Origin of the sequence: Microcoleus asticus IPMA8, assembly GCF_013179805.1 — a bacterium.
In the GTDB taxonomy this organism is placed as follows: Bacteria; Cyanobacteriota; Cyanobacteriia; order Cyanobacteriales; family Microcoleaceae; genus Microcoleus; species Microcoleus asticus.
In genome coordinates this window covers 1-57,671 of record NZ_SRRZ01000014.1, presented here as the reverse complement: position 1 = coordinate 57,671, position 57,671 = coordinate 1, and the positions used below count along the sequence as shown (strand labels likewise).

The 57,671-nt window shown below is 46.2% G+C and carries 53 protein-coding genes, 1 pseudogene and 3 riboswitches (1 of these 57 running past the window's edge); of the genes and pseudogenes, 29 read left to right on the top strand and 25 right to left on the bottom strand.

Going from position 1 to position 57,671, the window contains the following annotated elements; genetic code table 11:
• Nucleotides 1-583 carry the 3' portion of a photosystem II q(b) protein gene (psbA, locus tag E5S67_RS05685; protein ID WP_172186093.1) on the top strand. It extends 500 nt beyond the left edge of the window, so only the last 583 of its 1,083 coding nucleotides appear in the window; its start codon lies beyond the left edge, outside the window; it ends in the stop codon at nucleotides 581-583.
• A 236-nt stretch (nucleotides 584-819) separates the two neighbouring features.
• Here psbA and uca read toward each other — a convergent pair whose 3' ends face one another.
• The 7 genes from uca to E5S67_RS05650 all read right to left on the bottom strand — a co-directional run bounded on the left by uca (nucleotide 820) and on the right by E5S67_RS05650 (nucleotide 10,057).
• Complete coding sequence (gene uca / locus E5S67_RS05680; protein ID WP_172186092.1) at nucleotides 820-4,437, bottom strand: urea carboxylase; 3,618 nt, start codon at nucleotides 4,435-4,437, stop codon at nucleotides 820-822.
• Nucleotides 4,438-4,573: 136 nt separating this feature from the next.
• Nucleotides 4,574-5,215 carry an urea amidolyase associated protein UAAP2 gene (locus E5S67_RS05675; RefSeq protein ID WP_172186091.1) on the bottom strand — a complete coding sequence of 214 codons (642 nt, stop codon included), beginning with the start codon at nucleotides 5,213-5,215 and terminating at the stop codon, nucleotides 4,574-4,576.
• Between the two features lie 77 nt (nucleotides 5,216-5,292).
• Nucleotides 5,293-6,024, bottom strand: coding sequence for an urea amidolyase associated protein UAAP1 (locus E5S67_RS05670; protein WP_172186090.1), 732 nt, complete (start codon nucleotides 6,022-6,024; stop codon nucleotides 5,293-5,295).
• A 293-nt stretch (nucleotides 6,025-6,317) separates the two neighbouring features.
• Nucleotides 6,318-7,094 carry an ABC transporter ATP-binding protein gene (locus tag E5S67_RS05665; RefSeq protein ID WP_172186089.1) on the bottom strand — a complete coding sequence of 259 codons (777 nt, stop codon included), beginning with the start codon at nucleotides 7,092-7,094 and terminating at the stop codon, nucleotides 6,318-6,320.
• A 156-nt stretch (nucleotides 7,095-7,250) separates the two neighbouring features.
• Nucleotides 7,251-8,102, bottom strand: a complete 852-nt coding sequence (locus E5S67_RS05660; RefSeq protein ID WP_172186088.1) for an ABC transporter permease — start codon at nucleotides 8,100-8,102, stop codon at nucleotides 7,251-7,253.
• Between the two features lie 107 nt (nucleotides 8,103-8,209).
• Nucleotides 8,210-9,277, bottom strand: coding sequence for an ABC transporter substrate-binding protein (locus tag E5S67_RS05655; protein WP_172186087.1), 1,068 nt, complete (start codon nucleotides 9,275-9,277; stop codon nucleotides 8,210-8,212).
• Nucleotides 9,278-9,421: 144 nt separating this feature from the next.
• Nucleotides 9,422-9,576: riboswitch (guanidine-I (ykkC/yxkD leader) on the bottom strand.
• 328 nt (nucleotides 9,577-9,904) lie between these two features.
• Nucleotides 9,905-10,057, bottom strand: coding sequence for a hypothetical protein (locus E5S67_RS05650; RefSeq protein ID WP_172186086.1), 153 nt, complete (start codon nucleotides 10,055-10,057; stop codon nucleotides 9,905-9,907).
• A gap of 45 nt (nucleotides 10,058-10,102) precedes the next feature.
• On the opposite strand from E5S67_RS05650, the gene atzF reads away from it, so the two are divergent.
• Together atzF and E5S67_RS05640 are read left to right on the top strand one after the other, a co-directional pair.
• Entirely contained in the window at nucleotides 10,103-11,917 is a 1,815-nt protein-coding gene (atzF, locus tag E5S67_RS05645) for an allophanate hydrolase (RefSeq protein WP_172186085.1), read from the top strand.
• 40 nt (nucleotides 11,918-11,957) lie between these two features.
• Nucleotides 11,958-12,704 carry a calcium-binding protein gene (locus tag E5S67_RS05640; RefSeq protein WP_172186084.1) on the top strand — a complete coding sequence of 249 codons (747 nt, stop codon included), beginning with the start codon at nucleotides 11,958-11,960 and terminating at the stop codon, nucleotides 12,702-12,704.
• Between the two features lie 166 nt (nucleotides 12,705-12,870).
• On the opposite strand, the gene E5S67_RS05635 is transcribed toward E5S67_RS05640, so the two are convergent.
• Complete coding sequence (locus E5S67_RS05635) at nucleotides 12,871-13,089, bottom strand: hypothetical protein (protein WP_216670216.1); 219 nt, start codon at nucleotides 13,087-13,089, stop codon at nucleotides 12,871-12,873.
• Here E5S67_RS05635 and folK point away from each other — a divergent pair.
• From folK to E5S67_RS05610, 5 genes and pseudogenes are all read left to right on the top strand, one after another.
• Nucleotides 13,052-13,540: a 2-amino-4-hydroxy-6-hydroxymethyldihydropteridine diphosphokinase gene (gene folK, locus E5S67_RS05630; protein ID WP_172186083.1), complete on the top strand. Its 489-nt coding sequence runs from the start codon at nucleotides 13,052-13,054 to the stop codon at nucleotides 13,538-13,540. The two genes, E5S67_RS05635 and folK, sit on opposite strands and share 38 nt — an antisense overlap.
• Before the next feature lie 181 nt (nucleotides 13,541-13,721).
• On the top strand, nucleotides 13,722-14,270 hold the full coding sequence (locus E5S67_RS05625; protein ID WP_172186119.1) for an NUDIX hydrolase: 549 nt from the start codon (nucleotides 13,722-13,724) through the stop codon (nucleotides 14,268-14,270).
• A gap of 141 nt (nucleotides 14,271-14,411) precedes the next feature.
• Complete coding sequence (locus E5S67_RS05620) at nucleotides 14,412-15,857, top strand: FAD-binding domain-containing protein (protein ID WP_172186082.1); 1,446 nt, start codon at nucleotides 14,412-14,414, stop codon at nucleotides 15,855-15,857.
• 207 nt (nucleotides 15,858-16,064) lie between these two features.
• A pseudogene (locus tag E5S67_RS05615) lies at nucleotides 16,065-16,676 on the top strand (Uma2 family endonuclease).
• 17 nt (nucleotides 16,677-16,693) lie between these two features.
• Entirely contained in the window at nucleotides 16,694-17,341 is a 648-nt protein-coding gene (locus E5S67_RS05610; RefSeq protein ID WP_172186081.1) for a Uma2 family endonuclease, read from the top strand.
• Between the two features lie 102 nt (nucleotides 17,342-17,443).
• Here E5S67_RS05610 and E5S67_RS05605 read toward each other — a convergent pair whose 3' ends face one another.
• Nucleotides 17,444-17,893: a hypothetical protein gene (locus E5S67_RS05605; RefSeq protein WP_172186080.1), complete on the bottom strand. Its 450-nt coding sequence runs from the start codon at nucleotides 17,891-17,893 to the stop codon at nucleotides 17,444-17,446.
• Between the two features lie 96 nt (nucleotides 17,894-17,989).
• Between E5S67_RS05605 and E5S67_RS05600 the strand changes: the two genes are divergently transcribed.
• Genes E5S67_RS05600 through E5S67_RS05590 form a run of 3 tightly spaced genes read left to right on the top strand, consistent with a single transcriptional unit; the run spans nucleotide 17,990 to nucleotide 20,854 of the window.
• Nucleotides 17,990-18,316, top strand: coding sequence for a hypothetical protein (locus E5S67_RS05600; RefSeq protein ID WP_172186079.1), 327 nt, complete (start codon nucleotides 17,990-17,992; stop codon nucleotides 18,314-18,316).
• 15 nt (nucleotides 18,317-18,331) lie between these two features.
• A complete protein-coding gene (locus E5S67_RS05595; protein WP_172186078.1) occupies nucleotides 18,332-20,464 on the top strand; it encodes a pentapeptide repeat-containing protein in 2,133 nt (710 codons plus the stop codon).
• Between the two features lie 57 nt (nucleotides 20,465-20,521).
• Nucleotides 20,522-20,854, top strand: a complete 333-nt coding sequence (locus E5S67_RS05590) for a DUF2834 domain-containing protein (RefSeq protein WP_172186077.1) — start codon at nucleotides 20,522-20,524, stop codon at nucleotides 20,852-20,854.
• Nucleotides 20,855-21,136: 282 nt separating this feature from the next.
• Here the strand turns inward: E5S67_RS05590 and E5S67_RS05585 are convergent, their stop codons facing one another.
• Together E5S67_RS05585 and E5S67_RS05580 are read right to left on the bottom strand one after the other, a co-directional pair.
• Entirely contained in the window at nucleotides 21,137-22,717 is a 1,581-nt protein-coding gene (locus tag E5S67_RS05585; RefSeq protein WP_172186076.1) for an FAD-dependent oxidoreductase, read from the bottom strand.
• 242 nt (nucleotides 22,718-22,959) lie between these two features.
• A complete protein-coding gene (locus E5S67_RS05580) occupies nucleotides 22,960-23,658 on the bottom strand; it encodes a Uma2 family endonuclease (protein ID WP_172186075.1) in 699 nt (232 codons plus the stop codon).
• A gap of 174 nt (nucleotides 23,659-23,832) precedes the next feature.
• A riboswitch (cobalamin riboswitch) is annotated at nucleotides 23,833-23,979 on the top strand.
• Nucleotides 23,980-24,040: 61 nt separating this feature from the next.
• Between E5S67_RS05580 and E5S67_RS05575 the strand changes: the two genes are divergently transcribed.
• From E5S67_RS05575 to E5S67_RS05540, 8 genes are all read left to right on the top strand, one after another.
• Nucleotides 24,041-24,763, top strand: a complete 723-nt coding sequence (locus E5S67_RS05575; RefSeq protein ID WP_172186118.1) for an energy-coupling factor ABC transporter permease — start codon at nucleotides 24,041-24,043, stop codon at nucleotides 24,761-24,763.
• 3 nt (nucleotides 24,764-24,766) lie between these two features.
• Nucleotides 24,767-25,087: an energy-coupling factor ABC transporter substrate-binding protein gene (locus tag E5S67_RS05570; protein WP_172186074.1), complete on the top strand. Its 321-nt coding sequence runs from the start codon at nucleotides 24,767-24,769 to the stop codon at nucleotides 25,085-25,087.
• A gap of 8 nt (nucleotides 25,088-25,095) precedes the next feature.
• A complete protein-coding gene (gene cbiQ, locus E5S67_RS05565) occupies nucleotides 25,096-25,896 on the top strand; it encodes a cobalt ECF transporter T component CbiQ (protein ID WP_172186073.1) in 801 nt (266 codons plus the stop codon).
• Between the two features lie 298 nt (nucleotides 25,897-26,194).
• Nucleotides 26,195-27,607 carry an ABC transporter substrate-binding protein gene (locus E5S67_RS05560; protein ID WP_172186072.1) on the top strand — a complete coding sequence of 471 codons (1,413 nt, stop codon included), beginning with the start codon at nucleotides 26,195-26,197 and terminating at the stop codon, nucleotides 27,605-27,607.
• A 204-nt stretch (nucleotides 27,608-27,811) separates the two neighbouring features.
• Entirely contained in the window at nucleotides 27,812-28,390 is a 579-nt protein-coding gene (locus E5S67_RS05555; protein WP_172186071.1) for a Uma2 family endonuclease, read from the top strand.
• A 38-nt stretch (nucleotides 28,391-28,428) separates the two neighbouring features.
• Nucleotides 28,429-28,573: riboswitch (cobalamin riboswitch) on the top strand.
• A 121-nt stretch (nucleotides 28,574-28,694) separates the two neighbouring features.
• Nucleotides 28,695-29,135 (top strand): hypothetical protein, encoded by a 441-nt coding sequence (locus E5S67_RS05550; RefSeq protein WP_172186070.1) that lies wholly within the window; start codon nucleotides 28,695-28,697, stop codon nucleotides 29,133-29,135.
• A gap of 19 nt (nucleotides 29,136-29,154) precedes the next feature.
• Nucleotides 29,155-30,021, top strand: coding sequence for an SAM-dependent methyltransferase (locus tag E5S67_RS05545; protein ID WP_172186069.1), 867 nt, complete (start codon nucleotides 29,155-29,157; stop codon nucleotides 30,019-30,021).
• A gap of 115 nt (nucleotides 30,022-30,136) precedes the next feature.
• Nucleotides 30,137-30,985 carry an energy-coupling factor ABC transporter ATP-binding protein gene (locus E5S67_RS05540; RefSeq protein WP_172186068.1) on the top strand — a complete coding sequence of 283 codons (849 nt, stop codon included), beginning with the start codon at nucleotides 30,137-30,139 and terminating at the stop codon, nucleotides 30,983-30,985.
• Between the two features lie 481 nt (nucleotides 30,986-31,466).
• Here E5S67_RS05540 and E5S67_RS05535 read toward each other — a convergent pair whose 3' ends face one another.
• The 4 genes from E5S67_RS05535 to E5S67_RS05515 form a co-directional block, all read right to left on the bottom strand.
• Nucleotides 31,467-31,796, bottom strand: a complete 330-nt coding sequence (locus E5S67_RS05535; protein WP_172186067.1) for a hypothetical protein — start codon at nucleotides 31,794-31,796, stop codon at nucleotides 31,467-31,469.
• Nucleotides 31,797-32,311: 515 nt separating this feature from the next.
• A complete protein-coding gene (locus E5S67_RS05525) occupies nucleotides 32,312-33,226 on the bottom strand; it encodes a cyanobactin maturation protease PatG family protein (RefSeq protein WP_172186065.1) in 915 nt (304 codons plus the stop codon).
• A 14-nt stretch (nucleotides 33,227-33,240) separates the two neighbouring features.
• Complete coding sequence (locus E5S67_RS05520; RefSeq protein WP_216670214.1) at nucleotides 33,241-34,113, bottom strand: S8 family serine peptidase; 873 nt, start codon at nucleotides 34,111-34,113, stop codon at nucleotides 33,241-33,243.
• A gap of 357 nt (nucleotides 34,114-34,470) precedes the next feature.
• Complete coding sequence (locus E5S67_RS05515) at nucleotides 34,471-34,890, bottom strand: hypothetical protein (RefSeq protein WP_172186064.1); 420 nt, start codon at nucleotides 34,888-34,890, stop codon at nucleotides 34,471-34,473.
• 556 nt (nucleotides 34,891-35,446) lie between these two features.
• On the opposite strand from E5S67_RS05515, the gene E5S67_RS05510 reads away from it, so the two are divergent.
• A complete protein-coding gene (locus E5S67_RS05510; RefSeq protein ID WP_172186063.1) occupies nucleotides 35,447-36,763 on the top strand; it encodes a helix-turn-helix domain-containing protein in 1,317 nt (438 codons plus the stop codon).
• A gap of 96 nt (nucleotides 36,764-36,859) precedes the next feature.
• Nucleotides 36,860-37,045, top strand: a complete 186-nt coding sequence (locus E5S67_RS05505) for a hypothetical protein (RefSeq protein ID WP_172186062.1) — start codon at nucleotides 36,860-36,862, stop codon at nucleotides 37,043-37,045.
• Nucleotides 37,046-37,153: 108 nt separating this feature from the next.
• Here the strand turns inward: E5S67_RS05505 and larC are convergent, their stop codons facing one another.
• Nucleotides 37,154-38,533 carry a nickel pincer cofactor biosynthesis protein LarC gene (gene larC, locus E5S67_RS05500; protein WP_172186061.1) on the bottom strand — a complete coding sequence of 460 codons (1,380 nt, stop codon included), beginning with the start codon at nucleotides 38,531-38,533 and terminating at the stop codon, nucleotides 37,154-37,156.
• A 75-nt stretch (nucleotides 38,534-38,608) separates the two neighbouring features.
• Here larC and E5S67_RS05495 point away from each other — a divergent pair, with 75 nt between their 5' ends.
• Nucleotides 38,609-39,274 carry an L-threonylcarbamoyladenylate synthase gene (locus E5S67_RS05495; protein ID WP_172186060.1) on the top strand — a complete coding sequence of 222 codons (666 nt, stop codon included), beginning with the start codon at nucleotides 38,609-38,611 and terminating at the stop codon, nucleotides 39,272-39,274.
• 69 nt (nucleotides 39,275-39,343) lie between these two features.
• Here the strand turns inward: E5S67_RS05495 and E5S67_RS05490 are convergent, their stop codons facing one another.
• Nucleotides 39,344-39,628, bottom strand: coding sequence for a DUF427 domain-containing protein (locus E5S67_RS05490; protein WP_172186059.1), 285 nt, complete (start codon nucleotides 39,626-39,628; stop codon nucleotides 39,344-39,346).
• A 97-nt stretch (nucleotides 39,629-39,725) separates the two neighbouring features.
• Between E5S67_RS05490 and recQ the strand changes: the two genes are divergently transcribed.
• A complete protein-coding gene (gene recQ / locus E5S67_RS05485; RefSeq protein WP_172186058.1) occupies nucleotides 39,726-41,921 on the top strand; it encodes a DNA helicase RecQ in 2,196 nt (731 codons plus the stop codon).
• 537 nt (nucleotides 41,922-42,458) lie between these two features.
• Here the strand turns inward: recQ and E5S67_RS05480 are convergent.
• Nucleotides 42,459-43,199 carry a peptidylprolyl isomerase gene (locus E5S67_RS05480; protein WP_172186057.1) on the bottom strand — a complete coding sequence of 247 codons (741 nt, stop codon included), beginning with the start codon at nucleotides 43,197-43,199 and terminating at the stop codon, nucleotides 42,459-42,461.
• Between the two features lie 85 nt (nucleotides 43,200-43,284).
• The gene (locus E5S67_RS05475; RefSeq protein ID WP_172186056.1) at nucleotides 43,285-44,430 is read right to left on the bottom strand and encodes a calcium-binding protein; all 1,146 of its coding nucleotides are present in this window, start codon (nucleotides 44,428-44,430) and stop codon (nucleotides 43,285-43,287) included.
• Between the two features lie 135 nt (nucleotides 44,431-44,565).
• On the opposite strand from E5S67_RS05475, the gene E5S67_RS05470 reads away from it, so the two are divergent.
• Complete coding sequence (locus E5S67_RS05470; protein WP_172186055.1) at nucleotides 44,566-44,712, top strand: hypothetical protein; 147 nt, start codon at nucleotides 44,566-44,568, stop codon at nucleotides 44,710-44,712.
• A 161-nt stretch (nucleotides 44,713-44,873) separates the two neighbouring features.
• On the opposite strand, the gene E5S67_RS05465 is transcribed toward E5S67_RS05470, so the two are convergent.
• From E5S67_RS05465 to E5S67_RS05440, 6 genes are all read right to left on the bottom strand, one after another.
• Complete coding sequence (locus E5S67_RS05465; RefSeq protein WP_172186054.1) at nucleotides 44,874-45,194, bottom strand: hypothetical protein; 321 nt, start codon at nucleotides 45,192-45,194, stop codon at nucleotides 44,874-44,876.
• A gap of 144 nt (nucleotides 45,195-45,338) precedes the next feature.
• Nucleotides 45,339-45,584, bottom strand: a complete 246-nt coding sequence (locus tag E5S67_RS05460; protein WP_172186053.1) for a hypothetical protein — start codon at nucleotides 45,582-45,584, stop codon at nucleotides 45,339-45,341.
• Nucleotides 45,585-45,902: 318 nt separating this feature from the next.
• Nucleotides 45,903-46,178 carry a hypothetical protein gene (locus E5S67_RS05455; protein ID WP_172186052.1) on the bottom strand — a complete coding sequence of 92 codons (276 nt, stop codon included), beginning with the start codon at nucleotides 46,176-46,178 and terminating at the stop codon, nucleotides 45,903-45,905.
• A 403-nt stretch (nucleotides 46,179-46,581) separates the two neighbouring features.
• A complete protein-coding gene (locus E5S67_RS05450) occupies nucleotides 46,582-47,037 on the bottom strand; it encodes a HetP family heterocyst commitment protein (protein ID WP_172186051.1) in 456 nt (151 codons plus the stop codon).
• A gap of 168 nt (nucleotides 47,038-47,205) precedes the next feature.
• Complete coding sequence (locus E5S67_RS05445) at nucleotides 47,206-49,008, bottom strand: beta-barrel domain-containing protein (RefSeq protein WP_172186050.1); 1,803 nt, start codon at nucleotides 49,006-49,008, stop codon at nucleotides 47,206-47,208.
• Nucleotides 49,009-49,181: 173 nt separating this feature from the next.
• Nucleotides 49,182-52,328 carry a peptidase domain-containing ABC transporter gene (locus E5S67_RS05440; RefSeq protein WP_172186049.1) on the bottom strand — a complete coding sequence of 1,049 codons (3,147 nt, stop codon included), beginning with the start codon at nucleotides 52,326-52,328 and terminating at the stop codon, nucleotides 49,182-49,184.
• 525 nt (nucleotides 52,329-52,853) lie between these two features.
• Between E5S67_RS05440 and E5S67_RS32255 the strand changes: the two genes are divergently transcribed.
• From E5S67_RS32255 to E5S67_RS05420, 5 genes are all read left to right on the top strand, one after another.
• On the top strand, nucleotides 52,854-53,057 hold the full coding sequence (locus tag E5S67_RS32255; RefSeq protein ID WP_216670213.1) for a hypothetical protein: 204 nt from the start codon (nucleotides 52,854-52,856) through the stop codon (nucleotides 53,055-53,057).
• Nucleotides 53,058-53,060: 3 nt separating this feature from the next.
• Nucleotides 53,061-53,222: a hypothetical protein gene (locus E5S67_RS05435; protein ID WP_172186048.1), complete on the top strand. Its 162-nt coding sequence runs from the start codon at nucleotides 53,061-53,063 to the stop codon at nucleotides 53,220-53,222.
• A 2-nt stretch (nucleotides 53,223-53,224) separates the two neighbouring features.
• Entirely contained in the window at nucleotides 53,225-55,174 is a 1,950-nt protein-coding gene (locus E5S67_RS05430; RefSeq protein WP_172186047.1) for a long-chain fatty acid--CoA ligase, read from the top strand.
• A gap of 165 nt (nucleotides 55,175-55,339) precedes the next feature.
• Complete coding sequence (locus tag E5S67_RS05425; RefSeq protein ID WP_172186046.1) at nucleotides 55,340-55,780, top strand: YlqD family protein; 441 nt, start codon at nucleotides 55,340-55,342, stop codon at nucleotides 55,778-55,780.
• Between the two features lie 173 nt (nucleotides 55,781-55,953).
• Nucleotides 55,954-57,264, top strand: a complete 1,311-nt coding sequence (locus tag E5S67_RS05420) for a dihydrolipoamide acetyltransferase family protein (protein WP_172186116.1) — start codon at nucleotides 55,954-55,956, stop codon at nucleotides 57,262-57,264.
• Nucleotides 57,265-57,671 lie beyond the last annotated feature (407 nt).

Below are 57,671 nucleotides of genomic sequence, written 5' to 3'. Positions count from 1 at the left end.
CTTCTCTGACGGTATGCCCTTGGGTATCTCCGGCACATTCAACTTCATGATCGTGTTCCAAGCCGAGCACAACATCCTGATGCACCCCTTCCACATGTTGGGAGTAGCCGGTGTCTTCGGTGGTAGCTTGTTCTCCGCCATGCACGGTTCCTTGGTAACATCTTCCTTGGTTCGGGAAACAACCGAAACCGAATCCTTGAACTACGGTTACAAATTCGGTCAAGAAGAAGAAACCTACAACATCGTCGCAGCCCACGGCTACTTCGGTCGTTTGATTTTCCAATACGCTTCCTTCAACAACAGCCGTTCCTTGCACTTCTTGTTAGGTGCATGGCCAGTAGTCGGCATCTGGTTTACCGCTTTGGGTATCTCCACGATGGCGTTCAACTTGAACGGTTTCAACTTCAACCAATCGATTATCGACTCGCAAGGTCGTGTCATCAATACTTGGGCTGATGTGATCAACCGCGCTAACTTGGGTATGGAAGTCATGCACGAGCGCAACGCTCACAACTTCCCGCTCGACTTGGCTGCTGGTGAGACAACTCCCGTAGCAATGGTTGCTCCTTCTATCAACGGCTAAGTTTTAGTCCTAGATAAACGAAAAGCGCTCCTAGAAATAGGGGCGCTTTTTGTTTGGGAAAAAATAATTTTACGGCGGGGATTTAATATCGTTTCCGGTTGCATCACAATAATAAAATCGAGTCAACAGTTAACAGTCAACCATTGAGTTTTTCCACCCCTCCTTCTACAGTCAACAGTCAACAGTCAACAGTCAACAATCACGGACGGTGCAACCGGAATTGATATGAAGTATCTTTAATGGGGTTGAACCGCCACGAGAATTTGTCCGGCTGTCACCGTTTGCCCCTTTTGACAAAACAACTCGGCCACAGTGCCGGCAACATCAGCAGTAATAGCAATTTCCATTTTCATCGCTTCCAAAATTAACAGGCGATCGCCCTCAGCAACCGCATCTCCAACATTAACCAGCACCTGCCAAACATTGGCCGAAACGTGAGCGACAACTGCCTCACAACCGATCGGCAAAGTAACCTCCGCCGCTGTTTCAGAAGCCACATCCGCCGAGGCTTCTGCTGCAGATTCAGCTTCAAATTCCCCGGATGCGGCCCAGCGATCGCGCTCTGCATTAAATGCGGCCTGCTGCTGCGCTTTAAATTCAGCCGCACTGTTAGCAATAGAATGCAAAAACTCATTGTATTCTCTCAAATTAAAAGTGATTTCCTCAACCTTTAATTTAAACTTCCCTTCGATAAATGCTTCCCGACAGCGGTGCAATTCCTCATGAGAAACCGGATAAAATCGGATTTGGTCAAAAAAGCGCAAAAGCCAAGGTTTACCAGACTGGAAATCCGCCGTTTGTTTGAACCGATTCCACATTTGCACCGTGCGGCCGACAAATTGATAACCTCCGGGCCCTTCCATCCCGTAAACGCACAAATACGCGCCGCCAATGCCAACTGCATTTTCAGGAGTCCAAGTGCGGGCGGGATTGTATTTAGTAGTAACCAAACGGTGGCGCGGATCGAGGGGAGTTGCGACGGGCGCGCCTAAATAAACGTCTCCCAAACCCATCACTAAATAGCTAGCATTAAATACAATTTCTCTGACTTGTTCGATGCTGTCAAGCCCGTTTATGCGGCGAATAAACTCAATATTGCTGGGACACCAAGGTGCATCCGATCGCACAGACTGCATATATTTTTCAATGGCCAACAGCGTCGATTCATCTTCCCAAGATAAAGGCAAGTGCACAATTCGCGCCGGCACTTCCAAATCCTCGATCGCCGGAAGTTCCGCCTCCGCCGCAATCAGCGCCTGCATTAGCTGCTGTTGCGAAATCTGGCGGCTCTCAAAGTGAATTTGGAGCGATCGCATTCCCGGCACTAATTCGATAACACCCGGTAACGGATTTGCTTTCAACTGTTCCATCAATGCGTGCGCCCGAAAACGCAAATTTAAATCCAGCACCAACGGGCCGTATTCCACTAGAATATATTTATCCCCAGCTTGACGGTAAGTAACAGCAACCTGTCCCGGAGATTCGGGAATTTCGTGCAAAATTGGAGAGGTGGGAACTGCGGGCAATTCCTCCGCATTTTGCCCAAAAACAGACAAACAAAAAATAGTAAGTTGCCTATTTTGTGCTATTTCCCGCTGCAAAGCTTCAGCAAAACTCAAACAGTGAAAGCGAATGCTGTCCCCCGGTTTCAGTTGCCCGATTTTCCACAATTCCGACTGCACAATAGTAGCAGGACACACAAAACCTCCCAAACTCGGGCCGTCAAGACCGAGAATTACAGGCATATCGCCCGTAAAATCGATCGTGCCGATCGCGTAAGCATTATCGTGAATGTTAGACGGGTGCAAACCCGCTTCCCCGCCGTCTTGACGCGCCCAGGTGGGCTTCGGGCCGATCAGCCGAATGCCCGTCCGCGTCGAGTTGTAATGCACCTGCCATTCTGTGGAGAAAAACATTTCGATGTCTGACTCAGTAAAGAAATCCGGCGCGCCGTGAGGCCCGTACAAAACGCCGATTTCCCAATTATTGCTGTAGGTGGGAATTAGTTCCGGAGGCAAAGATAATTCCGCTTCCAGAGTTGCAGTTTGGTTGAGTTTTAACACATCTCCCGGACGCAGCGTGCGGCCCGCGTGTCCGCCAAATTTGCCCAGTACAAAAGTTGATTTGCTTCCCAAATAATCGGGGACATTAAAGCCGTGTTTGACTGCTAAATAAGTGCGGTAGCCGCCGCCTTGAATGGCTTTTAACTTGAGAATGCTGCCAGCTTTTACGGGAATTGCCGTCCAAAACGGCACCGATTCGCCGTTTAGCGTTCCCTTCATAATTGCACCGGTTAAACTAATAACTGTATCGGCATTAAAGAGCAGAGTTGGGCCTGTCGCTGTGAATTCCAATCCGGCTGTCGATTCGGGATTTCCTACTAAACGATTTGCAGATCGAAATGCCAGATGATCCATCGGCCCAGAAGGCGGCACGCCAACATCCCAATAGCCAATCCGCCCCGGATAATCTTGAATGCTGCTGTAGGTTCCCCCATCCAATACATCGATCGTTAAAGGTGCGTATTCAAAAGAGTTTAAAAAGCGCGTGCTCAGTTCGCCCCGGCTGAATCGGGAATCGTCCAAAATCTGGCGGAGGTAATCTAAATTAGTTTCAATTCCCGCTATTTCACTGGCATCTAAAGCAGCTTTTAGTTTTACGATCGCCTGGGTTCGATTATCCCCGCAAACGATTACTTTGGCTAGCAGCGGATCGTAAAAAGGAGTTACCTCTGTGCCGGTTTCTATCCAACTGTCGCAGCGGACGTTTTCGGGAAATGCAACTTGATTCAGCAACCCAGAACTCGGCTGAAAATTCTTGCCGGCATCTTCGGCATAAATTCGCACCTCAATTGAGTGTCCCTGGGGCCGATAGCGGTACTCTTGCAGGGGGAACAAATCTCCCGAAGCCTGTTTTACCATCCACTCAACGAGGTCGATGTTGTTTACAGCTTCAGTTACGCCGTGTTCGACTTGCAAGCGCGTGTTGACTTCCAAAAAATAAAACTGTTTCGCATCGACATCAAATACAAATTCAACAGTACCCGCTGACTGGTAATTTACCGCTTTTCCCAACTGCACTGCTGCACCGTACAACTGATTTCGCTGTTCGTCGCTAATAGCAGGGGCGGGGGTTTCTTCAATTACTTTTTGATTGCGCCGCTGCACCGAACAATCTCGCTCGCCCAAGGCTATGACATTTCCTTTGCCATCTCCAAAGATTTGGACTTCAATGTGTCTGGCTGTTTGAATATATTTCTCTAAAAAAACGCCGCTTTGTTTAAAATTGCTTTGACTCAAACGCTGTACTTTTTCAAATGCTTCTGCCAAATCTCGATCGCCAAAACAAGCCTGCAAGCCAATGCCGCCGCCGCCTGCGGTACTTTTGAGCATCACCGGATAGCCGATCGCCCCAGCCGCTTTTTCCGCATCCTCTAAACTTGCTAAAAGTTCGCTTCCAGGAGTTAGCGGCACTTGATTTGCAGCGGCTATTTCCCGCGCGGTGTGCTTCAATCCAAAGCAGCGCAACTGACTCGGAGTCGGGCCGATAAATGCAATATTTTCGCTGGCACAAGCTTCGGCAAATTCAGCATTTTCGCTCAAAAAGCCGTAACCCGGATGGATAGCTTGAGCTTTTGTTTGGCGCGCAACTTCGAGAATGCGATCGAACCGCAAATAACTCTCGGCTGCGGCGGCTGCACCGATACAAACGGCTTCGCTGGCGGCGAAAACGTGCTTGGCGCGGGCGTCGGCTTCAGAATATACTGCTACCGAAGCAATTCCGAGGCGATCGAGCGTGCGGATAATTCGGCAGGCAATTTCACCGCGATTTGCAATTAGAACTTTGTTAAACATTTAGGTAATTGGTAATTGCTAATTGTAATTGATAATTGCTAATGGGCAATCGATTATTCAGTCCTCTTTAGAGGACTTTAGCTATTAGCCAGGGGTTTAAACCCCTGGCGATCTCTGGCGAACCCGCGGCTACAATCTATACTGCATCCCAAACAATCAACTGAATCGGCGTAGGATTGTAAGCATTGCAAGGATTGTTCATTTGCGGGCAATTAGAAATAGCAACCAGCGCGTTCATTTCGGCTCGCAAATCAACTGTACTTCCCGGATCGGAGATGCCGTCAACAATTTCAAGCGTGCCATCTTCGCTAACGGGAACATTCATAAAGAAGTTGATATTGCTGACTAAATCTCGCTTGCCCAAACCGTAGGGAAGAATTGCTGCGAGGAAATTTTCAACACAGGCGTGCTGGTATTTTTTATCTAGTCCAAACCGCACCGAATTGCTCTCGCAGCTACAGGCGCCCCCGGAGGTATCGTGCCGCCCGCAGGAGTCAGCAATTATGGTCATAATGGCTCGCCCTTCGTTGGAAATGAGTTGGCTGTTTGTAGTGACAAAGATGTTGCCTTGATTGACGATCGTATCGGGGGCGCTGTAGCGTTCGGAAGGGTCATCGGCATTGTAAACTAAAAAATCTACTGCTTGATTGCCGCCTAAATCTACAATACGAAGAATCTGTCCTTTTTTGATGACGCGAGACCAGGGATGTCTGGCGGGTAAGACTTCGTTATAAATTGCAGTTTTTGGATCGAGGATTTGTTGGGTAGTTGCAGTCATGGTTCACTTTTTGTGATGGAAGTGCAGAATTTTTCACCGCAGATTGATGCGGATAAGATTGAGTTGTGGAATTGGGTCTATTGCACGAACAAAGTATCGGTATTGATGAAGCCGCGCACGGCTTCCGGGTTGGCGGTGCGGCACAAGTCGTCTGGTGCGGGTGCGGGGGTTTTCACAATCTGAATTTGGATGGGTTTTGGCTCGTAAATTGAACCCGGATGCAGGATGTGGGGGGTGTTAGAAATAATTGTTAGTACGTTCATTTCGGCTCGCAAATCTATAAAACTACCCGGTTTTTCGCAGCCTTCGCGAAACTCCATCGTGCCGTCTGGTTTGACGGCAATGCGAGTAAATAAGTTGAGGTTGGGCATGATATCTTTTTTGCCCAATCCCCACCGACTTAGGGCTTTGAGGAAGTTGTCGCGGGAGTTTTTCCAGTCTCCTTCGCCGTATTTTTTGGCATTGCTAATGGCGTTGCTGCATCCTCCTAGCAAATCGTGACAGCCGGAGGTGTCTTGGGTGATGGAAAATAGGATGCGCCCCATGTCTGTATAGATCACCATGCCTTGTTTGAGAAAGGCGTTGAATTGAATTTTGGCGGTGTCTGCTGCGTTGAAACGTTCGATCGCATTGTCGGCGTTGTAGCACAGCATGGAAACGCCGCGAGAGCCTTCTAAATCGGTGATTCGCAGGGTGTTTCCCCGCTTGATGACCCCCGACCAGTACGCGCCGCCCGGTACGGTTTCTTCGATTAATACGAGGCTTGAATCGATTTGTGAGTTTGTGTCGATCGATGATAGTTGCACCATAAGTTCCTCTTGATGTATTTGGGTAGGTCAGCGAAATAAAACAATAGTATTTTGTAACGGCACAACCCGCCCTCTCCCAAAGTAATATTTATTTCCACTGATATTTTGCACCATTCTCAAGAACGGGCAAGATGCTCGTTCCACAAAACTAAATTTTATTGTGGAACGGGCATCTTGCCCGTTCCTAAATAGGTAATTGACAATGGTGCAAGATGTTAAGTTTCCACTTACTTAGGTTTGCCGTTGTACTGTTGGCGCGGGTGCAAAAAGTGCAATTACAAACCTATTTCTATTTAAGCAGCCATTGCAACTGCTTCCTGTCCGTGTTTCCGCATCAAATCCATGAGTTCGTCGCGGTAATCGTGGAATTTGGCGTGGCGTTTAACGCTGGGAGTGCGATCGGGCAAATTAATCGACATTTCCTTTCTCACTGTACCGGGACGAGCGCCCAAAGCATAAATCCGATTGGAAAGAAACACCGCTTCTTCGACATCGTGGGTAATCATAAAGATTGTAATCTGAGTGCGGCGCCACAAATCCAGCATGAATTCGTGCATCGATTCTTTAGTGTGGATATCCAAGGCGCCGAAAGGTTCATCCATTAATAACACTTTAGGTTCAGAAGCGAGGGCGCGGGCGATCGCCACCCGCTGTTTCATCCCGCCCGACAATTCTTTCGGTAGCGACGAAGCAAACTGCGTCAATCCTACCACACTCAAATAATAGCTGGCTTGTTCGCGCCGCTTTTTCTTGGACAGGCCTTGAAGTTTGAGGCCAAACTCGGCATTTTCCTGCACGTTCATCCAAGGATAAAGAGTGTAATGCTGAAATACCATACCTCGATCCGGCCCAGGCGAAACAACTTCCTTGCCGTCAATTTTTACTTCCCCTGTTGTCGGCTTGTCCAATCCCGCAATCTGCCTCAACAGAGTAGATTTGCCCGAACCGGATGCGCCTACCGCGCAGATAAATTCGCCTTGCTTGATGCTCATATTGATGTCCTTGAGGACAACTAATTTACCCTTTTTCGTTTCAAAGTTTTTGTGCAGATTGTTGATTTGCAGAAACATGAGTTTATCCTCTGTGATTTAAGTAAAAAATTGATTTTTTCATTCCCAAAATCTGTAAATTTTAGGACTAATAACGATATCTAGCATGGGTTTCAATTTTATTTGACACCACTGCCTTCTTCCTTCTTCCTTCTTCCTTCTTCCTTCAACATCTGCTTACTGTTTCTGACTTGACCATTTACAAGAAACCCGCAGCAGATATTGAAAAAGCAAGTCAAAAGTCAGTCCGATCGCCCCAATGACAATCAGCCCCACAAAAATTTCATCGGTTCTGAGAAATCGACCTGCGACGCTGATCCGGCGGCCTAAGCCTTCGGTGGCCGCAATCAATTCGGAGACGATTACCAATTGCCAAGCCGCAGCTAGGTTGATGCGGCTAGCATCAAGAATCCCCGGCAAAACGTGGGGAAAAATAACTTGAGTGAGGATTTCCCAGCGATTCCCGCCCAACATATAAGTAGATTCGATCAAGTCTTTTGGAACAAACTTGACTGTATCCATTACCATCAGCGAATTGAAGAAAAAGACGCCGATAAATATCAGCATTATTTTGGGTTCTTCGCCGATTCCCAAGTAGAGAATTAATAGGGGAATGAACGCTGGTGCGGGCATATATCGCATCAAGCCGAACATGGGTTCCAGCAAGGCGCGAATACTGGGAAAACTGCCCATCAGCACGCCAATTGGTATGGAAAAAACCAAGGCGAACAGAAAGCCCACTCCCACCCGCCACAAACTCGCTACTGTGTCTTTCAAAAGTTCGCGAGTGTTCCACAGCCGACCAAATGCCTCTAAAACTTTGCCGGGGGAAGGCAAAAATTTGGGGTCTACGTTGGCGAAGGTTGTTACTAGCCACCACAGCAGCAGCGGCAGTGCGATCGATGTTACCGTTAACCCAATATTGAGGGGTTGTGGTATCTCTTCCGCAATCCGCCAGAAAACGGTGGGATTTAGGCTTTTTTGCTTGAGGTGGGATTGGATCGATCGGGGTTCGGGATTTGGTGGCATGATTTAATTGCAGAACGGTTTAGCGAGTAATTGAAGTAGACTTTGAAGATTATAAAAAGTATTTTTTTTTAGGTTTTTTGTGTCGGCACAATCCTAAATTATGCCTTTTAGCTTTTACCTTCGGCATAAGCTTTTATAAAACGATCGTCAAATAATGTGCGGATATCTGGTTGGGTTTTTGCTAAATTTACATCGACGAGAAATTTAGTCATTTCGGTCGCCGCAAACTGCAATGATGTCATGTCATTTCCAGGTTGAAAGGCTTTCAAGTTTTCCTCGATCGTAAATATCTTAGTGCCATTTTCATATTCTTTGTATTCCTCGACGCTAACTCCGGCGCGGTTGGCTAGAATCTCGTAAGATTTCTCTTTATTTGCTTTCATGTATTCCAATGTTGCAAACCAGGAATTGACCAAGGCTTGCACTCTATCGGGGTGTTCGCCGATAAACTTTCGGGTGAATACCAAATGGTCGGAAATCGCCCCCGGAAAATCTTTTGAACTAAAAAGTTCCTTGCTGTTCGATCGTTTTAATGCCTGCGTGGTAAACGGCGCAAATACTGCCACCGCATCGACTTGTCCTCCGACGAAAGCCGCCGCAGCTTTGCCGGTTTCCAGCGGTACAAATTGAATATCTTGCACTGATAAACCTGCTTTTCTCAGCCCTAACAGCAATAAAAAGTGATCGACTGTACCTTCCTCTGCTGCAACTTTTTTACCTTTTAAATCTGCAACCGAATTGATGCCTTCGGCGACAATAACTTTGTCATTTCCCGTAGAGTTGTCGTTAACTAAAACAATTACTTGGTCGGCGCCGCCTGATATGGAGTTTACTGTATCGCCGAGGGTTTGGCTGTTAGCATTTATCTGTCCTGCTGTGAGGGTACTGATCGATTCTAAGTAGCCGTCAAACCATTTTAAGTCTACAGGAACATTATTGGCTTCAAATATCTTTTGTTCTTTGGCAATTTGCCAAGGAAACCAGCCGGGCCACGCGCTGAATCCGAGGCTAACTGCATCAGCACTTACTGAAGAAGCTGCTTCGCTTTCAGTCGTTGTTTTGATATAAATTGCCGGGTTGACGCAGCCGACAGCGAAAAACAAGGTGATGAAAAATATGGCGCAGTAGCACAAGGGCGATCGCATTATTTTTGGGGAGCAATATCGGATATTCATAGCATATTCTGGTTGCTGGTTAAAAGTGAATATGTCGATCGAGCTTTTGCACCTTGGTTGGCTTCCTTAGCTTCCGCAAACCCCCTTGATATACAAGGATAAAGCCCGAGAGCTAACGAACCGAGTCTTGCTGACCGATCGCGTTTCTCCCGGGCTTTTATCCCGCCGTGTAACTGGCTAGTGTTCCCCTCAAATTAATAAAATATTGGGATGACCAGTCTGCTTCTCTCGGACCAGCACTTGAAATGTCTAAGCTGACTTAGAAACTGATTCAAATCGGAACCCTAGAAGCTGTTAAATTTTTTCGGTTTTTGTCTGTATAAGTCCTGTTTGCAACCCAAGGAGTTATTCGAGACTGTCAGTAACAGCAATGCACTTAGCTTTTTGAAAGGTAAGCATACTGTAGGGTGCAATCCTACTAGATTGGTACGTTTCAAACGGTAACAGCAAACTTGATAATAAAATGTGTAAAATGTTACAAAAAATGGTTTTTCTCAGATTTGTCAAATTAAGGTTTTTAGCAGATTAAACCGGGCGGTTGGAAATCGCGAAGTTTACGGGCATACAGACTTGCACCCGCAAGGCAAGGGTTGAATATTTTTTGAGAAATATTTCGATCGCCCTAGACTAGATGCGGAGGCGATCGACAATGCGGTAAACTAACATTCTATTTGTAATAAAAATCGCCAAACACAGCCTGTGAAGTAATTTCTTCAATCGAAAATCGAAAATCGAAAATCGATCGATCGCCCAGCAAAGCCTGTAAACCCAATTGTTCAATCTAAAATCTAAAATCTAAAATCTAAAATCGACTGACGGTGCATTATGGAAAAAGTTAACTACAGTCACAGTCTCGACATTCATTCGCTGCTCGATCGCTACCGCACCGGCTCGCTCGCGCCTGCAGATGCGATCGCGAGCGTCTACGATCGGATCGAACGCTATGCAGACCCGGCAGTATGGATTTATTTAGCACCGCTGGCGGAAGCCCTCGAACGCGCCAAAGCTTTGGAAAACCTAGACCCGCAAAAATTGCCGCTTTACGGGATACCTTTTGCGATCAAAGATAATCTCGATTGGGCGGGCGTTCCGACTACGGCGGGATGTCCGCAGTTTGCTCGCACTCCAGCGCGATCGTCCGCAGTCGTAGAGCGCCTGTGCGCCGCAGGTGCGATCGCGATCGGCAAAACAAACATGGATCAGTTTGCCACAGGATTAGTGGGAACCCGCACGCCTTATGGAGTTTGCCGCAATCCGTTCGACCGGCGCTACATCCCGGGCGGATCGAGTTCCGGTTCCGCCGCCGCAGTCTCGGCCGGATTGGTGAGTTTTGCTCTGGGTACCGATACCGCAGGCTCGGGGCGGGTTCCCGCTGCTTTTACCAACATTGTCGGGCTGAAGCCAAGTTGCGGCTCGATCGGCACTCGCGGCCTGCTGCCGGCGGTGCGATCGCTCGATTGCGTTTCAGTGTTCGCTCTCACCTGTGCGGATGCGGCCTCCGTGCTGCAAGTAGCCAGCGGTTTTGACGCTGAGGATGCGTTTTCTCGTCGCCCTGAAACGAAAGTTTTGCCGGATTTATCCAGCTTGCGGGTGGGAGTTCCCGGAGACGGCGAACTCGAATTTTTCGGGAATGCAGAAGCCGAACAGCGCTACCGGGAGGCGATCGCGCGCTTGCAATCATTGGGCTGCACGATTGCACCTATTGACTTCAAACCCTTTGCTGAGGCTGCCGAACTGCTCTACGGCGGGCCTTGGGTAGCAGAAAGGTTGGCCGCGATCGGCGATTTCCTCGACGCGCACCCAGAGGATATCGATCCGATCGTCTACGAGATTATCAGCGGCGGCAAACGCTACGATGCCGTCTCTGCCTACCGCGCGTCGTACCGGTTGGCCGAACTCCGCCAGCAAGCAGAAATTCAGTGGGAGTCAATGGATGTTTTGGCTGTTCCCACGACAGGCACGATTTATACTGTCGCAGAAGTTGCAGCCGAGCCGATCGCGCTCAACACCAATCTCGGGCGCTACACGAACTTTGCGAATTTGCTCGATTTGTGCGCGATCGCAGTTCCCAGCGGGTTTCAAAGCAGCGGATTGCCCGCAGGATTGACACTGATGGCTCCTGCGTGGCACGATTTATCGCTCTGCAGCCTGGGATCTGCTTTCCACGCCAGCTTGGGGGGAACTTTGGGCGCAACTGACCTACCCCTGCCAAACGTCCCGGAACCCGCCATCGCAGCCGAATCTTCCTCAGAAGAACAAGTCAAAATAGCCGTGGTTGGCGCTCATTTGATGGGTGAGCCGCTGAATTATCAACTAATCGAGGGGGGAGGCATTTTGCTTCGCGCCTGCCGTACCAGCCCGATTTACAGGCTGTACGCTTTGACGGGTACTGCGATTCCCAAGCCGGGATTGGTGCGCCAGAACGAGGGCGGTAGTGCGATCGAGGTGGAAGTTTGGGAGTTGTCGATCGCGGCTTTCGGCCGATTTGTCACTAAAATTCCCCCGCCCCTGGGAATTGGTACGCTGGTGTTGGAGGACGGCTCTATGGTGCAGGGCTTTTTGTGCGAATCTTATGCTGTGACGGATGCGATCGATATTTCCGATCTGGGGGGTTGGCGAGCTTATAACTTCCGCTTTTAAGCTAAGTTAGAATGGCAAATTTCTACCCATCTTCAGAATCATGCCATCAGCAGGACTATCTCAACCAATTCCCAGAGTCACAACCCCAACCCCCACCACCGGTACGAGTCCCGGAGGGGCAGCTAGCGGCAGGAGTGGCACCAGCGGCCCCGACTCCCTCAGCGGTACTGGGGGCGCTGACTTGATATTTGGTTTGGGTGGCCCTGACACCATTTTCGGCTTAGGGGGAAACGATTCCCTCTACGGCGGCGACGGCGATGACTCAATTCTGGGCGACGTTGGCAATGACATACTGTTCGGCGGTGCCGGCCGCGACAGCGTTTTGGGCGGCGTGGGCGACGAGACTTTCTACGGTGGCAAAGGTTCTGACTCGGTAAGTGGCGAGGACGGCAATGATTTGCTGTTTGGCAATCAAGACAACGATATTTTGTTGGGCGGCGCGGGTAATGACACGTTTTTTGGGGGTGCCGGCGATGACTCGCTGGTTGGTGGCATCGGCGATGACTGTTTATCGGGTGATCGCGGCAATGATACATTAACTGGCGGCGCCGGAAACGATACTTTTGCGATCGGGCGTTTGACAGAGGGGGATGTGATTACAGATTTTACTAATGGTACCGATCAAATTCGCTTGACTGCCGGCCTCACCTTTAGCCAACTCACCATTTCCGCTGGGGCCGGAACTTCGCCGAGTACAATTATTCAGCTTACAAGCACCAAGCAAACTCTGGCTACTTTATTCGGAGTTGCCCGCGCTTCTATCAGTCAGGCCGACTTTATTCTTTAATTGGGAAGAGGTAATTGGGAATTGGGAATTGATAATTGGGCTGGCGGGGACTTTTTAGTTTTAAGTTTTTAATGTTGAACTTTTTAACTAAAAACCGCTTTACCCTTGTTAGTAACGTTAGCTTTAGCGAGCAAAAAGACAGCAATTTTTAAAATTTTCATTTTTTTTATTGCTTGTTTCTATCAGTTAAATGCCATAGATTGCCCGTTGCATTCTTCCCTGTTCCTTCTTTCTTCTTCCTTCTTCCTTCTTCCTTCTTACTTCTTCCTTCTTCCTTCTTCCTTCTTCCTTCTTCCTTCTTCCTTCTTCCTTCTTCCTTCTTCCTTCTTCCTTCTTCCTTCTTCTTTATGAAATTAACAAAATGCGCGATCGCCCTTGGTAGCAACTTAGGCGACTCTCTCGCCACACTCAAAAGCGCGATCTTAACCCTCAACAACACCCCAGAAATAGCAGTAAAATCCCATTCAAGCTGGTATCAAACCGCCCCCGTCGGGCCGCCTCAACCCGATTACATCAACGCCTGTGCCATCCTAGAAGTTGCACTAGAACCCGAACAATTGCTAGCAAATTTATTAGAAATTGAGAGAAAATTTAATCGAATTCGCCGAGAAAAATGGGGGCCGAGAACCCTCGACCTAGATTTGCTGTTGTACGACAATTTAATCCTAGAAACTCCGACACTGACTCTACCTCATCCCCGGATGACCGAAAGAGCTTTTGTATTAGTACCTTTAGCAGAAATTGCCCCGGATTGGGTGCATCCGGTGACAAAAAGTGCGATCGTCCAACTCCTGCAAACCGCAGACTGTTCCGGAGTGCAAAAATTACCACTGTAAAAATTTAGCACAGTTCAGGGATCGTACCAGTTTTCCAAAAAATGCAACCGTAGGTAAGCTCGAAACAGTGATAGTTATCAGTCATTCCCAATCTAAAATCTAAAATCTAAAATCTAAAATCCTATGAGATCGCCTATGATGTCTTAAATCAGTGCTCTCTAACATTATTCGCTTCTTGCTTATGTCGATCGGTCAAGAACTACCCCAACTCCTCAAACAGCGCCTATTTTACCAAGGGCGGAAATTTAACTTTGACGTAGCCACCCTCCGCCTTCCCAACGGTTCCGAAGGCGAGTGGGAATGTATTCGCCACCCGGGCGGAGCACTTGCAGTTCCCGTCACACCCGAAGGTAAACTCGTCTTGGTGCGACAATACCGCTTTGCCACAAAAGGGCGAATTTTAGAATTTCCCGCTGGTACGGTAGAAATAAATGAAAATCCCGCCGAAACTATTAAACGCGAAATCGAAGAAGAAACCGGATATCGCGCGGGAAAATGGCAGAACTTAGGGCAATTTTTTCTCGCCCCCGGTTATTCCGACGAAATCATTTATGCTTTTTTAGCCCAAGATTTGGAAAAATTGGAAAAGCCACCAGCACATGACGATGATGAAGACATGGAGACAGTTTTATTCACCCCGGAAGAATTAGAAAAAGCTATCTTAGCTGGCGAACCAATTGACGCGAAATCAATTTCTAGCTTTTTCTTGGCGCGTCCATTTTTGACTTAAATAGGACTGACTAAAAAAACCCGGTTTCTTATAATAATCGTGCATCAAACCGATAAATCTTAACTTAGAAACCGGGTTTTTGACCCCGCGTGTGTCCAGGACTGTAAAATCTAAAATCTAAAATCTAAAATCTAAAATCGAATGTCCGATCTAATTTTATTTTGGCACCGCCGCGACTTGCGTATTTCTGACAACATCGGACTAGCAGCAGCGCGCCAGCAAAGCCCTAAAGTAGTCGGGATTTTTTGTCTCGATCGCAATATCCTAAATCGCGATGACGTAGCGCCAGCCAGAGTCACCTACATGATCGGCTGCTTGCAAAAACTTCAGCAGCGTTACAGCGAAGCAGGCAGCCAATTGCTGATAATTCAAGATGACCCGAGTCTAGGGATACCGAAATTAGCAACAGCGATAAATGCCAAAGCAGTATTTTGGAACTGGGATGTCGAACCCTACGCAAAACAGCGCGATCGTTCCGTATCAAGCGCCCTCGAACAAGCAGGAATTCAAGTTCAAAATTTCTGGGATCAAGTCCTGCACGCCCCAGATGAAATTCGCAGCGGTACAGGGACTCCCTACACAGTTTATACACCATTTTGGAAAAAATGGAACAGTAAACCCAAAGCCCAACCAGTAGAGACACTGCCGATAACTTATCTGGAATTAATGACCGGATTAACCGCAGAAGAACAAGAAATCGCTCACCAAGCAGGTGCAATTGAAACACTGCCAACTGCCTCTAGTTTAGGATTTATTTGGGAAAACCCATTAGTAATAGAACCCGGAGAAGATGCAGCGAAAAAAAAATTAGAAGAATTTTGCGAGATCGCAATTTACGAATATCAAGAACAGCGCAATTTCCCCGCAACTAACGGCACATCCCAACTCAGCGCCGCCCTCAAATTTGGTGCAATTGGCATCCGCACGGTTTGGCAAGCTACCCAGATAGTAATGGAAACTTGCCGCAACGAAGAAGCGTGCACAAGCATCGGGACTTGGCAACAGGAAATAGCGTGGCGGGAATTTTACCAACACGCCATGTATAACTTCCCAGAACTAGCAGACGGCCCCTACCGTCCAGCATTCAAAGACTTTCCGTGGGAGAACGATGAAAAGCTTTTTCAAGCTTGGTGTCGGGGCAAAACTGGCTATCCTATTATTGACGCAGCAATGCGGCAGTTAAATCAGACAGGTTGGATGCACAATCGCTGCCGCATGATAGTCGCTAGCTTCCTCACCAAAGATTTAATTATTAACTGGCAGTGGGGTGAAAAATACTTCATGCAAAAATTGATAGACGGCGATCTTTCTGCTAATAACGGCGGCTGGCAGTGGAGCGCATCCAGCGGTATGGACTCGAAACCTTTGCGAATATTCAATCCCGCCAGTCAAGCTCAAAAATTTGACCCGGAAGGGGAATATATTCGGCACTGGGTTCCAGAATTGCGCCGAGTTGATACTAAACTTTTGCTAACAGGAAATCTTTCGTCTTTAGAACGCCGACTTCTTCCTTATCCCTCTCCAATCGTAGACCACAATGAGCAGCAGCGCAAGTTTAAAGAACTTTACAAGCAGCAAAAAATTTAAATATCACACCCAGAACCCCGACTTGTTCAACAAGTCGGGGTTCTAGCTGACATTATTACACCTACCTCATTAATATGTGATATCATGTTCTGTTAATTACCCTTAAAGAATTTGTTTGTAGTAAGTAATTGAGTCCTTATTGACTCTCTTCTAGGACTAAACTGCTCACTACGAACTATTGATGGTTATATGAACGTAGAAATTTTTATGATTCAAACCATAATCAAATCGATAACATTTGAAGAGTTTTTAGAATGGTATCCAGATGGAAAAGGACGTTTCGATCTACGCAATGGAGTAATAGTTGAGATGAACCCAAATGGCTGCCATGAGGAAGTTACAGGTTTTATTATCAGAAAAATTAACCTAGAAATTGACCGTTTAAATCTTCCTTATGTAACACCGTAAACTTATTTTCTCAGACCTCCCGAAACGACCACGGGCTACCAGCCCGATCTCATAGTCTTAGACAAAACAGCCTTAATTTCAGAGCAACTCTGGAAAAAATCATCAGTTATTTCTCAAGGTAGCTCTGTCAAGCTTGTGGTCGAAGTAGTTAGCACTAACTGGCAAGATGATTACCTGGTAAAAGTGGCTGAGTATGAAAGATTGGGTATCTCGGAATACTGGGTTGTTGACTGTGCTGCCTTGGGCGGTCGGCGGTTCATCGGCAATCCCAAACAACCTACTGTATCGATTTACCAGTTGGTTGAGGGAGAGTACCAGGTTAGCCAGTTCCGAGAGTCCGATACTATTATTTCGTCTGCCTTCCCGAAACTTAATCTGACTGTTGAGCAGGTTTTTATCTCTATAACTTAAATAAATCGGAGGTTGAAATGGTAACGCTGCAATTAAAGCAAATCAGTTTACCCCCAGGGCAGAGAGTGCTGTTCCATGATGTTAACTGGCAGGAATTTGAAGCAATTTTAGAAGAGTTGGGAGAACACCGTGGCTCTAGAATAGCTTACAGTCAAGGAACTTTAGAGATTAGGATGCCACTACCAGAACATGAATTCAATAAGGAAATCATTGGGGATATGGTGAAAATATTACTCGAAGAACTTGAAATTGATCGAGAATGTTTTGGCTCGACGACTTTTAAGCGAAAAAATATGTTACAAGGAATTGAACCTGACAACTGCTTTTACATTCAGAATTATGCTCTAATGATTGGTAAAAAGCGGATCGACTTAACTGTCGATCCGCCGCCTGACTTAGCAATTGAAGTCGATATAACTTCCAAAACTCAACTCGATGCTTACGAAGCTTTGGGAGTACCTGAAATATGGCGCTATGAAAATAAGAAGCTTCAGATTAATGTGCTTCAAGATGGGAAATATATTGAAGCTGAAATTAGTCCTACCTTTCCCAATCTGCCAATTATTGAAGCTATTTCTCAATATTGCGAACAAAGCCAAACAGCGGGTACGAGTCAAACTCTCAGATTGTTTCGCCAGTGGGTTAAAAACCAAATACAAAATTGATAGGAAATCCCTAGTTAACGCACTTGCTGTTAAAAAGCAGGCTTCTTGACGATCGCAAAAAAGCCATTTTCTCACAGCAAGCGTCCTAATCTCGTTGTATGGTTAATTTCGCTTTTGGGAAATAGAAAGAGAGTAAGGGTGTTGACCTTGAGATCGATCGCCCACAAAAATAACATAAGTCCCCTTGTCCCCATAACCGGAAAATTCTACATTCCCCGCAGCAGAATTCGCCGGCAGGACGCAGAAACGCCCCCGCGGCCCCTGAATCATCAAACTCGGAGCTCCAGCGGTTTGTACTGCAATCCGCCAGTAAGGCAAATCCTGCGTTACTTCGATGACGTGGTTCGGTCCTTGGGACACAAAACCGCAGTCGCCGCTATTGTTCGGGCCGCCGGAAACTCCAGAAACTCCCAGCGGTTCGGGAAATCCCGGAGCAATTTGTAGCGGTTGGCTCCGAAGGGCACCGGCATCCGCTAAAATCATTGCCAAGGCTAGGGTGACGATCGGACTAAACCACAGTTTGCCGCGATCGCCCGGATAATGGATCTTCATGTTTCCTCACACAATGGCATTTATTCTAGTTCTTTGACGGTAGGGGATAATGGCGGTTCCGAACACATTAATCTAAACAAACTTCCGAATTTTTTTATGAATCCTCAAAATAACTTCAATTGGCAGCAAGCGTTCGGAGAACTAAAAGCTAAAGTAGAACGATCGCCGCTGATCTCACAAAATTCTGACAGCTATCAAGCCCTCGGAACCTTATACAATCAATTACTGGATAAGTTTCAAAGACTTCCCAAACCCGGGCAGGTGGCAGCCTTTGCCGTCGGAGCGATAATTGTCCTGACAGTCTTCAATAGCGTCGTACAGCTAATTTCAGCGCTGATGACTCTTGCCGTTCTCGGAGTGCTAATCTACATAGCGTATAAATTGGCAATTTCCCCCCAGTCCTCAAATACTAACGACAAATAATAGGAATTTCTAAATATGGCTAGCCCCACCGCGCCCAGCGGCATCAATCAACCCGATCCGTCTTGGCAAAGACAATCCAAGCAAATGCCACTGCTGGTTCGCAGGTGCGGCGCTTGGGCCGTGGAAATTTCGTTAATTGCGGCCAGCGCCCTCGTTCCCTTCAGTATCGGGGCATTGGTCAACAAGGAATCTCAAAGTGTGCCGCTCAATCCCTCAGTAGCAGCAGCATCCGAAACAGTCGCCCGTACTTTGGGCATACCGGTGCGCGATCGCAACCCCAGAGTCGCACCCCTAACTAATCTATTCTGGTCAGGGGCGCTGCTGGCACCGGCAGTTTTAGCGGGGTGGCAACTGTTTTTGCTCGCCAGAACCGGTCAAACTCTCCCCAAACGCTGGTTCGGCGTCAAAGTTGTCACAGCGTCTGGTACTCCTCCGGGTTTTGGGCAAGTGCTAATTCGCGAAACTTTAGGGCGCTGGGGAGTGCCTCTGGGCGTCGCTTACGGCATTTGGCGCTTGACGGGTGCGTTTCCAGATTTGCTGATTTTAGGGGGGCTGAGCGGCTTGGCAGTGCTGGCAGACGGCGCGGTTGCGTGGCGTTACAAACGGCAAGCGGGACACGATCGCCTCGCGAATACTTTGGTCGTCAGCGATCGATCGAATGAACTGTCTGCCAATCCTGTCAATAGTCCAGATTGGACTGAGGAAGACGCGCAGATTGCGGCTTTGGTTGTGACTCCGCAAACCGGCTTGAAAGCAAATGCCAGTTTGTGGAATTGGATGCGCCAACACCCAGGCACAACTTTAGTGATAGTTACCATCGGCAGCGCTGGATTGATTTTAACTTTGTTTGTCGGCACTCTCATCTACACTCAAAGTCAAGCAAATATGCGGGATTCGCGGCAGCGGAACGACGAATTATTTGTAGCTTTAGTTAGCAAATTGTCTCCCACATCGGCTAGCGGCGCATCCGGCAGGCGATCGGCAATTTTGGCTTTGGGGGCGGTGGAAGACTCCCGCGCCGTACCGCTGCTAGCGGATTTGCTCGCTCAAGAAGACAACCGCGCCATGCTGGACGCGATCCAGCAAGCTTTAGTCAGTAGCGGGCCGAAAGCTTTGCCTGACTTGCAGCGGTTGAACCAAGCTCTCAGCAACGACCTCGATTCCCTGCGCTTTGGCGGCAAAGCGCCGGAACGCGAGTTAGCGGCGGCCCGCCAGCGAACAGTACAAAGGGCGATCGGCAAAATTCTCACAGTGTATAGCAGCCAGCTCAACGGCGCGGATCTGAGCCGCACCGATTTAGCTCAAAGTCCCGCAGGCCCGTCTCAGTTTACTTTAGTTTTAAACAAAGTTGACTTGTCGGGAATTAAGTTGAGAAATACCAATTTAACCAATGCCAGCTTTCAGGGAGCTCGCTTTTACGGCACAGGCGAAGACAGGCGTCCGGCTACATTTGACGATTGGGTTTCTGACTTGAGCGGCGCTAATTTGGAAGGAGTAAATTTGACCGGGGCGTCTTTGAACAGTGCTGTAATGAACCGGACTACTTTTGTGCGCGCTGTCCTGAACAAAGCTAATTTGTCAAGCGGCAATTTGAATTCAGCTAATTTCAGCAGTGCTATTTTAATTGGAGCAAATTTGCAGCAAGCACAGTTAAAAAATGCAATTTTTACTGGTGCAGATATAGGAAGCGCGAATTTGTCTGGAGCGGATTTGTCAGGTGCACGTTTGGGCAAAGTGAAGGCTCAAGGCGCTCAGTTGTCCTTGACAAACTTGTCTAAATCGGAATGGCAAGGTGCTGATTTGTCCGGTGCTGATTTGAGTGGCGCGAACTTACAAAATGCCGATTTGAGTTCGACTAAACTCGCCAACGTGAATTTAAGAGATGCTCGGTTGCAAGATGCGAATTTTCGGAATGCGGAGGTGAGTTCGGTTGATTTTAGGGGCGCGAATTTAGCGGGAGCGAATTTTAAAGGCGCTGTGTTTCTGGGGAAGGCAGCTTCGGAGCAATTTATTCAAAGTCCGACCGGGAGTAAATCGGGTCGATTCCTAGGAGTTGATTTTGCGGAGGCTAAGAATTTAGATAAAAGTCAAATTGCTTACATTTGTTTGCAGGGGGGGATTCATCCGAAGTGCCCGCAGAAGAAGTAAGGATTGGTTGTTAGCGAGTAGGGTAATACAGTTGCTCGAAGAACAGGTCGGGTAATTATGAGCGTTAAGCGAATCATTTATCTCATCCTATCTATTCTGGGGATTGTGCTGCCTTGGTACTATAACTTGCAGTTTTTTAGCAATGCTGGCTTGCTTGACTTTGTAAACGAGAGTTCGGCTAATCTTGCTGCGAAATCGCTAAGTTTAGATTTGTCGATCGCAACTGTAGCAGGAAGCACTTGGATGTACGCTGAGTCAAAACGATTGGATATAAGTTTTGTAGGGCTGTACGTACTTCTGGGTGTGCTTGTTTCGTTTTCATGTGCTTTCCCGCTTTTCTTGTTTGTGCGGGAAACCAAGCTGGAAAAATTAAGTGAAGTCTCAAGTTGAAATGTTGTTTAACAGGTTAGTGCCGCGCAGCACAATAATTCAGTGCAGGCGATCGAGGTATTGTACAATTTCCGGTAAAATCACCGTTATAGGTTTGTAGTGACGACGGAAGTCCTCAGAATTTGATCGGGATTAAATTCGTCATTACAAACCAACGTGATTGTTGTCGTTTTAGGGGACATAATATTAATAGCAATTTTACTCATTTCTTGCTAAAAACTGTTGTGTTGAGTTTCGTTCCCCGGGCCAAACCTACTATTGCATTGTTTATTGAAATTGATATTACGCAATAGCATCCGAACTGGCAAGAGTCTCGAATTGCGCCAATAGCATTGCATCACCATTATTTGGAGTTCCAAAAATTTTAGGTAACTGGCCTGTTTCAGCGAGAACTTGTCTCACTTCTCGGTTAGATACATCGGCTAGATTTTTGTTATTTAGAATGGCATTAACCGCAGCGATACCAACACCTTGACCAACTGCGGCGTTGAATTCCACAATTCTGCCGACAGAACAAGCAAACCCTTCAAATCCAGAACAGGGACTAACCACTGCCAGGTTAGGAACGTTTTTAATTAATGCGTGGCGGATGCCAACATTAAAGATAGGGTGTTGAAAACTCAGACTTTTAAACCATCCTAGACGAGTTGCTTTGTCGCGAATACCCTGGATTCCTCCGCGTACATCAAAATGATAGCTAAATGTTGCCAGCGCTTCATTAGCAGGTACGCCACCTAACAGCATTTGTGCGCCAGTTAAAGGTTCTACAACTCCCGTCACATTGCCCGCGTGTCTGATATAAAGCTCTGAGGCATAAGTAACAGAACTAGCGCCCAAACTCTTCAGCCAAGTTGTAATAAATAACATCTCTCTTTGCATATTAGCCGTGGGTTTGCTCCCGCTTCTAGCTAAGGCTTCTGCTTCGCTGGCGGTGACTGCGAATAAAAGCGCATTCCACGAAAGTCTTTCATTTGGAAGTATTGCTATATTTCCCTCATCTAAAATTATGCCAGTTTCAGAAAAAGATAGTTTTCTTCCTCTAAACGAGTGGTAAGCTACAGACAGAGCCGGCGAGCGAACATCGATGTAATCGTTACCCGCCCACAGAGTTTTGAGATTGCCTTTAGTGTCCCTCATTTCCCGCCGGAGTTCTTCTGCTAGTTTGGCATCCTTGTCGGCAGCGTACAGCAAAAATTTTTGACTCTCTGCATCGGCCAGGTTGGTAAAGCGTTTTAGATAAATATAATCGAATTCTTTCAGTGCTCTTGCACTGAGTCCTTGAGTTTCAAAAACGAGGGTGACTGGAAGTTCTGAATTAGGCAGACCAAATGTTTCAAATCCCTTCAGCTTTCTCACACCAGCAGCTTGAGCTAATTCGGCATTGACAGTGGCATCAATAAATTGCTTGCCGGCATAAACTACGCCTTGAGAGGTGGTTATACTGGCAATTTTTTGGCCTGCCTTAGTGACTGATTGAATTTCTACTTTGCTGAGGAGATCGGCCCCAGCTTGTACCAGCATTTCTTTCAGCGCTGCACTGGCTTTGCGGGGGTCAAGTGCAATTGCCTTAACGCCGGATTTTTGTAATAATTCTTTATAGATTGTCGCCGGTGAACCAAAGATATCTAACTTTAAAGATTGTTGAAGTTCTTCACTAATCTGACTTCTATCTAAATAAGCAAGACCGCCTCTTACCAAATGTCCGCCAATTCCTTCTTGCAAGCTTGCTTTCGACATCAGTAGAATTCGCGGATAACGCTTTGTTCGGCGAAGATATTCTCTGGAGGCAGAGATAACAGCTAGAACTCCTGGAACTTCATCACCAAAACAGATGACATCGTAAGAACGCAGATCCATGACCATTATTTAATAACCTCTCCTGATTTTCATCTTTTCGAGCTGGATCTCAATGTTTGCCGTCCAACTCTCTGTTTTTCCCAGATCTAGCTCGATCTTTCCTGATTTTTGCGATAAATATTCACACATTTCTGGACGCAGAAACCGGGTTTTTTCCAGAAAATCCTCCGTTGAGGACGATCGATCTCGGTTTAAAAACCCGGTTTTTAAGCGTCCAGAGTCCGTCAGTCTGGTGCTCTTGATTGCCATCAGCTCAGATTATCAGGATCTATCCCCAACTCTCGCAATCGCTTGGCTAGTCGATCGGCGCGCTGCGATTCCTGTTGGGCGCGCTGCGCTGATTCTTTTATCTTTTCTTCAGGAGTCAGATAACGTTTGCCATCGGCATCATACCAATACAACCACTCTCTTGTCACCCCAGAATAATTTCCCCTTTCACAACCAATCCCCAAACCAATTTCTGGCATCCAAACTGGCTGTCCTGGCTGTAATTCATACTTCCCATTGACTAACTTATGTACTTCCAAACGGGGTTTACGGCGGCGGCGGGAAGAATAAATGACGTAATAAAGTACGCCTAAAGCTTGATATTCCTCCAACTTTGTGCTGTATTCCTTGCGATAAGTTGGGGAAACTACTTCCAGCACAAAAGTCGGCAAAACATTTTCATCCCACAGCACGTAACTGGGACGCAATTCTTCATCATAAAACCTTTCTACACCTAAACTCAAGAAAGCATCTGGCACAATGGCAGGTTTATCGGGGTGATAATAGATACCCATATCTATGCCAAAAAACCAGTCCATGCGCTCTGACCAAAGTATCAGCAAGATTGCTTTTAGCAATCCCGGTATTAGTTCTTGCAGTTCGTTATCCACAGGTGTTTCATCGGAGTCTGGTAGTTCATCGGCGGAGGGCAAGTTCCTCGGCAAGTTGTACTGTAACATTGCGGCTTTCCTCAAAACTAACTAATATTATACCGTTGATTTGTTTGGCAATAGTATTTATTGAACGAACCGCCAAGACGCGAAGGAAGAGAAGAGAAGATGATAGGTAATTTTGACTTAGTTAATCTGATGTAATTTTTGTAAAAGATTTGCTGAGACTTACGCGATCGACTATACTAAGCCTAACGATTCGGTTCTAATGGGGAGCAGCCATTAGAGGAAACGGGGAAAGTTCGGTGCAAGTCCGGCGCTGTCCCGCAACTGTAATGAAAGTCATGTCGCTTTCTGAGTCAGGATGCCCGCCGATGTGTTAATTTACATTGTCTCATCTGCGAGGTTCAGCGTGAAGACCGGAAATCGGAAATTGGTCAGCTTGGGATTGATGGCTGGCTTGAGTTGTTATATTGTCCTGGCCTCGGCAACGCCCGCCGCAGCTATGCACATTTCGGAAGGTTTTTTACCGGTGCAATGGGCGGCATTTTGGTGGATGGTGGCGTTGCCTTTTTTTGCAGTAGGTTTGCGCTCAATTACTCGCATTACAAAAGAACACCCAGAACTTAAACTATTGCTAGCTTTGGCGGGTGCGTTTACTTTTGTACTTTCTGCTTTAAAAATTCCATCGGTAACGGGGAGTTGTTCTCACCCGACAGGTACGGGTTTGGGTGCAATTTTGTTCGGCCCTTCGGTGATGGCGGTACTGGGGGCTTTAGTCCTGTTGTTTCAAACGTTACTGTTAGCTCACGGCGGGCTGACAACGCTGGGAGCGAATATGTTTTCGATGGCGATTGTCGGCCCTTTCGCTGCCTATTTTATCTATCAATTGCTGTTGCGAACTGGTAGCCAGCGTGCGGCAATTTTTTGTGCGGCGGCTTTGGCAGATTTGCTGACTTATGTGACGACTTCGATTCAATTAGCATTAGCTTTCCCGGCAGCAAGCGGCGGTTTTATGGCTTCGTTTCTCAAGTTTGCTGGCATATTTGCTATCACTCAAGTACCCCTGGCGATTAGCGAGGGATTGCTGACTGTATTGGTCTGGAATTGGCTGCATTCTTACGGGCAGCAAGAGCTAGAAACTCTCAAGTTATTGATGAGACAGGAGTCATAAGCCATGAGTCAAAAAAACACAAGAAATCAGCAAGCTACTTCACAACAAAATTGGATGTTGGTAATTGCTGTTATCGCGCTTGCCGTTATTCCCCTAGTTTTTGTCCGGGGTGAATACGGCGGAGCGGATGGGGAAGCTGAGAAAGCGATTACGGAAATTCAACCGGACTATCAACCTTGGTTTAACCACTTTTTTGAGCCTGCTAGCGGAGAAATTGAAAGTTTGCTGTTTGCGACTCAAGCGGCGCTAGGAGCGGGCGTAATTGGCTACGCGGTCGGGCTGTACAAGGGGCGATCGCAGCGACAAAAATCTGATGATGAATAGCCGTCGGAATGAACCATCAGATTGACAGTCTGGCTTATACAAATCGCTTGCGCGGGTTGCCGCCAACCCACAAATTATCCTTTGCGATCGCCCTTTTAATTCTGTCTCTGGTTTCTGGGGCGATCGTCCAATTCTCGATCGCCCTTTGGTTAGCCGTCTGGATCGTCGTCTATGCAGGCATTCCGGGGAAACTTTACCTGCGGTTGCTGTCGCTACCGTTGATGTTTTTGCTGACAAGTTTGCCTGCTTTGGCAATGGGTGCGGTTGCGGGCGATCGTATCCCCGCAATTCAGTGGGATATTTGGCAAGGTTGGGGCATTAGCACCGGCACTTTTTATCTCTATGTGAGCCGCACTGGGATATACCAAGTGAGCTTGCTATTTGCCCGCGCCTTCGCATCGACAAGCTGTATGTATTTCATCCTCTTGACGGTTCCATTTACCGAAATTTTGCAGATTCTCAGACAATTACGCTGTCCAGAGTTAGTCACAGAACTGCTATTACTAATGTATCGGTTTATTTTTAGCTTATTGGCGATCGCCGATGAACTTTGGATAGCCCAAAACTCCCGCTGCGGCTATCGCACTTGGAAACTGGGAATGCGTAGTTTAGGCATTTTAATCGGGCAATTGCTTCAGCGAACTTTGGAAAACTACCGTCAAGTTTCCTTGAGTTTAGCCTCGCGCGGCTTTAATGGAGAACTGCGCGTTTGGCATTCTTCCCCTTATAAACCTTCGCGAAGATATACATTGGAAGCCGTGTTTGGTTGCACGGTTTTAACCATTTTAAGCGCAGTATTTCAACGCTAAATTTATTCTTGGGACTTAGCATGAGGTCCCAGAAACCGGGTTTTTTACGAAAATACTTTTTAGAGCATCGCAGATTCAGTAGAAAACCCGGTTTCCGATCGCCGGTGGGTAAGTCCTATAGTTGATAATTCTCGTATTATCGTTAGTTTAGCGGGCTAGATTTGAATAAGGGCGATCGCACTTCCTGCAACAGCTATTACAAATATGACTTTTATGAACTTAATTAATGAATTATATGAATTGACGTGAACAGTAATTTAATGAATAATTACAGTATCAAAATACCGAAAAAAAAATCATGTATCAAGATACTAACAAAAAAAACACCCCACCGCCCATTGTTTTTATTATTGCCATCGGCTTAATTGGGTTTGGCGCATACAAGTTCCTTCCCGGTTTATTGAATGCCAAAACTTCAAATACACCTATATCTACATCTACATCGGCAACGAGCGCATCGGGAGCGATCGCAAATCGCATCAGTTTAGGAAATCGGATATTGGTGACATCCCAAACAACAGCAGCAAAACAAGCAGGAGTTCAAGCTTTTGCTGATGGAAATTACCAATCTGCCGCCGAATATTTTCAGAAATCGCTGCAACAAAATCGCAACGACCCGGAAACCGTGATCTATTTCAATAATGCCCGAGCCAGCAATGGTTCTTCCTTAAAAATTGCTGTCAGCGTCCCCATTGGTAGCAACCCCAATGTCGCCCAAGAAATCCTTCGAGGTGTTGCCCAAGCTCAGGATGAAATTAATACTAGCGGTGGCATCAACGGCGCAGAACTCCAAGTAGAAATAGTCAACGATGACAACAGTCCAGAAGTGGTCAGAGAGGTTGCAAAGACATTGACAAAAGATCAGAATATACTAGCAGTAATTGGACACAATGCTAGCAACGCATCTCTCGAAGCTGCTCCGATATATCAGCAAGAAAAACTGGTAATGGTGACACCGACGAGCTTGGCTAATAATCTATCAGGTTTTGGCAGCTACATATTTCGGACAGTACCCAATATTAGCTTAATGGCAGCTCCTTTAGCAGAATATGCAGTCAAAACAGCAGGCAAAACTAATATTGCCATTTGTTACGACTCCCAAGCACCCGATAACATCTCCTTTAAAGATGAATTTGTGGCCTCTCTTACTGCTGCTGGAGGCAAATTAGTTCCGACTGTTTGCGACTTTTCAATCCCTTCTTTTAATCCCGAAAGTGCGATCGCCGATGCTGTCAGCAAAGGTGCACAAGGATTGATGGTAGCACCCCACGTCGATCGCATTGACCGTGCGATTTCTCTGGCTCGCATCAATCGAGGCAAATTGCCACTCTACGGCAGCACCACAATGTACACCATTCAAACATTAAAAGACGGACAAAGCGACGTTAACGGCTTAGTATTGCCTGTTCCCTGGCATCCTGAAACTAATCCCGGTAGCCGTTTCCCAGAAAATTCCCGCCAGCGTTGGGGAGGAATTGTGAATTGGCGAACAGCAACGAGTTTTGATGCGACTCAAGCTGTCATCGCTGGCTTGCGGCAAAGTAATACGCGGGAAGGGTTGCAACAAGCACTCAGAAATACGAGTTTTTCGACACCGGGAGCAAGCGATGATGTGAAGTTTTTGCCCACGGGCGATCGGGCGGGTAAGCCGATTTTAGTGCAAGTTAAACAAGGAGGAAGCACTGGCTATAACTTTGTCCCGCTGCGGTAAGTTTTTTAAGTGCGATCGGACTCACATCTTGCACATTCTCAATCAGCCTTTCAGGGACGGGCATCCTGTCCGCCCCACAATAAAATTCCCTCTTTGTGGAACAGGCATCTTGCCTGTTTCTTAGCATGATTAAAATATACTTTTCTGGTGAAGCCAAATTTTTAAGATAAAATGAAATGAGTAGATTAAAGGAGAGCGTTGTTTATGATCGCGCCAGTTGAAACCAAAACCTACACGGCTGAGGAATATCTAGAATTGGAAATCAATTCTCAGGATCGGCATGAATTTATCAATGGGGAGATTGTTCTGATGGCTGGCGGCACACCGGATCACAATGAAATTACCACTAATTTAGTTGTTGCGCTGAAACTGGCGTTAAAAGGGAAACCATATCGGACTTTTAGTTCGGATCAGCGGCTGTGGATTCCCCAGCTTAATAATTATACTTACCCGGATGTGATGGTGGTTGCGAAACCGATCGAGCTGCAATCTGGACGGACGGATACAATTACCAATCCTCTCCTGATTGCTGAGGTGCTGTCTAAAGGTACTAAAGCTTATGACCGCGATGAAAAGTTTGCTGCCTATCGCAGTATTCCTAGTTTTCAGGAGTATTTATTAATCGATCAATATCGGCTACGGGTGGAGCAATATTCTAAAACTGATGCGAATAAGTGGATTTTTTCGGAATATAGCTGTATGGGCGATCGGCTGACTTTAACCTCTATTCCTGTGGAGATTTCGCTGGCGGATTTGTATGAAAATATTGAGTTTGGTGAATAGGCAGACAGTTTTTTGTCAAATATCCCAAATAGTGGTAATATCCCCGTATATCGATCGGCTCTGATGAACAACACACATCAGACGCAAGGGGGAAAGTTCGGTGCGAATCCGGCGCTGTCCCGCAACTGTAATGAGATCATTGCATCTCTGAGTCAGGATGCCCGCCGATTTGTTTACCTGTTGTTTTTCATCTGCGAGGTATGGATGATGGTGAGTTCAATATTTTTACAAATAATCTGCTGTTGTGATCCGTTTGCCGATCATCGACAATAACGAAATTATAGGCAGCGGGAAACTAAAAAAAATGCGAATCGAAGATAGTGTTTGGCAGGGTAGTTTTGGCTACTGGCAAAACTTGTTTATTCACCAGAATATTTTGTCGATCGGACATACTGCTTGGAATGGCTTTTTGCATCGAGGGCGAGGCTTGGTTGCTTGCAAAATCAATACTCCCATTAACGGCTCTGTGAATTGGAGTGTAGATACTATAAAGTACGATCTGCAATTTATTTCCCAATTGTACGCAACTGCTTATTTGCAACAACTAGAAGTAGAGGAAAATACTGTTTCAAATCTGCTCCAAATCATTGCTAGCTACGAACCCAAGGAAGCAATTATATTTTTGTCGATCGCCAACGGTCAGATTGATATCAATTTGTTGCAAAAATTGGCAATTTCTCCTGTTGAGTGCTATGAACAAGTATGCAAGCGCTGGGAAGAATTTCAACTCTGCCCGAAATCCTAAAACTTACTAAATTTTCCGAATGTCGAAGCCAAAATCAATCGAAATTTCCAAGGTAACTCGCTACCAAAATGCAGCGCTTAATTACTATTTGGGCCTGACAGATTCGCCCTACCTTCACTACGGCTATTGGGAAACCCTACCTGTGCCCGCTGACGAACTAACGATCGCCCGATTGCGCATCGCTCAGCAAGCTTATACTGTAAAACTGTTGGATGCGATCCCCAAAGGCACTCATACGATACTGGATGTGGGCTGCGGGATTGGCGGAAATGCGGCTTATTTGCTCGATCGAGGTTTTGCAGTGGAAGGGCTCGCACCCGATCCGTTCCAACAACAGCGATTTCTTAAGTGTACGGGCGATCGGGCAATCTTCCACCTCACGAGGTTTGAAGACTTCAAAGCAACCCATTTCTACGATCTTATTCTCTTTAGCGAAAGTAGCCAGTATATGTCGGCTGTTGATATTGCTAATGGTGCCGCCAAAATCCTCAATCAGGGTGGCTACGTGCTGCTTGCCGATATGCTGCGTTCTGATGCTAATTATAAAGAGGGAATGTTCTCTAATTGTCATGTTGTTACGGAACTTCATGCAGCATTAAAGCAGGCTGGATTCACTTTAGTCAAAACTGAGGATATTTCCGCTCATATTGTACCGACAATCGATTTGTATGTCGATACTTTCCGCAGATATGGACTGAATACGATGATCTATGTTGCAGATTTAATTGCGATCGCAGTTCCGCCCGTTCACAAATTCCTGCGCTGGATATTTCGTCGCTGGTTCAAGAAGCTGGTTATTGAAGGATTGGAGGCCAGCCAACTTTTTGAGCAACATCTTTGTTATGAAATTCAACTGTGGCAGTTGTCAAAAACAGATGAAAACTGACACAAATACAATGAAAATTTGTAATCGGTAATCGGTAATTGGAGGCAGAGCCTCCCGGTATTTATTCCCAGGCAGAGCCTGGGAACAAGGCTATAAAAAGTAAAAAATAACGAATATGTCTGAATGGATTCTCGAATTCGATCGCACTTCCTACTCATATCCCTGCGGTTCGCGAGTGGCAATTCAGGGTTTAAACCTCAAAGTCCCCGCCGGGAAACGCTGCGGGCTGATCGGTCAAAACGGCTGCGGCAAAACTACCTTTTTCCTGTTAGCAAATGGCTTATATCAACCGCAACAGGGCTTCATTCGCTGGCAAGGTGAACCATTCCGCTACGATCGCAAATCTTTGATGCAACTGCGCCAACAAATCGGACTCGTCTTTCAAAATCCCGAACATCAATTAGTAGCTTCGACGGTAGAAGAAGATATCTCCTACGGATTGTACAATTTAGGTTTGAGAGAATCCGAAATAGCTCAACAGGTGCAGCAGGCGATCGAGCAATTCGATCTAAGCGAACTCGCCCGCGAACCAATTCACAATCTCAGTTTGGGGCAGAAAAAGCGGGTGTCGATCGCCGATATCATGGTTCTCAAGCCCAAACTGCTGCTGCTAGATGAACCTACCGCCTATCTCGACCCGCGTCACATCCGACAACTGATCGGTTTACTCCAACAAATTCACAGCGCCGGAACCACGATCCTTTTAGCAAGTCACGACCTCGATTTCATCTACCGCTGGGCTGATTGGGCGTTTGTAATGGATCGAGGACAACTGATTTTAGAAGGAACACCGGAAACCGTTTTTGCCCAACGGGAGGTTTTGGAGCAATTGCAGCTTGGCGTACCGCTGGCGATCGAGCTTATGGAGCAAATAAGGGCGATCGTTGAGAAAGATGGTAACTCAAATATAGAGACTTTTGAGCAATGGCAACAACAGATTTTACAAGCGCGGCGGCTGCTTTAATCCTCCATCTAACTCAACTTTACTTACGCACGTTCTGCAAATCTTTGAACAGCTTTTGGCGCAAAAGCAGCAACTAAAAAAGCAGTTGTAATTTATTTGCCCTCTGAATCATTGCTAGTTATTGTTATTGTTATTGCACCAAACACGATCGCTGCAATCAGCGCAATAAAACTCATGGCTCGTATTGTCGAGTATTTTCCATTATTACCAGGGAAAGATTTGGCAAATTCCTTTCCATGTTCCGACAATTTTGGTTTAGTTTCAAGGCTAAAAAAATGTGTCCTTTGATTGACTACCTAAAAGGTTAAAATTTAACGAAGTCATAACTTATTTATTGCTGAACTAGGGGGAAAGAGCGATCGCACTCTTCAAATTCATTTCCTGTTATTTGGTGAGGAGATGAAGGAGTGATGAGGTGCGATCGCCCTGTCAATAATCAGTTGAGTGCAAGCTAGATATGAATCCGCAAATTAAAGAATTATCAGTTTAAAACTTCCCAAATCAAAGTGTAATCGGCTCCGTCTTTAGTAAACTTGCCTCTTTGTTCTCCTTTGCCAATTTGAGAAAGATTAGCGGTCAAAGTACCTAAGTCATCATCTGTATCAAACCAGCTACCAACATCCTGATCGTAAAGCTTTATCTCAGCCGAGTTGGTAAATTCAACTATCTCGTTTATAGTTGCTGACTGTCCATCATTAAGACTGATAGGCCCCCAAACATTTTGACCATTGACACGCAAATAGGGTTCATCAGCCCCAGAGCTATCCTCTGTTTTATGGCACTCAAGAGATATAAGTTTTAGCTTTGTCATAAACAATCCTCATCGTATAATTGGATATCTATTCTGATACCAGCATTTTTAGACTGGAAAATGTCTGCTATTTCCTGAATCTCAAGTTCTCCTGAAAAGGGAGAACTTGAGATTAAACTCTACAAGCAGTCAACACAACTACTTGCTCCAACACCAGCAAAACATGCAATGCACGCAGCGGTACCGACACCACTAGCACAGGTAGCACCGCAAGCAGCCACTGCTGCAGCGCAGCGAATTTTCTTCCTCCAGTTACAACCTTGTAGTATCACCTCTGTGGTGGAAATAACGTCAGCGCCAGACATACGATAGTTCTGGCTAGTATTGTAAACTGCTGCTTCAGCTGTAAATCCAGGTAAACTCATGTCAAGTAGCTCCTTTGATGTTTTCAAATTCAACAGTCTTAGTGAGACAATTGGTAACCGATGGTGTAAATTTTTCGGACACGTCTACGCAGAAAACACAGTTGGTTTGGGCTAGCTCATACTTCATCACCTCCTTTAAAGTCTAGAAATTTAACGGTCGTAGTAGGGCGACATCCTTGTAACCAGGAAAGGAAACTCCTCTGTCACGTCTACGCGGACAAAATATTTCTCGGTAACATCCGTACTGCGATTGGTAAAAGCAAAGATGACATCGACAATTTTGCGGACACCACTTAACCGGGAAGGACGAATTTCCACTGCTGTCAATGAAAGGTTGCGTCCAAAAGCTTCAGCAGTTGTTGTATAAATGGCTGGATAACGAACTGCCAGATAATTTAAAGCGCGATGCTCATCAGTTGTGCCTGCATTGTCAGCCATTTGCATGAGCCTTGCGAAAAGTTCTTCAGCAGCAGGCGTAAATTGTTCTGGGGAAATTGCCTCTGGTCGCGGGATAGATTGGATAAGTGAATCGCGGTCGAAGGAATAAATGTGGTCGAATACAACAATGGGAACCATAAGCCCATTGCACACTTCCGGCGGAGCAATAAGACCTCTGACACCAACAACAACATCAAGATCCATAGGACTAGGAGTAGGACGGATTGCTTCAATTAACAAATCAAAATCCGCAGGATCGCTTGGGTGTAAAAGGTAGGTTTCCAGACCCTCTATAGTTAGCACCCAACACAGTTGACGCGCCAGGTAACGATTGTGTCGCGCTGACAGAACGGCGTGAAAAGCTTGTTGGTCTGTAAGTCCAGATGTGTCTACTCGTCCAGTGGCTTGAGCAAATTCTTTTTCTATCGACTGCTTGGAAAAACGATATCCAACTTTACCTAGCGCATAAACGTAGGAAGGAGGCTCGGGATTTTGTTTGTTTCCTCCACAGCTACAGCCTCCATTTTCACCCTGGGGTAAGACCACGATTGTGGCACTCTGGTCGCTGATACTGGCGTTCGCTGGTACACGAGTCTGGGTAGTAGACTGTTCTTGAGTTTGAGTCATTTAATTTTCCTGTTTTAAGAATGAAACTTTTTCATAACTTGATACATTGCCCACGCATCTAACAAAGGTGGAACAATTGTCGTGTGTTGCTGCCTATGAGCTTCGGTGATAGCTAGTTTTATTTCGGCGGCAGTTGCATTTGGAAATTTCGACCACAACAGGGCGATCGCGCCTGTCACAAACGGGACGGCCACACTCGTTCCGCTTAGCGCCAGTGGTTCGCCGTCAGCGGTCAGGCTAGTAATGTCGTCACCAGGAGCGCTGATACCTCGCCTGCCGATAGAACTTCCCAAGTTGGACAGACCAAGAGGTCTACCTTGAAGATCAGATGCCACAACCGGAATCACCCACGGATGTCGAGTAATAGCAGAGGTTCCAATCGTTCCTTGATTCCCCGCTGCCGCAACAATAATAACGCCACGCCTTGTTGCATAATCTAAAGCCTGTTTTAATTCATGCTGACCGTTAAATGACGGTTGCGCTAGTGCAAGGCTCATATTCAATACATGAACACCAGCATCAACTATCTCGACTATTGCTGTTGCCAGTTCTTGAGGAGTTGCGCTTGGTATCTGTTCGGTTCCGGATGCTATCTCTGCAAAAATCGGACGTAACAACAGAGTACATTTGGGACAGATGGCAGGGGCTGAAGAATCCCTCTTTCCAAACAAAATCCCTGCTACAAAGGTTCCATGCTTGCAGGCGATGCTGCTTTTTTGAGTACAGTTTCCACTCTTTATTCCAGGAAGAGAGCGGATATTTTCACCTGCAAGTTCACGATGTTCTACAGCTACTGGACCATCTATTAACCCGACTATAATTTCTGCATTACCACTGGTAAGTTCCATCAAAGCGATAAGTTTGACTAAATCTAAATGTTTAGTCATATGGTGCATCTGTACTATTTGGCAAAGTTTGAGCGCGATCTTGTGGCATTTGTCTTCTCCTTTGCTATTTGCTAATAAAAAAATGTTTTTAATTATTTTAGATGATGAAGTATGAAAAACATATTCATTAGGTGATTGTGTAACCAGATGTTTTTGCTTGAATCCCTAATTAATAACGCACCCCCGATCGCCCTGCCGGTGAGAAAAAGTGACAGGCTTTTGTAAAGCTTTGTAAGAACACACTTGCAACCTTCATTTCTCGTTATTTGGTGAGGAGATGAATGGGTGATGAGGTGCGATCGTCATCCTAATAGCTAGCAGTATTGTTTTGCAACTGCTCACATTACTAATGTGTGGCTAATCCAGTATATTCACAGCAGCAATTGCATTTCCAAAGATTGGTGTATCAAACTGGGAGTCTTGAAAACCAACTACGATACTACGATGGTCAGGGCTTATACTACGAACCTTCATTGGATTTTGATGAAATGGTTTAGTTCCATCAGGGGGTGAGTCCTTGCGATATGCGACGATGCCTAGCTCAAGATATTGACTAGATGAATTATTTTCTGAAACCCAATCCGCTCCATCATAGTAGTTACCTCTCTTGACAAGAATACTACCAGTCTCCACTGAACCGATCCAAATCTGATTCTCATACCATGCAGCAAAGCTAAATCGGATTAGAACGCGTTTAGAAGGAGGAACTTTGAAACGGTAGATCCACTCTTGCTTGGGAACAATTCCGTCGGGACCAAGATTTAATCCTTCAGACATTACAGCTACTTCTCCTTTGTTGTAAGTTGTCGGTCTAACTTATAATTGTGTCGCAGATGCGGTACAACACTCTTCCTAGTCGGCTTATCCCGCACATCTGCGGTTTAACTCTGAACAGTCCGAACAACTTGTTCTCTGCCTTAACTCAAAGAATAAACCACCCCGATCGCCCTGCCGGTGAGAAAAAGTGACAAGCTTTAGTTTTGAATAGCCTGAATAGCTTTTGCTCTGCATTAACTCAAAGAATAAACCAACCCGATCGCCCTGCCGGTGAGAAAAAGTGACATCGTTTTGTAAACTTACGTAAATTCCTCAGTCGATTTGAGATTTTATCTCTGAGATTGTGCAATTAACCTCATCCCAAATCCGGGTTAAATATCCCCCTTATTTCTCACTCTCGGAAGGCGAACAAAAGCTTGTTTAGTATCGGTTTAAACCGCCAACTATAAAAGGGATTACCTTGCGGTTAATTCAGTCAATTTGTTTTCTTTCCTGAACAGCAACTCGCACTCATGAAACATCAGTAAATTTACTGAATAGGTCAAATTGGCAAGCTATGAAAGGACAAGAGGCGATCGCCCTAGTTGATAGTCTGTTACAATCCGCAAACAAAAAGCAAAAACTCAATGACATTCAATCCCTCGTCTTTCTGGAAACCTGGGAGGGACACTCTTATCAAGAGATAGCCGATCGCTTACTTTACGAACATGACTATATCAAAAAAGTCGGTTCGCATTTGTGGCGCAATCTCTCTCAAATCATCGGCGAAAAAATCTCAAAGCAAAATCTGCAAGCAGTCTTGCGCCGCTACCAGCATTGCAGTGCGGGCATCTTGCACGCTAGCGAAGCAGATAACTGCATCCAAGATTGGGGAGAAGCGATCGATGTTTCTCAATTTTACAACCGGCAACAGGAACTGGAAACATTAGAAACTTGGATTAGGGGAAATTCTACTCGTCTGATCGGTATTTTTGGACTTGGCGGTATCGGCAAAACTTCTCTGTCTGTCAAACTCGCTCAGCAACTTCAATCTCAGTTTGAATTCGCAATCTGGCGGAGTTTGCAGCAAGCACCGCAATTAGATGTTATCCTCAGCAATATTTTACCGATTTTAACTGGTTCAGAAGCGACAAGAAATAACTCTATTCCTGCTCTCATGGAACAGTTGCGGCAAAAACGCTGTTTGTTAGTTTTTGACAATCTGGAGTCGATTTTGCAAGGGGGAAATCGCAGCGGACAATATCAACAAGGGTATGAAGATTACCGACAGTTATTGGCGCGCGTTGCGGACGAACCTCACCAAAGTTGTCTGATTTTAACCGGACGAGAAAAACCGGGGGGGTTTGCTGTGCGATCGGGCGAAAATTTACCCGTGCGATCGCTCAAACTCTTCGGAGTTTCACCGCCAGTATGCCAGCAAATCCTCGCGGCCAAAGGATTAAAGGCAACGCTATTGCAGTGTCAAGATATTGTCAACTACTTTGGCGGTAATCCCCTCGCCCTCAAACTTGCTGCAACGACTATTAAAACACTTTTTGGCGGTGACATTCACGCATTTTTAGTGCACGGAAATACTGTTTTTAGCGACTTGTGGGATTTGCTCGATCGCCAGTTCGATCGCTTGTCACCCCTGCAACAAAAAATTATGTACTGGATCGCCATTAATCAAGAAGGAGCGACGCCTGCGAAGTTAAAAGCGGAAATTTTGCCCAAAGTTTCGGGACGGCAACTGATGGAAGCATTGGAGGGGCTGGCTGAACGATCGCTCATTGAAGATCGGCGATCGCTCAATGATACCGCATCGACAAGTTTAACGCTACAGCCTGCGATCGTCGAGTATGTCAGAGAACGCTTGCTCCTAACTGCTGAGTAAGAAATGATCGCAAACAAACTTAACTTATTGAAAACTCATGTTTTAATTGAATCCCAAACCCAAGACTAGATCGGCGACTCATAAATTCAACTGATTTTGTATCCTTTAATTGAACGTCTATTAACCCATTTTGAAACTGCAATTCAACTCAAACAGCACCTCGGCAATATTTTAGCTTGGTTGCGCGATCGAACAGCAAACCAGACACATTATGCTGCGGTTAATCTGCTGAATTTATCCAGTCATCTCAAAACCGATATCAGAGGCTTTGATTGCTCTTAGGATTTACGCAGGGGTGGTCAGAAACCGGGTTTTTTACGAAAATACTGCGTTGTGGCCCGCAGATTCGGTAAAAAACCCGGTTTCTTTGTCGGAGTGCGTAAGTCCTGATTAAGTGCGATCGTACCAACTTTGCAGCGCCAAGCGGTGAACTTCCCGCCAGCTAATATTTTTAAGTCTGGCAATTTCCGCGCAATCTTCGTATTCCGGCTGCACGTTAACAATCGTTTGTCCAGACTTCGCAACTTTTATTTGCACTTCGCCGTATTCTGTTTGAACAGTCTGGATTTCCCGGTGCAAAATAGTTCTCTGTTGAGTCGATCGCCTAATTCCCAAAGTAGTAGTTTCGCGAAAGATAACTGCTTCACAAGCATCCTGAAATTCTGGATGACAAATCGTAGTTAACAAAACCCCCAGCCGCGACTTTTTCATCACTATTGGGGCCGTAAAAACATCCAGAGCTCCGGCGGCAAACAAAGCATCAAAAACATAGCCGATTGCCTGCGGACTCAAATCATCAATTTGCGTTTCCAGTACCGTAATAGTTTCTATGGAATTGGCCATTGGGAATTGGTTAAATACTTCCTTCTCCCCTATTCCCTCTTCCTTCTTCCTTCTTCCTTCTTCCTTCTCCCCAATCCAGAGGCGCAAAATATTAGGAATTGCCAGCATTCGAGAGCCTGCACCCAAACCGATCGCCTGAATTTGCATCGGCGGTGGCGGACCGAAACTGGAGGCGAGAGTACAGGCGATCGCAGTTCCCGTAGGCGTGCACAATTCGCGATCGATCCCGTTGCTGTAAACCGGCACTCGGTGCGTTTCCCACAACCGCATCACCGCCGGCGTCGGCACCGCTAACTTACCGTGGGCCGCCTTCACCGTACCCCCACCAGTCGGCATCGCCGAAAAGTAAAATTCGTCAATATTCAACCAATCCAAACCCAAACAAGTACCGACAATATCAATAATTGCATCCGTCGCCCCCACCTCGTGAAAGTGAACCTCGCTTGCGGGGATACCGTGTACGGCACCTTCTGCATCTGCTAATTTTCCAAATACGGCCAAACTCCAGGCTTCCACGCGCGGAGGCAATTTTGCAGAGACGATAATCTGCTTGATTTCGGGCAAATGGCGGTGATGAGTGTGGCTAATTTCCGCATCTACTTCGCCGTGACTGTGAGAATGTTCTTCCCCGTGATGATGGTGGTGGCGGGCGTCAAAAGTCGGGGATTCCGTTTCCGAGGGATCGAGTTCGGTAGCGGAATTTTTTGGTTTTAACCACAAATCTGCAGCTAAATCGACATAAAATTTAGTTGCTTGTTGAGTATTCCGGTGGACTAATTCCGTCCACAACTGGTACTCTGTCGAAATGCCGAGCAAATTGAGTTTTTCGATTAGGTAGTCTAAAGGAACTCCGGCGTGGACGAGAGCTCCAATGCACATATCGCCAGCAATGCCGGTTGGACAGTCAAAATAAGCTATTTTATTCATTGTTAACAATTAATTTTTAGCATTGATTGTTTCACTCGATATTTCGATCGCCCACTTAGCCTGCAATAGCTTAACATGGCAACTATTTACGAAGTGCATCCAGTTGCACCCCAAAAAGACCGGATCGAGAAGATTACAAAAGCTCTGAAAGATGGGGCAGTGATGCTTTATCCGACAGATACAGTTTACGCGATCGGCTGCGATCTCAACTCCAAGTCTGCTGTAGAACGAGTCAGGCAGATCAAGCAACTATCTAATGATAAGCCTTTAACGTTCTTGTGTTCCTCTCTGTCAAATATTACCGACTATGCTGCCGTCAGCGATGAAGCATACAGAATTATCAAGCGATTAATTCCCGGATCTTACACATTTCTGCTGCCAGCTACCAAGTTAGTGCCGCGGCTGGTAATGAACCCAAAACGCAAAACCACGGGAATTCGCGTTCCCGACCACCGGCTTTGTTTTACACTGTTGGAAGCCTTGGGAAATCCGATTATTTCAACTTCCGCTCACATTACCACTGACGATGAAGGTGCAGCACCGGTGTCTGCAGCAAAAGCAGAAAGCTTTGGCAAAGCTGAACTTTTTGACTGTTTGTCAAAGTTAGTAGATGTCATTGTCGATGACGGTTCCGATCCGGGATATCAAGTTTCTACCATTCTTGATTTAACAAAAAGCGAACCGATTGTTGTTCGTCGCGGTTTGGGATGGGAAGCTGTCGCCGTTTGGGAAAAAGACTAAAATTTAAAGGGGCGGCTTAAGCGCCAAAGTCGCACAAAAGCCGCCCCTATTTTTTAACTCAAAACTGCTTTAAGCCTCTACCTTAACTCCTTTCCAAAAAGCAATATATCCTGCAATATTTTTAGCAGCATCTTTCGGAGTAGGATAGTACCAAGCAGCATCTTTATTAACTTGTCCGCCGACTTCGACACTGTAGTAACTAGCAACACCTTTCCAACCGCAAGTAGTGTGAGTGCTGCTGTCCTTGAAAAACTCGCGTTTGATGGCATCCGGGGGGAAGTAATAGTTGTTTTCTACGACTTCGCATTTGTCGCTTTCGGCCAGGACGGCACCATTCCAAATTGCTTTCGGCATCAGTTTCTCTGCTTAAAATGAGATTCTCAATTATTGTAACTGTATTGGTGCTCAAAAAGCATAGAATAGTGTTGAAGCCAACAACCAACTACTGCAAATGTTAGGGTCGAATCCGCCAATATCTTCTGTGCCGCTGTCCCTCGAACAAGCTCTAAAACATTTTTTTGGCTATGACTCTTTCCGCCCGGGGCAGCAGGAAATTGTCGAAGCTGCTTTACAAAAACGGGATATGATGATTGTCATGCCGACTGGCGGTGGCAAGTCTTTGTGTTTTCAATTACCGGCACTGTTGAAACCGGGATTGACCGTGGTTGTTTCGCCGTTAATTGCTCTGATGCAAGACCAGGTGGAAGCTTTGCAGGATAATGGAATTGGGGCGACTTTTCTCAACAGCACTTTGAGCAGTCAGGAAACCCGATCGCGCGAAACAGCGATTCTCGAAGGTAAGATTAAATTGCTCTACGTTGCACCAGAACGCTTGCTCGGCGAGAGATTTTTACCGTTTTTAGATATAGTAGCAAATAAGTTAGGAATTTCGGCATTTGCGATCGACGAAGCCCACTGCGTTTCGGAATGGGGACACGACTTTCGACCAGAATACAGGCAAATGCAGCGAGTGCGCGATCGATATCCCGACATTCCCATTATGGGGCTAACCGCCACCGCCACCGAGCGCGTCCGCCAAGACATTATCCAGCAGCTAACTCTGCGAAATCCCTACATCCACGTCGCCAGCTTCAACCGCCCCAATTTATACTACGAAGTTCGCCCCAAAACCAAACACAGTTTTGCCGAAGTTTTGCAAATCATCCAAAAAAAAGGCGGTTCTGGAATTATCTATTGCCTCAGCCGCAAAAAAGTTGACGAAGTTGCCTATAAACTGCAACAAAGCGGCGTCCAAGCCTTACCATACCACGCCGGCATGAACGATGTCGATCGCGCCACCAATCAAACCCGCTTCATTCGCGACGACGTGCAAGTAATGGTAGCAACAATTGCCTTTGGTATGGGCATTAACAAACCAGACGTGCGGTTTGTAATTCACTACGACTTGCCCAAGAATCTCGAAGGATACTATCAAGAATCTGGCCGCGCAGGCCGAGACAACGAACCCGCCCATTGCAGCTTATTTTTCGGCTACGGCGATGTCAAAACCATCGAATACATAATCGAGCAAAAACCTGATCCGCAAGAACAGCGAATTGCCCGCCAACAGTTACGGCGAGTAATTAACTATGCAGACTCCAGCGATTGCCGCCGCACAGTTCAGTTAAGTTATTTTGGCGATTCATTTCCCGGAAATTGTGGCAATTGCGATAACTGTTGCGACCAAAAACCAGTAGAAGATTGGACGATTGAGGCAATGAAATTTCTTTCTTGCGTCGCGAGATGCCAAGAAAAATTCGGCATGAATCATATTATTGACGTGCTGCGAGGCTCAAAAAGTCAAAAAGTATTGCAATACCAGCACCACCAACTTTCTACATACGGAATTGGCAAAGATAGAAGTGCTGATGAATGGAAAAAATTGAGCAGGACGCTGTTAAATCAAGGTTTTTTAGACGAAAAAACAGACGGCTTTCCCATTTTGAAACTGAATGAAAAAAGTTGGGAAATTATGAAACGCCAGCGCACAGTTGAAATCGCTATTGAACCGCAGCGGGAAGTACAGGGGAAAGTTCGTTCTTTGGCAGTAGAATCCGAAGGTTTATTTACCATACTGCGGACGCTACGCAAGCAAATTGCCGACGAACAATTTGTGCCGCCTTACGTAGTTTTTGCTGATAAAAGCTTGCGAGACATGGCAGAAAAACGCCCGCAAAATCTCACTGAATTCGAGGAGGTTTACGGCGTTGGTAGCAACAAGCGAGATAAATACGGCAAGGTTTTCTTGGAGGCAATTCGCAGTTTTTGCCAAGAACAAGGATTGCCAACTGGTGCTGCATCTTCTGATGTTGCTAATCTTCCCAATCTTTCTAACGTTGCTTCTTATTCTCAGATGCAAACCTGGGAATTATACCGACAAGGTTTGACAGTTCAAGGAATAGCCAATGCGCGGGGTATGAGTCCTAATACTATTTCTGGGCATCTGATAGAATTGATGGAAATGGGACGGGAAGTTGATATAAATTTGTTGGTTGAACCGGAACGCCAGCAGGCGATAGTGTACGCAATTGAAGTTATGGGGGATGAGAAGCTGAGAGCAATTTATGAGTTTTTGGAAGAACGTTATACATTTGAGGAGATTAAGTTTGTTCGGGCTTGGTGGCGGCAAAATTATGTCGGTTTTTAACCGCAGATGTATGCAGATGAACTCTGGTGGACGCAGATGATTGATGGGAGGGAGAAATGAAAATTAAAAAAGTAGCTTTTGGGATAATATATTAAAGTGGCGTTTTTAACCGATATATTTTTTCTATTTGGTTTTGCTAGCTGGCGTATATGGAGTTGCAAAACTCAAACTTCCAAAGTAATGTTAAGAGCGCTATAAGTCAGAAGCTTGGCTTAGCTAAGCGTGTCATTGTTCGCTATGCTTCGCGCAGTTGCGAGGGCGATAAATAACCTTTTTAACTGAACCTTATTGATCTATAAGTACCTCATCCAACCACTTTTTAGGTAACTAATAGGGTGCCTGAGAGGGAGCAATATTTAAATCCACAAGCATGAGACTATTTACACTCACGCCCCGCCCCAAGAATTGAATAATATTGATGCAGCCGGAAACGATATTAGGTCTCTCTGCGAGCCCAGAAGCACCCTAAATTTTAGCATTGTACTTGGTTTAGGCAAAATTATATATAGGGGTTTTGGAGGGCTAGAAATTAAGTTTCTACACTTTAGCATTGTACAATAAATAGTTGACTTCGTTAGCCAGCCATTCGTTAAACATATTGTGCAATATTTCTTGATAGCGTTCAAGGGTTAATTCCGCCGGGAGAAACTTTTCAACTAGGAACAAGTGATATCCTCGCTCAGTTTGAATTGGACGAATCACTTCTCCGGGTTGAGCGCTAAATACGGCGACGGCTATGTCTGGTTTTAAACCCCACCGATAAACCTTGCCTTCGCAACCGCATAAATGCCGGCGGTTTTCGTCAATGTCGTAAAAGTGAGCGGCATCAAAAAAGCTGATTTCTCCTTCTTGAATTTGATAAAATAGTTCCTGAGCAAGCTGCGGCTTGGCAACAACTATTTGATAAAGAATTATTTGGTCGTATTGCAATTTGTTTTGAACGAAAATCTTATTTACTTCTTTGCTAAACAAGTGTTCGGCTAGTTTTTGGGTGAGGAGCCGATCGCGAATGCCGGCTTCTAAATCTTCAACGGAAATCATCTGATCCACCAGCCAAGCAATCGTATCCGCCGCTTTCTCCAAACGCTTCTCGCGGCGGAGTTGGTCGCCCACAGCTTGAATTTCTTCGGGAGTCACAGTTAACCCCCGTTCCCGGGCTGCTTTCTCAATAACTTTTTTCTGCAAAACCTTTTGACTAAATGTCTTTATTTGCTGCTCTTGTCTGAGTAGTTCGATGATTTCACTTACTTCAATCAATGGCCCGTAAAAGTCCTTCATCTTTCTCTCTCAACCTATATAAATTTATTAACTTTATCCCCCGACGCTTTCTGCAGGGTAGTTGGTGTTAACGGTTAACAGTTAGCTACAAGATTTCATTTGGCAAACTAATAAAATCAGCATTGCTCAACGTTGTTGCACCCGCTGCGTTAACTGTTCCCAAAACAACAGCTAAAATTCGATCGCCATTATTTGAACTAAACTTGACGAGAGTCGCGTCTGCCGTACCGTCACCGTCAGTATCAAACGCGATGAGTGTCAAGTCTGCTACCGAAAGTCCCCCTGTCAGCCCAATTCGATCGCCTTCAGCGGAATTGAAATCAACGACTCGATCTGCTAAAAATGGATTAGCTGCTGCACTCGCTGTTTCGGGTTGAAATGCAAAGGTATCAGCGCCGCTACCTCCAATCAATGTATTGGTGCCAAAGTTGCCGCAAAGAAAATCGTCGCCGTTGCCGCCCATCAGCAAATCTTGACCTTTTCCTCCCCGCAAAGTGTCGTTTCCATCGCCTCCATCGATCGCATCGTTACCTCTGTTACCTTTGACAATATCGTCGCCGCTTCCTGCAAAAATTCGATCGCTCCCCCTACCGCAAGTAATCACATCGCTGCCGCTGGTGCCTAGCCAATATCCGTCGCCGTTGCTGTCGTAAGTGACAGTTAATACCGCAGAATTGTTTTCTGGGGCTGTAACTTCAGGAGGCGGCGTTGTCTCAGCATTGCTGTTGGCATTGTTACCGGGAAGTGCGATCGAATTATTGCTGTTACTGTTATCTGTTGGCTCAGAAATTATCGTACTTTCCCCGCCAGTAACCGTACTGTCTAGAGAGAAATTAGAAGGACTTGAATTGCTAGAAGTGCCGCCAGTCAGCGGGGTGAGCGTTGCACCGTCATTATTTGACGGTGCGGGTGTTGGCGCAGGCGCAGGCGCTGTGGCGCTAGTGCTTGGGGGCGCGACTGTAGAACCACTCGCTGCCGCGCTGCCACTGCTAGATGTAGCCCCCGCAGCGTAAGCAGTCTCACTACTGGTACTGCTCCCTGTCGGAGAAGCCGCTGTCCCGCTGCTGGTACTGCCTGCACCGCTGCTATCGACAAAGGAACTAGACTTGCTGGAACTGCTGCTGCCGCCACCAGGGTTATTCGCTAACAAATTCAAGGTATTTAAACTATTGCTGTTTCCAACAATATTATTATTTAAGGGCTCAGGAGCTAATGAATCTAATGGAGGCATCGCGATTTATCTCCTTTGACCTGTAAAGACGAAAAGCACTTGCACGATCGCCGACACTGCGCATTTCAATGAATGCAAATGTATACTTTTAAAACGTGTGAAGCAATTGCTTTTGACTTCACACTAAAAACTGAAATGTTTTTAATAAATGAACCTTTGTCTATCCCGAAAGTAGGACGGGACAACACTGTTATCAATACCAATCTGGGCGATCGCGATCGGTACAGCTTGCCAATCGCATTTGATTTAGCCATCACCATCACTCTCAAAAGTCCTGTTTAAATTTAAACTGCACGTTCCTTGCACTCGCCCGTACTCAAAAAATATTAGGGCGGACTGCTAAAGATGAGCAAAAACGTTGTTTTCTTGCGGTTTACCTAAATATATCTGGACTAATTAGAGGTATGTTGCCAATTTGGCAGATTTGTTTGAAATTATAGGACTTACGCAAGTTTTAAATTTTTACACTCTTTGTATGCCGGCGCGTCCTTGCTGGTGTTGAGCGTTGCTCGACACACGCCTGCTCGGGTTGCTGAATTGTTATTAACACAGCCGGGTTTGGCAGCAGTTTGATGACTGTGTTCGAGCGGATAGGAGGGGACTTGGAACGGCGGGTCGAGGGGCTTGCAGCAGCTTGGAAGGCGACGGATTTGGCAGATTTGAATACGATCGCGATCGAATGGATGCGGAGTCATCGCAGGTGCAGGGCGATCGCGATCGAACACCACCCAATTCAATGGTGAGGAACTAATTAGAATTGGCATTGAGCGAGTTGGGGCGATCTCCTCTTTCCTCGGCTGGAACTCGCTCGTACCCGTGACGCAGAGGTCAATAAATAACTTAAGTCAGAGATGATTAAACAATATTTCCTGGCTGCCTCACGAGAAGTTTTTAGCAAACTAAATTCATTAAATTGAAGATATACTAGAGCAACTAGATGTTGATGAAGTGCTGCTAGAGCTAGATGATGCAAAACTACTAGAACTGGATTTTGCGTAACTGCTGGAGCTATTAGCAGATGAAACCTTTACAGAAACACTTTGACTAATTTCACCTCGATCGTCGCCAGATGCTTCGACTACACTTTTAGCCTCAGCAATAACTTTACCATCGGGCGAGACTATGCGTTTGACAACAACTTTACAGTCAGTCATGAGTTTAACACCGATTCTTATTGATTAAAAAACTGGCTCAACCATAAATTTGTGAGCCGTAGACGCTATTTGCCTACGGCTCGAATTGAAACAAGATTTATGTAGTTGATGACTTTTTCAAAAGCGAAGTAATCAATTACATAAATCACCTAAGTAAGTCGGTGAAAATTAACCAAACTCTGTAAGGAAACCTAAAGTCTCTGTATTAGGTTTTTTGTAGGGCTTGACGGCTGAAGCCCTACTACCAAATAGTTATGATTTTTTCTGCCGACCTACTTATTCCAATTGCCACGTGATTTGATGAATTGGAGTTATATGCTAGCTAGCAGCCGAAAATCCAGTGGAGGCAGAATACTGACCTTCTACAACAGTAGTAAAGATTTGGGTCGAGGTATTTTTCCCAAAAGCTTCAGATTGAGCGGTCGCTAGATTGCCCTTAACGTCAACATATTGCTTGTAAAGCTTCTGCACGTCAAAGCGTTCCTTAACATCTAGATTTGCCTTCACATAGGAGTCGAGGTTGCCGAAAAAGATACCACCAACTACACCAGAAGTTTCAGCAGTTTCCAAGTAGTTCAAATCGGAAATAATCATGGCTTTTATCCTTTTTATTTGGCAGTTGTTTGCTAGAAGCAACCTGTGGTTGTTCTGTATTTAATATAGCTAGGTTAATCAGACCTGTGTTGCCATTTTGGCAGATTAATTTTGACCGGGAAAGAAAACAAAAAAGGTAGACTACTCAATAGACTGGATTAAGGCTTGCATTGCATAAACAGAGGAAAAACTGTATTATACTCGATTGAAAAGCACTATAAATGCACAATAGCTAAAATCCGGTTTCTTAGTATAAAGTAATTAATTTGGCTAATGTTGCCATTTTGGCAGATTTATCGGAAGCGCGGATGTTAGATACTGAAAAACCCGATCGCCCGCGGTGAGTCAACCAAAAAATTGGTACACCCAACGCCCGCAATCGGGTTGTCGGTCATCGACTAATTTACTTGCCCGCAAAATTAAACCAGCGCGTCTTAAATCCAGCAAAAAATCCTTGATTTTCAACCTCAACCGCCAGCGCCGAGATATTTGAACCTGGACCGCCGACTTCAGCTACAAAACCTGCGATATCTGAGTGCAACTCCCTACCAATGTGAATGGCATCACCCCCTCGAACTCCGGCTCGTTTCTCCCTCACCACTTCCACATAATCTAAATCCGCTATTTTGCTCAGCGCCGGCTGAGTTTCCGATTTCCTCGTTTGACTGTTTTCCTTCAGCAAGCGGTTGGAAGTACGGTAAGGGATATAGTCGAGAGGGTTGTAACCCGTGCACCGCAAAAGTAAAAAACAAGCCCAAGAATACTTTCCTGCCAGAATCGCTGCAATTATTTCATCCAATTGTTCGGGTTTAATTCCCACTTGGGAATTATTGGCAGAATGGTGAAATTGGGAATTCATTATTTTATCCTGTTTTGTGTAAATTGGTTGACTGTTGACTAATGACTGCTGACTGTTGACTGTTAACTGTTAACTGTTGACTGTTAACTGTTGACTGTTGACTGTTAACTGTTAACTGATTCATAACTAATGACTAATGACTAATGACTGATGACTGATGACTAATTTCTACAAACTCATGCCGCCTTTTTGTAGTTGCTTGAGGGGATCGAGCAAAATGTCGGCTATGCTGCGCTGGCGGATGACAATTTCCGCAGTAGCTGTCTGGCCAGCTTTGAGTTTCCAGGTTTGATTGTTGGCTTTCACTGAGTCTCGATCGATACTCACTTCCACCCGGTAAAAAACACCCAATCGCTCGTCTGTTTTGGCATCCGGCGAAATTGATACAACTTTTCCCGGAATCACACCGTAATTTTGATAGGGAAAAGCATCGAATTTGACTTGTACCCGCATTCCGGTTTTGACAAATCCTGCTTCTCGGTTCGGCAAACTGACTTCCAGCACCAGAGGAGCCTGATTCGGAGTCATTTCTGCAATAGTTTGACCCGGTTGCACGACTTCGCCGGTGTTGTGAATGTTGAGCGCGGAAATCACTCCGCTGACGGGTGCGTAGATAAATCTTTGTTTGAGCTTATTTTTTGCTTGAGCGAGCAGGGTTTGGGTTTCGGCAATTTTGGATTTAAGTTGATTTAATTCCATTTCCAACTGCTGAATTTTTTGCTCTTTTTCCAACTGCATTTGGCGCGCTGCGGCTTGTTTGCTGGAGGCTTCTGCTTGCAGTCGATCGACTTCTGCCAATTGTTGAGTTAATTCACCTTGGGCTTGAGAAATGGCGCTAGTTCGATCGCGCAAACCTTGCTCGACTTCAAACAGCTTTTCCTTAACCTGAGTTGTATCAGAAAGTTGACTCCTGAGGGCAGCACTTTGCCTGTCGCGCACGGTTTGCTCGACCTCAAATACTCGATCGTCAGCCTGAGTTTTTTCCCCCAACAGGCTTCTAATAACGGCATTTTCACTTTCTCGCAGAGCTTCCTGAGCTTGAAACAATACATCTTTTGACAGCGCTCCCTCATCTACCAAAGGTTTGAGCCGCCCTATCCGCTCTTTGTGAGCCCCCACTTTTGCTTGCAATTGTGCCAACAAATCTTGACTCTTATTTTGCAGCGGTGTCACCTGCTCGCGCCTGGCTTGTTGAGAAGTGACATCAATTTTCAGTTGCGATAACAGATTTTCTGCCTGTTTTTCCAGAGGTTTGAGCTGTTGCTTGCGCGCTTGCTGAGAGACTACATCTGCTTGCAATTGCTCGATTTGAGACTGCGCGGTAGCCGCTGAAGCGCGAGCCCGATCGATCGCAGCTTCAGCCCCCCGCTTGTCCGCAGCAGCAATAGCTTGGTTCGCTTCAGCTTCCAGTTTAGTTCTCTCGATCGAACTAATCTGCTGCACCAATTGAATCTGATAAGCGCCCAGAATTTTATCAAGACGCTCCACCTCGCTCGCAGCAGTCGCCGGGTCTAATTCCGCCAATAATTGTCCTGCTTTGATTTTTTGACCTTCTTTGATTGCGAGGTTAATAATTTTCCCCTCCTCCGTCGGGTGAATTTTGTAAACATCACCTTTGGGAACTAATTTGCCCTGAGCGTGACCAACTTGGTCAATTTTTCCCAAAGTTGCCCACGCTCCAAAAGCTACGGAAAAAACCATGCCTCCTAATATCAACCGCTGGGGAAAAGATACTGGCGGCTGGTCGAGTACCCAGTGCAAAGAAGTAGACCAATTATCAGCATGATGCTCCCTAAACTTCGCAGGATTGATACCTTCATTATTGTGAGAGGAGCGATTTTTAGATTCTACTACTTCTAAAGAGCGGTCTTTTTTTCGGGCTTCGTTGTCTTGTCTTGAAGCTACTCCCCCATAGACTTCACCTATTGCATCAGGATCGCGACCTAATTCTTTGACATCTTCTGAAAACATTGTATTTCCTCCAAATTAGTCTGTTGACTGTTGGCAGTTGGCAGTTGTTAGAAGCTATCAGTCAGGAGTCAGAAGTTAGGAGTCAAGAGTCAGGAGTCAGGAGTCAGTGAAAACGATCTTTAGTCTTGTGTTGGTTGCTAATGACTAATGACTAATGACTAATGACTAATGACTTAAATATCGAGTTGTTGCTGAGCGAGGTGATAGTAAAGTCCGCGTTCAGCCATCAATTCGTCGTGGTTGCCTTGTTCGGCTAAAATGCCTTTGTCTAGAACCAAAATTCGATCGGCATTACGCACCGTAGACAACCGATGAGCGATAATAAACGCAGTGCGATCGCGACTAATGCGGGCGAGATTTTGCTGGAACCTGCGCTCAGACTCGGTATCCAGCGAAGAAGTTGCTTCGTCCAAAACCAAAATTCGGGGATCGCCCAAAAGAGCGCGGGCGATCGCAATTCGCTGCCGCTGGCCTCCAGACAAACTCGTTCCCCTCTCCCCCACAGGAGTTTGATAACCCAGCGGCATATCTTGAATAAAAGGGTGAGCTTCTGCTAGCTTTGCCACTTCTATCGCCTCTTCCAAGCTTGCAGAAGCAGCATCGTTTCCGTTTTTATACAGCGTAATATTTTCCAAAATCGTTCCCGAAAACAAGAAACAATCTTGAGGAACAACACCCAACTGAACTCGCAGCGACTGCAAAGAAATGTGCCGAATATCGTGGCCGTCAATTGTCAGCCGCCCTTTTTCTGGATAATAGAAACCTTGCAGCAGTTTCACCAAAGTGCTCTTACCGGAACCGCTGCGGCCGACAATTGCCACAGTTTCTCCAGCTTGCACCTCAAAGGAAAGATTTTGCAGCGTATTGCGTTCCTCATCCTGAGAATAGCGGAAAGAAACATTGTCAAACTTGACGTTTCCCTGAATTCGAGGCAGCACCAGCATTGGCTTGTAAGGGCTTTCTTCAGGTTGGGCAGAGAATACATCATCCAAACGCTCGATCGAAACCAGCACTTCTTGAAACTCATCCCAAAGTCCCACGACTGAAAGTACAGGAGAAATGACGCTCCCAATCATCATATTAAAAGCAACAAATTGACCGATCGTCAAATCGTCTTGAATCACCAGCATTGCCCCGTACCACAGCAAAGCCGTGCTGCCCAAAGTATTAATCCCACCCCCGATCACCTGCAAAGAATTAGCCAACTTCTGCCCGCGAAATTTAGCATTAATCATGCAGGTTAATTGGTCTTCCCAGCGCCAGCGCATTTCTCGCTCAGCAGCAGTTGCCTTAACCGTCGCCACCCCAGTAATCATTTCCACCAAAGATGAATTTTGCTTGGCACTTTCGGTAAAAACCTCCCGGGACACTTTTCGCAGGAATGGAGTTGCCACTAAAGTCAAAATCACGATCGGTGGAATCAACGCCAGCACCAACAAAGCCAGACGCCAGTTATAATAAACCATCAGTCCGATGTAAACCACAGCCATCAAAGCATCCAACCAAGCCGTAATAGCTTGGCGAGTTAAAAACGCCTGAATTTTTTGATTTTCCTGAACCCGCGTCAAGATATCGCCCACCTGACGAGATTCAAAAAACTTGATCGGCAAACTGAGAGTGTGACTGATAAAGCCGCTAATTAAAGTCAGGTCAATGCGGTTCGACAAATAATCCAGCAAATACTGTCTCGTTGCCCCCAACAGCGATCGCCAAACACTAAACAGCAGCAGCCCGATCGCAAAAACGTGCAGCGTTACTACGCTTTTGCTGACAACCACTTGGTCGAGAATTACTTGGGTAAATAGGGGAGTAACTAACCCAAATATTTGGATTAACAAGGAAAGAATCAAAATTTGGGCGATCGCAGCGCGGTAGGGCCAGACTATGCCGACAAAATTTTTAATTTTGATGCCTTTATGTTCGTCACTGTGATTGCGATATAGCTCCGCTGTCTGGTCTAAAAGTAGGGCGTATCCAGTCCAATTTTCGCTAAAAGCTTTAATGCTCATCCACCGCTTTCCTGCCGCCGGATCGGCAACTAAAACCTGTTGATTTTTAAAGCGGTAAACTGCAACGTAGTGATTGCCTTGCCAGTGAGCGATCCAGGGATTTTGATTGCGCAGCGGAGTTAAAGAAGCTCGCACAGGACGGGTTTGGAATCCCATCCTTTCCGCTGCTTTTGCCAGACTCTTGAGCGAGGCGCCGCTGCGACCGATTTCTGCCAATTCGCGCAAGTAATTCAGGCTGAATTTCTTACCCCAATATTCGCTAATCATGGCTAAGCAGGTGGCTCCGCAATCTGCGGCACTCTGTTGTTGAATGAATGGGTGCCCGCTGCTTAACCATCTGCGCTGCTTGGGTTTGGGGAATCTGATGATTCCGCCTACAGCTTTTTGCTGCTCGACATCTGTTAATTTTGACTGCTCGGTTTTTGAGGTGGAGCTGGCATCTTTTGGCAGCGTTACTAAGCTTAAAATCGGAGGTTTGCGGATGATTTTAGGGCGGGAATTGCTTTCGGAACTAACTGTGGCTTTGGCGATTTCCCACTGTTCGGCGCTAAGCTGGTAAATTAGCAGGTTTGTTGCGGCTTTCCAGTCGCTCCGAAGCTCTGAATGTCCCCAGCTACTACCGATAATTGGCGGTGCTTCACCTTGAATTTGACCGCTGCGGAGCCAAAAATGATTGGTAGATTTTTGGCAGTGATCAGCGAGGGAAACTCCGGCAAGAATTCGGCTTTCTTCTATGTAAGGAAGTAAGTGGGGCCACAGAAGCTGTTGTTTGTGGGGAGCGAGCGATCGCAAATCTGTTTGTGTCTTGAAAAATATTAACCGCTGGATATGTTGGAATTCTTGCTGCAAGTGCTGTTGCAGTTGGGGGAATTCCTCTAAAATAAGCTGCAATTTGCTTGCTGCAATTCGAGCAATTTGGCAAGTACCGGCCGCAATAGCCCTGTAAGGCAGTCCGGTTTCAATAAATAGCTTTTCTGTCCCAAATATTGCTCCGACTTCTAGTACCACCGCCGAAATTTCCTGCTGTTGAGAGGCTTCTAATGCTAGCAGCCTGACTCTTCCCTCGCAAACTAAATAAAAATTGCTATCGTTTTCTTTTTGTTTAAGTAAATTGTTGGTATTATCTGCGGTTTGATATTGGGTAATTTCATCTCCGAGCTGAAACTCGCAAATTTCACAGGCTGTATTAAATTTTGCAATTAATGTCTGTTCTGCACCGATTTCCTCCAAGAGTTTTTGAAGAGCTTGAACAGTCGGTGATGACGTTTGGGAATGAGCGAAGTAATTCGGTATCCCTAAACTGTTTTTCATAGATTCCCCTGTTAAAATTTTCTGTCAACTTTCTTGACCGACAACTAACTAGGTTCGGTTCAAATTTTTTTTAGTGTTACCTAGCTGGCTGAAAAATGCTGTTGGAGTCCTGGGGCAAAAACCTCTTATTTCAAACATTTTTTGACAAGTTTTAAAATGTCGGAATTAGGGGTTTTTTTAGCAGAGTACGGTTATTACGTAAGTGTGGTTTTGCTGGCTCCAATCATAGCGTACAAAATAGCGAAAATGACTACAGTTTAACGGTCATCTTTACAGAATCTTTATAATTAAGCGGTATTTTGGCGCATAATTGTGAAGATTATGTAAAGCTAAGCGGACACAGCTTATACTTCATAACCGTAAATACACGCAGACAGCTTAATTAAATATTAGAAACGTTCAATTCTCCATAATCTGTGCGTTCTAGAAGGATTAACGTAAAGAAATAATGCTAATTTGTAGCAGGAATTCGAGAAACTAATTGAGAATTGAGCCTGGGTATTTAGCGGGATTTAAACAAAGAAGTTGGAGTCCCGATTCAGAGAACCCATCGCTGGCGGACGCACCAACTTTGCAGCCGACGCAGAAACCGGGTTTTTTACTAAAACAGAAGAAAGTTCGGCAACGAAGCAGTCTACGGGATTTAACCGATGTAACGGAGATCCGCAAGAAGTCCCATCGAAGAAGGAAGTTCGGCAACGAATTGTGCAACGGATGTCACGGATGTAACGGATGTCAGGAAGAAGGAAGAAGCAAGAAGCAATTCCCTGCGGAAAAATCGTCAAATTCTCTTTCTTTATGCAGAAGGCTATTATGCAGAAGGCTATTATTCAGAAAGGTAGAGATGCTAAATTCACACCAAATACTTCGATCGCGCACAACTTAGCAAAATAACTATGAACCGCCCCGCACCTGACGCCCACTCTCAAATGAGCGACATTGAACGCGCTAACCTCAGCCAGCTCATCGATTACACTTCCATTCGATCGATACCCGAAATTTGGGCGATCGTCAAACAGCGATTACCTCAAACCGTCGCCCTCCACGATCCCCACACCAAGCCGGAAATTAAGCTAACCTACACCGACCTTTACCAACAAATCCAGCAATTCGCCGCCGGCCTCCAAGCCCTCGGCATTGAAGCCAATCCCGAAGAAGCAGTCCCTCCCCGAGTCGCCCTCTTCGCAGACAACAGCCCCCGCTGGCTGATAGCCGACCAAGGTATCATGATGGCCGGGGCCGCCAACGTTGTTCGAGGCGCCACCGCCGACCCCGAAGAACTCCTGTACATCATCCAAGACAGCGGCTGCACCGCCTTGGTAGTCGAAAACCTGGCATTACTGAAAAAACTGCAACACCGCCTCCCTGATTTGCCCATTCAACTCATCGTCCTCGTCTCCGACGAAGAACCGGAAACCAGCCCAACCCTCAACACAGTCAAATTTTCCCAAGTGATGACCACAGGGGCCAACCGTCCCCTCAAACCTTCCAACCACAAGCCTCAAACCCTCGCCACCCTCCTCTACACCAGCGGCACCACCGGCAAACCCAAAGGCGTCATGCTGACTCACGGCAACCTGCTGCACCAACTCACCACTTTGGGCACAATTCTCCAGCCCGAAGCCGGCGAGGGCGTCCTCAGCATTCTGCCCAGTTGGCACGCCTACGAACGCAGCGTCGAATACTTCCTGCTTTCCCAAGGATGCACGCAAATTTACACCAATATTCGCTATTTCAAACAAGACTTTAAAACTTACAAACCCCAGTACATGGTCAGCGTTCCGCGCATCTGGGAATCGATTTACGAGGCTGTACAAAAGCAATTTCGGGAACAGCCACCTAACAAACAAAAACTGGTTAATTTCCTGTTATCTGCCAGCCAGCAATACATAGAGAACCGCCGCATTTTCCAAGGATTAACTCTCAGTTTGAAACCGGCTTCTGCTTCCGAAAAACTAATCGCCCGCACCAAAAGCATTCTGTTGTCGCCCGTGCACGCCGTCGCCGAAAAACTGGTTTACCAAAAAGTCCGGGAAGCTACCGGAGGACGTTTTAAGTGGGCAATTAGCGGCGGCGGTTCTTTGGCGGCGCATATAGACAATTTCTTTGAAATAGCGAATATCGGCTTGTTGGTGGGATATGGTTTAACCGAAACGTCCCCGGTTTTAACCGTCCGCCGCCCTTGGCACAATCTTAAAGGTTCCGCAGGACAGCCGATCGCCCATACGGAAATTAAAATAGTAGACCCAGAAACCAGACAGCAACTGCCCACAGGCCAGCGCGGTTTGGTATTGGGCCGCGGGCCGCAAATCATGGCAGGTTATTATCTCAATCCCCAAGCTACCGCCAAAGCCATAGACTCCGAAGGCTGGTTCGACACTGGCGATTTGGGCTGGCTGACACCGGGAAACGACTTAATCTTGACCGGCCGGGCTAAAGATACGATCGTCCTCAGCAACGGCGAAAACATCGAACCCCAGCCCATAGAAGACGCCTGCCTCCGCAGCCCCTACATCGACCAAATTATGCTAGTAGGTCAAGACCAGAAATCCCTCGGCGCCTTAATTGTCCCCAATCAAGAAGCCGTGCAGAAATGGGCAGAAACTCAGAATCCCCCATTACACGAAATTGACTGGAATAGCAAGACAATTCAAGATTTATTCCGCAAAGAATTGAACCGAGAGGTGCAAAATCGCCCCGGATACCGCGCGGACGATCGGATTGGCCCGTTCCGGTTGATTCGGGAGCAATTTTCGATGGAAAATGGAATGTTGACCCAGACCCTGAAAATTAAGCGCCCGGTTGTGACGGAACACTACCGCGATATGATTGACGGAATGTTTTGAAATATTCGCAGGACTTGGGGAATGGAAAAGAAAAAATTATCCCAACACCCGAGTCCCGAGTCCGAGTCCTCAGTCCTCAGCCATTAGGAAATATTTACCAACTAATGACTAATGACTAATGACTAATGTCTAATTTCTAATTCCCAACTGACAATCAACAACTTTATGGAACCACAATTACTCTTGAAGCGATCGATTAACGTTAAAGTCGTCGTTACTCCCCGCTGGAAAGAAGAAGCTCAACAGCAACTCCAAGCCCAAATCAACCAAATAGACTCTCAGCTACAACAGTTAGAAATGCAAGGGCAGCGGATGGTTTCAGAAATCCAAAAGCAAAACCTGCACCCCCCAGGCCCGCAAGTAATGCAGCAAATAGAAAACATTCAAGTGCAGGTGAATCAAAGAAAAAGCGAACTGCTAGAACAGAAAAACCAAAACCTGCAACAGCTTCAGCAAGTGCAGGTGCTAGACCTCGAACAAGAAGTGAGTCAAGGTCAAATTGACGGCACGTTCACTGTCGGGCTGGGAGAAAACTTGATTCAAAAAATGCAAGTAGAAGTTCTCCTCCGCGACGGCATAGTCGAAGAAATTCGAGGTGATATTTAGAAATTGGTAAGTGGTAATTGGCGATCGGTAATTGGCAATTGATTTTCAGTCAACAGTCACACATCAAGAATGCGAGAGACTGGCATAATAATAAGTATTGCCGGTGGCCGATCGCCAATTATCAATTGCCAAATACCGATTACCTATTACCAACTCAAAAGGACTTTTTACAGATGATTCGCGAAGTTTTCATGCCAGCCCTGAGTTCTACCATGACAGAGGGCAAAATTGTTTCCTGGGTCAAATCCGCCGGAGACAAAGTAGAAAAAGGTGAAACGGTGGTGGTTGTTGAATCCGACAAAGCCGACATGGACGTGGAGTCTTTCTACGAAGGTTATTTAGCAATAATTATCGTACCTGCAGGCGAAGTTGCTCCGGTGGGAGCGGCAATCGCCCTGGTAGCAGAAACAGAAGCTGAAATCGCCACCGCTCAGCAGCAAGGAACCGCAGCCCCAACCGCAGCCCCAACCGCAGCCCCCGCTCCCAGCCCCGCTCCTGTCAGCGCAGCTACATCGTCAGCAGGTTTGCAGCAAAATGTCAGCCGCCAAAACGGCCGCAGCGTCGTTTCTCCCCGCGCTCGCAAGTTAGCTAAAGAATTTAAAGTAGATTTGAATTCTATCAAAGGCAGCGGGCCCAACGGCCGCATTGTCGCAGAGGATGTGGAAGCAGCAGCCGGGAAAGCCCAACCCGCTCCGGTTCAGCAACCGGTAACAGTCCCCGCAGCACCCGCACCCGCAGCACCCACAGCACCCGCACCCGCCCCCGCAGCAGCCAAACCCGCACCCGCACCAGTCCCGGCGGTAGCACTTTCGGGCCAAAGAGTAACGATGAATGCGCTGCAAAATGCGGTGGTGCGGAATATGGAAGCAAGTTTGAGCGTGCCGTCTTTCCGCGTGGGTTACACAATTACTACTGATAATCTGGACAAACTCTACAAACAAATTAAGTCGAAAGGCGTCACGATGACGGCTATGCTGGCGAAAGCAGTAGCAGTAACTTTACAAAAACATCCTCTGCTCAATGCTTGTTATGTGGACTCGGGAATTCAATACCGCGCTGATATTAATGTGGCGGTAGCGGTGGCGATGGACGGCGGCGGTTTGATTACGCCGGTGCTGCAAAATGCCGATCGCCTCGATATTTATTCGCTCTCCCGCACTTGGAAGGATTTAGTCGATCGCGCCCGCACCAAGCAGTTGAAGCCTGATGAATACAGCACGGGCACTTTCACTCTTTCCAATTTGGGAATGTTTGGAGTAGACAAGTTTGACGCGATTTTGCCGCCGAATCAAGGCTCGATTTTGGCGATCGGCTCTTCGCGGCCGCAAGTAGTGGCAAACGAGGAAGGCTTGATGGGAGTGAAGCGCCAAATGCAGGTGAATATTACTTGCGATCACCGAGTGATTTACGGTGCTGATGCGGCGTCTTTCTTGCAAGATTTAGCGAAATTGATCGAGACAAATCCTCAATCTTTGACGCTTTAATTAGTTAATTGTTAACAGTTAACTGTTGACTGTTAACTGTCAATGGTTTGCCCTTAATATCAACTCCGGTAGCATCGGAATTAATATTACCCACAGTCAGGACACGGCAGTGCCGTGTCCCTACAATTAATCGGGGTAGGGACACGGCACTGCCGTGTCCTCGATATCATTCCGATGCTACCGGAAACGATATTAAATGAACTTTCACCAAAACTTAATGCCTATATAGCAATCCTAAATGAATTGTGAAAAGGCATCAAATCTTTTCAAGTTAGGAAAATTGAAAAGATTATATTTAGCAAACAATTGAAATAAAAGATTAACAATATTAAAATTCTTGCCGAAACGATAAAACCTCCTGAGCAAACTTTTTAATTGAAACCAAATTGCTTCAACTGGATTTTCTT

Bases quoted from the DNA above. Each gene is read 5' to 3' on its own strand.
- uca (WP_172186092.1), bottom strand. From the start codon at position 4,437: ATGTTTAACAAAGTTCTAATTGCAAATCGCGGTGAAATTGCCTGCCGA.
- E5S67_RS05675 (WP_172186091.1), bottom strand. From the start codon at position 5,215: ATGACTGCAACTACCCAACAAATCCTCGATCCAAAAACTGCAATTTAT.
- E5S67_RS05670 (WP_172186090.1), bottom strand. From the start codon at position 6,024: ATGGTGCAACTATCATCGATCGACACAAACTCACAAATCGATTCAAGC.
- E5S67_RS05665 (WP_172186089.1), bottom strand. From the start codon at position 7,094: ATGTTTCTGCAAATCAACAATCTGCACAAAAACTTTGAAACGAAAAAG.
- E5S67_RS05660 (WP_172186088.1), bottom strand. From the start codon at position 8,102: ATGCCACCAAATCCCGAACCCCGATCGATCCAATCCCACCTCAAGCAA.
- E5S67_RS05655 (WP_172186087.1), bottom strand. From the start codon at position 9,277: ATGAATATCCGATATTGCTCCCCAAAAATAATGCGATCGCCCTTGTGC.
- atzF (WP_172186085.1), top strand. From the start codon at position 10,103: ATGGAAAAAGTTAACTACAGTCACAGTCTCGACATTCATTCGCTGCTC.
- E5S67_RS05640 (WP_172186084.1), top strand. From the start codon at position 11,958: ATGCCATCAGCAGGACTATCTCAACCAATTCCCAGAGTCACAACCCCA.
- folK (WP_172186083.1), top strand. From the start codon at position 13,052: ATGAAATTAACAAAATGCGCGATCGCCCTTGGTAGCAACTTAGGCGAC.
- E5S67_RS05625 (WP_172186119.1), top strand. From the start codon at position 13,722: ATGTCGATCGGTCAAGAACTACCCCAACTCCTCAAACAGCGCCTATTT.
- E5S67_RS05620 (WP_172186082.1), top strand. From the start codon at position 14,412: ATGTCCGATCTAATTTTATTTTGGCACCGCCGCGACTTGCGTATTTCT.
- E5S67_RS05610 (WP_172186081.1), top strand. From the start codon at position 16,694: ATGGTAACGCTGCAATTAAAGCAAATCAGTTTACCCCCAGGGCAGAGA.
- E5S67_RS05605 (WP_172186080.1), bottom strand. From the start codon at position 17,893: ATGAAGATCCATTATCCGGGCGATCGCGGCAAACTGTGGTTTAGTCCG.
- E5S67_RS05600 (WP_172186079.1), top strand. From the start codon at position 17,990: ATGAATCCTCAAAATAACTTCAATTGGCAGCAAGCGTTCGGAGAACTA.
- E5S67_RS05595 (WP_172186078.1), top strand. From the start codon at position 18,332: ATGGCTAGCCCCACCGCGCCCAGCGGCATCAATCAACCCGATCCGTCT.
- E5S67_RS05590 (WP_172186077.1), top strand. From the start codon at position 20,522: ATGAGCGTTAAGCGAATCATTTATCTCATCCTATCTATTCTGGGGATT.
- E5S67_RS05585 (WP_172186076.1), bottom strand. From the start codon at position 22,717: ATGGTCATGGATCTGCGTTCTTACGATGTCATCTGTTTTGGTGATGAA.
- E5S67_RS05580 (WP_172186075.1), bottom strand. From the start codon at position 23,658: ATGTTACAGTACAACTTGCCGAGGAACTTGCCCTCCGCCGATGAACTA.
- E5S67_RS05575 (WP_172186118.1), top strand. From the start codon at position 24,041: ATGGCTGGCTTGAGTTGTTATATTGTCCTGGCCTCGGCAACGCCCGCC.
- E5S67_RS05570 (WP_172186074.1), top strand. From the start codon at position 24,767: ATGAGTCAAAAAAACACAAGAAATCAGCAAGCTACTTCACAACAAAAT.
- cbiQ (WP_172186073.1), top strand. From the start codon at position 25,096: ATGAACCATCAGATTGACAGTCTGGCTTATACAAATCGCTTGCGCGGG.
- E5S67_RS05560 (WP_172186072.1), top strand. From the start codon at position 26,195: ATGTATCAAGATACTAACAAAAAAAACACCCCACCGCCCATTGTTTTT.
- E5S67_RS05555 (WP_172186071.1), top strand. From the start codon at position 27,812: ATGATCGCGCCAGTTGAAACCAAAACCTACACGGCTGAGGAATATCTA.
- E5S67_RS05550 (WP_172186070.1), top strand. From the start codon at position 28,695: ATGCGAATCGAAGATAGTGTTTGGCAGGGTAGTTTTGGCTACTGGCAA.
- E5S67_RS05545 (WP_172186069.1), top strand. From the start codon at position 29,155: ATGTCGAAGCCAAAATCAATCGAAATTTCCAAGGTAACTCGCTACCAA.
- E5S67_RS05540 (WP_172186068.1), top strand. From the start codon at position 30,137: ATGTCTGAATGGATTCTCGAATTCGATCGCACTTCCTACTCATATCCC.
- E5S67_RS05535 (WP_172186067.1), bottom strand. From the start codon at position 31,796: ATGACAAAGCTAAAACTTATATCTCTTGAGTGCCATAAAACAGAGGAT.
- E5S67_RS05525 (WP_172186065.1), bottom strand. From the start codon at position 33,226: ATGACTCAAACTCAAGAACAGTCTACTACCCAGACTCGTGTACCAGCG.
- E5S67_RS05520 (WP_216670214.1), bottom strand. From the start codon at position 34,113: ATGACTAAACATTTAGATTTAGTCAAACTTATCGCTTTGATGGAACTT.
- E5S67_RS05515 (WP_172186064.1), bottom strand. From the start codon at position 34,890: ATGTCTGAAGGATTAAATCTTGGTCCCGACGGAATTGTTCCCAAGCAA.
- E5S67_RS05510 (WP_172186063.1), top strand. From the start codon at position 35,447: ATGAAAGGACAAGAGGCGATCGCCCTAGTTGATAGTCTGTTACAATCC.
- larC (WP_172186061.1), bottom strand. From the start codon at position 38,533: ATGAATAAAATAGCTTATTTTGACTGTCCAACCGGCATTGCTGGCGAT.
- E5S67_RS05495 (WP_172186060.1), top strand. From the start codon at position 38,609: ATGGCAACTATTTACGAAGTGCATCCAGTTGCACCCCAAAAAGACCGG.
- E5S67_RS05490 (WP_172186059.1), bottom strand. From the start codon at position 39,628: ATGCCGAAAGCAATTTGGAATGGTGCCGTCCTGGCCGAAAGCGACAAA.
- recQ (WP_172186058.1), top strand. From the start codon at position 39,726: ATGTTAGGGTCGAATCCGCCAATATCTTCTGTGCCGCTGTCCCTCGAA.
- E5S67_RS05480 (WP_172186057.1), bottom strand. From the start codon at position 43,199: ATGAAGGACTTTTACGGGCCATTGATTGAAGTAAGTGAAATCATCGAA.
- E5S67_RS05475 (WP_172186056.1), bottom strand. From the start codon at position 44,430: ATGCCTCCATTAGATTCATTAGCTCCTGAGCCCTTAAATAATAATATT.
- E5S67_RS05470 (WP_172186055.1), top strand. From the start codon at position 44,566: ATGTTTTTAATAAATGAACCTTTGTCTATCCCGAAAGTAGGACGGGAC.
- E5S67_RS05465 (WP_172186054.1), bottom strand. From the start codon at position 45,194: ATGCCAATTCTAATTAGTTCCTCACCATTGAATTGGGTGGTGTTCGAT.
- E5S67_RS05460 (WP_172186053.1), bottom strand. From the start codon at position 45,584: ATGACTGACTGTAAAGTTGTTGTCAAACGCATAGTCTCGCCCGATGGT.
- E5S67_RS05455 (WP_172186052.1), bottom strand. From the start codon at position 46,178: ATGATTATTTCCGATTTGAACTACTTGGAAACTGCTGAAACTTCTGGT.
- E5S67_RS05450 (WP_172186051.1), bottom strand. From the start codon at position 47,037: ATGAATTCCCAATTTCACCATTCTGCCAATAATTCCCAAGTGGGAATT.
- E5S67_RS05445 (WP_172186050.1), bottom strand. From the start codon at position 49,008: ATGTTTTCAGAAGATGTCAAAGAATTAGGTCGCGATCCTGATGCAATA.
- E5S67_RS05440 (WP_172186049.1), bottom strand. From the start codon at position 52,328: ATGAAAAACAGTTTAGGGATACCGAATTACTTCGCTCATTCCCAAACG.
- E5S67_RS05435 (WP_172186048.1), top strand. From the start codon at position 53,061: ATGTCAGGAAGAAGGAAGAAGCAAGAAGCAATTCCCTGCGGAAAAATC.
- E5S67_RS05430 (WP_172186047.1), top strand. From the start codon at position 53,225: ATGAACCGCCCCGCACCTGACGCCCACTCTCAAATGAGCGACATTGAA.
- E5S67_RS05425 (WP_172186046.1), top strand. From the start codon at position 55,340: ATGGAACCACAATTACTCTTGAAGCGATCGATTAACGTTAAAGTCGTC.
- E5S67_RS05420 (WP_172186116.1), top strand. From the start codon at position 55,954: ATGATTCGCGAAGTTTTCATGCCAGCCCTGAGTTCTACCATGACAGAG.